Source organism: Serratia sp. CoH_122_TC_1 (assembly GCF_058191755.1).
On the sequence record NZ_JBXWLA010000001.1, the window covers coordinates 461,372 to 516,303 of the forward strand.

Genomic DNA, 54,932 nt, shown 5'->3' on the forward strand with positions numbered 1-54,932 from the left:
CACCCGCAGGCAAGGGCTGACCGAGGCCGGCCGGGTGTTCTATGAACGCTGCCGTCGCCTGCTGGCCGATGCCGACGCCGCCGAAGCAAGTGCACGAGCCCTGTTGAGTTCCCCGAGTGGCCTGCTGCGCATCAGTGCCCCCGTCACCTTTGGCAACCGCGTTTTAACGCCAATCCTGACCGAATTCCTCCAACAGCACCCGGAAGTAGAAGCCGAAGTGGTGCTATCAGATCGCAAAGTGGACTTGATTGAGGAAGGTTACGAAGCCGCGTTTCGCATTGGGCCAGTAGCGGATGACGGCCTGGTCGCACGAGCCTTGCCCGATTACCGCATGACATTGGCAGCTTCGCCAGACTATTTGGCACAGCACGGCGTACCAACGCGGCCTGAACAGCTCAGTACGCACAGCTGTTTCGGTTTCAGCCAGTGGGAGGGCAACCACGTTTGGCGATTGCAGGGGCCACACGGGGAAGTCAGCGTGCCGGTCAGGCCACGTCTGCGGATGGACTCTGGCGAAGGGGTGCGCCGCGCTGCGTTAGCCGGTTTTGGCGTCGTGTTACATGCCAACATGTTGCTGGATGACGATATCGCCGCCGGCCGATTAATACAGGTGTTACCCGACTATTGGCCACACCCGCGATCGATGCATTTGGTCTATCTGCCGGAACGGCGGCAGTCAGCCAAACTGGAAGCTTTTATCGCCCTGACCGTCGCCAAACTGTGGGGGCGCGTTTAAAATAAGTGGGTTCAATCATGGGGATTTCTATGATCACTATCAGAGCACGCGCAGCGGAAGATAATGCGCAACTGGCGGAGATTTGGCAGCGGTCGGTGCGCGCCACTCACCATTTTCTCACTGAAGAAAACATCGCTCAACTTTACCCGTTGGTACTCAACGACTATCTGCCCTCGGTCAACGTTTGGGTGGCGGAAGATAGGCCAGGCCATCCTTGCGGCTTTATTGGGCTTGATGGCAACAAGGTAGAGATGCTGTTTATCGATGCCGAGCAGCGTGGCAAAGGCGTTGGTAAAGCGCTGCTGACACACGCGGAATCGTTGCATAACGAATTGCAGTTGGACGTCAATGAGCAAAACCCGCAGGCCAGCGGATTTTACCGCCACTACGGTTTTGAAATTACCGGTCGCTCTGCGCTCGACGGTCAGGGTAATCCTTTCCCGTTACTGCACATGAAACTGACCAAACGTTAAATAACTCCAAGCGGTCAGCGTGCGTTCTGGCCGCCATTTTCCCATCACTTCTGCTCATCATTTTATATATCAAATCAGAATAACTAATAGAATTTACATTCTTCCTGTCACTATCAACCCCCGGTAGGATTGCCCTGTATTCACCAGCAACAGACGTCCCGCCTGCCCTTATCCCCAGAAACCGAACCCTGTCCGGTGTTACGCGTTCCAGGCGGAATGCTGTGATGTATTAATAAGGATTCGCTTCTCTATGATCGTTCTTTCGAACGTTTGCAAAACTTTTGATAGCACACAGGGCCGCGTTGTCGCGGTGGATGATGTGAGCCTTGCGGTAGAAGCCGGGCAAATCTACGGCATTATTGGCTATAGCGGTGCAGGTAAAAGCACCCTCATCCGTTTGCTTAACGGGTTGGAATCCCCCACCAGTGGCAGTATTCAGGTCGACGGTTTCGATATCGCCGGTGCCAGAGGCAACGCGTTACGCGAGGCGCGGCTGAAAATCAGTATGGTGTTTCAGCACTTCAATCTGTTGTGGTCGCGCACCGTTAGCCAGAACATCGCGTTCTCAATGCAAATTGCCGGCGTGCCCAAGGCACAGATTAAGCCGCGCGTGGCAGAACTGATTGCGCTGGTGGGTCTGCAAGGCCGTGAAGATGCCTACCCGTCACAGCTGAGCGGCGGACAAAAACAGCGGGTCGGCATTGCCCGCGCATTGGCCAATAACCCAGGGGTCTTATTGTGCGATGAGGCCACCTCGGCGCTCGATCCCCAGACTACCGATGCGATTCTTGAGTTGCTGTTGGACATCAACCGCAAACTCAACCTGACTATTGTGCTGATCACCCATGAAATGCACGTGGTACGAAAAATCTGCCACCGCGTAGCCGTCATGGAAAATGGCCGCATCGTCGAAGAAGGCCCAGTGATCGATGTTTTCACCCGTCCACAGCAGTTGATTACCCAACAGTTCGTCAGGCAGGTTTCGCAGTATCAGGAGACCGAGGAAAGCTTCAATCCCCTGCTCGCTAAACATCTGCCAGGCGCAATCTTCAAATTGACGTTTGTCGGCGTACAAACCCATCAGGCCGTGATTTCAGAGGTGATCCTGCGCTACAGGGTGAGCATTAACATCCTGCACGGCAAAATTAGCCAAACCCTGAATGGGTCCTTTGGCGAGCTGTATATCCACGCCGAAGGCAACTGTCTGCAAATCGACAGCATGTTGAACTTACTGAAGACACAAGAAATCGCCGTTGAGGTCATTAAACATGATTGAATCACTGTTCCCTCACCTGCGTATTGACCAACTGCTGAGCGCCACCTGGGAAACGCTGTACATGACGGGCATTGCCGGGTTGGCAACGCTGGTGCTTGGCATTGTATTGGGCGTGCTTTTGTTCCTGACCTCTCGTGGGCAACTGCTGCAAAACCGCGTCGTCTACTCGCTAATCTCAGTACTGGTCAACGTGTTCCGCTCTATCCCATTCATCATTTTAATCGTGTTGCTGATCCCATTTACCAAGACGCTGATCGGCACCATTTTGGGGGCCGATGCTGCGCTGCCGGCGCTGATTGTTGGCGCAGCGCCATTCTACGCGCGGCTGGTTGAGATTGGCCTGCGCGAAGTGGATAAAGGGGTCGTCGAAGCGGCCCGCTCCATGGGCGCTAAAACCAGCACCATTATCTTCCGCGTGCTGCTGCCGGAATCCTCTCCGGCATTGGTTTCCGGCATTACCGTCACACTGATAGCGCTGGTGAGCTATACCGCGATGGCAGGGGTGATTGGTGCAGGCGGTCTGGGTAATTTGGCCTATCTGGAAGGTTTTCAACGCAATCACGGTGACGTAACGCTGGTGGCAACGCTGACGATCCTGCTGATCGTTTTCGTTATCCAATTCATCGGCGACACCATTACAACAACGCTCGATAAACGATAAATAACCAGGGAATAATGATGATGAAAAAGCAAATGATGATGCTGGCTTTCGCCTCTCTGACCGCACTGGCGTCTTTTGGTGCAGCGGCGGAAACCAAGCTGGTGGTCGGCGCATCCAATGTGCCCCACGCGGAAATCCTCGAGCAAGCGAAGCCGATTTTGGCGAAGGAAGGCATTGATCTGGTGATCAAACCTTTCCAGGATTACATCCTGCCAAACACCGCGCTGGCCAGCCACGACATTGACGCCAACTATTTCCAGCATGTGCCTTATCTGAATTCGGTGCTGAAGGACCATGCCGGTGATAAAAGCTACGACTTTGTCAGCGCCGGTGCCATCCATATCGAACCTATCGGCATCTACTCCAAGAAGTATAAAAGCCTGAAGGATCTGCCAGACAACGGCAAAATCATCATGCGTGACGCCGTGGCAGAAGAGGGGCGAATTCTGTCAATCTTTGAGAAGGAAGGCGTGATTAAGCTGAAGCCGGGCGTGAGCAAGGTGGATGCGCGTATCTCCGACGTGGTGGAAAACCCAAAACATCTGAAGTTCCTGGCAAACGTGGAAGGGGCGTTACTGCCGCAGATGTACAACAACGATGAAGGGGATGCGGTAGTGATTAACGCCAACTACGCCATCGATGCCGGGCTGAATCCGACCAAAGATCCAATCGCGGTCGAAAGCGGTGAAAACAATCCTTATGCCAACATCATCACCGTACATAAAGCCGACGTTAACAAACCAGAGATTGTGGCACTGGTAAACGTGTTGCATTCCAAAGCGATTCAGGACTTCATCCGCCAAAAATACCAAGGCGCCGTGATCCCCGTTAACCAGTAATACACACAAAGGCCGCAGTAATGCGGCCTTTCGCCTTGTTGAATGGCACCCGCCCTGCCCTAGACTTTATTGCCCACCTGACTCAGGCGCGGCCACACCAGCATCAATGCATCCAGCAAACGGAATAAATCCTCACGGCTTGCCCCTTCACGCGCCTGAACGGACATCCCTTCGACAGTACAAACGATATATTTGGCCAACAACGCGGTATCGGTTTTCGCCAACAACTCCCCCTGCTGCACCTTGCGGTCAAAGCACGCGCGCAGGCTGGCTTCATTCGAATGATGTTTTTTACGCAGCATCTCGGCGACGTCATCAGACGACGACGACAGTGCCGCAGACGCACACACCATAAAGCAGCCGGAAGGCGTATCCGGGTCGGTAAATACTTCAGCCGAAGAACGCACATAGGCTTCAACGATTTCAGCGACCGGCAGATCCCGCTCCAACAGCTGATTGGTGCAAGTGGTGTATTTTTGCAGATAACGTTCCACTGCCGCGCGGAACAGCCCTTCTTTGTTGCCGAACTCCGCATAGAGCGTCGGCGCTTTGGCCCCGGTCACCTCAACCAGATCGGACAGCGACGTCGATTCATAACCATGCCGCCAGAACAGATCGAGTGCGCTATCGAGCGCACGGTCACGATCAAACTGTTTCGGTCTGCCACGCGTTTTTTTGGCACAGACGTCTTCATTGATACTCATAGACCCTCTCTTATCCTGCCCCGCAGCAGGGCTCACGAATTAAATTAACGATCATTATAAAAAAATATTGCGCTCCCGTCGAGAAGCGATTAACATTTAATTATCGATCGTTAAGTAATCATAACGACACAGAGTAATCAACCCAGTTTACGCACCTAGAATAGGAAATAACATCATGAAAAACTTAAAAATGACTCTTGCAGCTCTTGCTCTGGCCTCGGTTTCTTTCGGTAGCTTTGCCGCTGACCTGGTCCATAACCAGCCGGCAGATCAGCAAGAATCCGGTGTGATTACCGTCAGCGGCGCTTCCGATCTCAGCTCACTGGAAGCCAGTTTGGCGGCCAAAGCGGATGCAGCTGGCGCAAAATCATTCCGCATCATTGGTGCCGGGGGTAATAACCAACTTCACGGAACCGCAGTAATCTATCAATAACAGTAGGTTATACGTAATCCACTGCCAAGACGATCGTAACCGACCTCTTGGCGGAAGAAGCCTAAAAACAAATTAATTAACGAACATTAAAAAAATAGTTGCAAATCGCCGAACAGGCGTCTAACATTAAATTATCGATCGTTAATTAATTTAACGACCCAACGAAAAAACATCGTACAGAATATTGAGATAGGAAATAAGACCATGAAAAACCTGAAAATCACCATCGCTGCTATCGCACTTGCTTCTGCCTCTTTCGGCAGCTTCGCCGCCGACCTGGTTAACGCTCAACCGACAGATCTGCAAAAAGTCGGGGTGGTTACCGTCAGTGGTGCTTCCGACCTGACCAGCCTGGAAAACAAGCTGGCAGCCAAAGCAGATGAAGCCGGCGCTAAATCATTCCAGATCATCTCAACAACCGGCGACAACAAACTGCACGGTACTGCGATCATCTACAATTAATTGCTGATTCGGCAATTGTGCAAAGAGGCGGCCTTGGCCGCCTTTTGTTTTTTCCTCCCTGCTTTCAAGATCTGTTGTAGTCTGTAAACACGCCCCCATAACAACCTCCCAACAACGTCCATGACACCATTGCTATTCCACAAATATCAGGGCCTGGGTAATGACTATTTGGTATGTCATCATTCAGTTGCCGCACGGCTGACTGACCAACAAATACGTATACTGTGCCATCGCCATTACGGTATAGGCTCGGACGGTTTGCTCATAGACAGCGGAGACCGCATAAATCCTACGCTGCGCATTATTAATCCGGACGGTTCCGAAGCGGAAAAAAGTGGCAATGGCCTGCGTATTTACGCCCGTTATCTTTTCGATATTGGTCGCGTTAGCCACCTGCCGTTTTTGGTACACACTGCAGGCGGCGACGTACGCTGTCAGGTCAGTGAGGATAAACACCAGGTTCGAGTGGAAATGGGCCGAGCCAATTTTGCACCGGCAGCCTTGCCGGCACTGATCGACTTGCCTGAAGTTCTCAACTACCCGCTGCAATTAGCTGACGAAAGCGTCAAGGTTTCTTTGGTGTCGATGGGCAACCCGCACTGCGTGGTTCCCGTCGCCCGGCTTGATCTGGCTCAGGTTCACCGACTGGGGCCACAGATCGAACATCATCCGCTGTTTCCCAAGCGAACCAACGTGCAATTGGTGGAAGTGATAGATCGCAATACGCTGCGCATTGGCATTTGGGAACGTGGCGCCGGGTTTACCATGGCCTCTGGCAGCAGCAGTTGTGCCGCCGCCAGCGTGATGCGCAAACTGAATCAGGTTGGCGATAAAGTTAGCGTACATATGCCCGGCGGCCAGCTACAGATTGGGATCAGCGACGACTTTGACGTCACCATGCTCGGGCCGGTGCATAAAATCGCCAGCGTGACGCTGGACGAAGACTGCTTTGTCGGCGGCGAAAATGCACTGCGCTGAAACACGTTGCGGATAATGCGAACATCAGTCGCTTCGCAGGTTCTTGAGCATATAGATATTGCAGCCGTGATGGCCCGTGTTACCGCGTTTCTCCGTCAACAAGGTGAAACCCAGCGCATGATATAGTCCCAGTGCTTCCTTCAGTTGTTCCGTGGTTTCCAGATAGCAATAACGGAACCCTGCTGCTCGCGCGGCTTTCAGCGCCTGTACCACCATATAGCGCGCCATACCCAGCCCACGCACGCTGGGTTTGAAAAACAGCTTTTGCAACTCACAGTAACCCGCATCTCCCCCCACCAAAGGTGCGATACCAACCCCACCAACCACTTTCCCCTCTTGTTCCAGCACCCAATACTTGCCACCGTTATCCCGGTAAACGCCCGTCAAACGATCCAGATCGGGATCGTGCAGGCTTACACCGTCCATTTTGTCCATGCCGTATTCACGGAATACAGCGCAAATAATACCCGCCATCGCTGCGTCATCTGCCTCGGTTATCGGGCGAACCCGTAAAGCGGCATCACGCTGTTTGCGAGCACTGCGTAATGCCGCAGCCATCTTTTTCATCGTCGCGGTCGTGTCTGCCAGCTCATCGTCGTCCAGCTGTGCCAAGGCGTCCTGCATAAAACCGTCGGCATTGGCATCAATCGACGCCAGCGTTTTGCGCCCCAGTTTGGTGAGTTGGTTCAGGTTATGCCGTTTATCATGGGGATAATCCACAGCCTCAATCATGCCGGCGGCAACCAGACTGCGCACTGCACGGCTGGCACTGGCCTTATCAATACACAGCCGGGTTGCCAGGCAGGTAACGCCCAGCGGCAACGTGCTGATCTCAATCAGAATGTGGATCTGCAACGGCGAAAAACGCGTCCCATTACTTTGTTTATTCAACATGCCCAGCTCTCTGACCAGACTGCGTGACAATGCCCTGAAATCTCTGATGTCCATAGTCAATCTTCCTGTCTCGGCGGGCAGTGAAACCCACCGCTTAGTTGATAGTGTTATCTAATTTTCACTACCATAACGGATATTTGTTCGGGGATAAATATCGATCAGGCACGACGGCAAGGGCCAGAGGATAGCGTCAGCAGAATTACCTTCTTCATTTAGCTAAATTGAAAAAATAAAAAGCCAATTAATTTAGGTTAAATAAAGAATTAATCAGTTAAAAAACAGCCAATAAAGTAAAACGGATAAGATAAGAATAATGACCTTACTCAATTCATTGTATTTAAATGAGTTATTAAAATTACGATGACAACCAATATGTCGATATTAAGTTGTATTTTGTTACACATCCATGGCAGGATCACGGCGTTTAAATAGTCGCAGTGATTCCCCCGCCTGTTTAAACCCTGGGCGTAAGGCGGTTTGTCTTGCGCTGTTTTATCATCATGGAGAGATTGCACCTCAATGAATAAATCACTCGTTATCTGTTCAGTCGCCCTTTCTGTCAGCCTGCTGACCGGGTGTGCCACAGAATCCTCGCGTTCTCTGGACGTCCCTAAAGTGGCGTCTTACAACACCAGCTACCAAGGCCAACGCAGCCCTATCTCCGTCGGCAAATTCGATAACCGTTCCAGCTATATGAACGGCATTTTCTCTGATGGCGTCGATCGTTTAGGTAACCAGTCCAAAACTATCCTGATCACTCATCTGCAGCAGACCGGTCGTTTCAACGTCCTGGATCGCGCCAATATGGATGAACTGAAAACCGAAGCGGGCATTCAGGGCAAAACCCAGATGCTGAAAGGCGCCAATTATGTGATCACCGGTGATGTTACCGAGTTCGGCCGCAAAGAAGTGGGCGATCACCAGCTGTGGGGCATTCTGGGACGCGGTAAAACACAGGTGGCCTATGCCAAGGTCAACCTGAACGTGGTCAACGTACAGACCTCAGAAGTGGTTTACTCCACTCAGGGTGCCGGTGAGTACCAGCTCTCCAACCGTGAAATCATCGGCTTCGGTGGCACCGCAAGCTACGATTCCACCCTCAACGGCAAAGTTCTGGATCTGGCAGTCCGTGAAGCGGTCAATAACCTGGTTGCCGGTATCGAAAGTGGCGCATGGCGCCCTGCTAACTAACGGAATAGAAGCAGAAAGATGATAACTAAAAAAATGGGTGGGGTGCTGGTTGCAGCAACCCTGCTGGCCGGCTGTGCCGCGCCAAAAACGCTCTATAACTGGGATGGCTACCAAACCTCGATTTATCAATATTACCAGCAGGATGGCCTCAGCCCTGAGCAACAGATTTTGACACTAAAGGAAATCGTGGAAAAATCCCGCGCCAAGGATAAAGCCGTGCCGCCAGGCCTGCATGCGCAACTGGGCCTGCTGTACAGCAAAACCGGTAATACCGGGCAAGCCATGACCGAATTCAATACGGAAAAAACGCTGTTCCCGGAATCGGCGCCGTTTATGAATTTCCTGATGGCCAAGGATAAGGGGAGCTTTAAATGAACCGTGCATTAGGTTTCTTCAGCATCGCTGTCACTTTGCTGCTGAGCGGTTGCGCCAAACAGGCTCCATATGATTATGCGGCGTTCCACGAGAGTAAGCCAAAATCAATCCTGGTACTGCCGCCGGTCAATCAGTCGCCGGATGTCAAAGCCAGCCACAGCGTGCTTGCCAGTACTACGCTGCCGCTTGCAGAAGCAGGTTACTATGTCTTACCCGTCGCCGTGGTCGAGGAGACGTTCCAGCAAAATGGCCTGACTAACGCCAACGATATACGCGCCGTTAGCATTCAAAAGTTGCATAAGATCTTCGGTGCCGACGCGGTGCTGTATCTGGACGTCGTTCAATATGGCACCAGCTATATCGTGATTAACAGTGAAACGCGCGTTACCGTAAACGCCAGGTTGGTCGATCTGCGTAACGGCAAACAGCTCTGGGCTGGCAGCGCAACTGCTTCCAGCAGCGAAAATAACAACAATGCTAGCGGCGGTCTGCTGGGTATGGTGATCAGCGCGGCCATCGCGCAAATCGCCGACACCATCAGCGACAAAGGCTTCGATATTGGCGCCATTGCCAATACGCGCCTACTGTCGGCAAATGGTAACAATGGTGCCATTTTGTATGGCCCGCGCTCACCGCATTACGCCAGTCAGCGTTAACCCTCAGGGCGGCGCATCCAGCCGCCCGAATCGAGTTTCCCTTTTGCCAAAAGTAGCCCATGCTGTAACAGGATAGGATGGGTTGCGGCTCATCTTGCACCTCCTTTTGGCCAATTAGGGCGGCTTGCTCATGACGAAAAAAACCACGTTGCTGCAGTTTTTCCATTGGTATTATCCCGACGGCGGAACGTTATGGCAGGAAGCCGCCGAACGCGCCGCACATATTGCCGAATTGGGCATTACCGATCTGTGGCTCCCTCCCGCGTACAAGGGCGCATCCGGCGGCTATTCGGTCGGTTACGACAGCTACGATCTGTTCGATCTAGGCGAGTTCGATCAAAAAGGCAGCCGCGCGACCAAATACGGTGACAAAGAGGCGCTGGCCCAAGCCGCCACGACGTTACGCGACAACGGCGTGCGGGTAATTTATGACGTGGTATTCAACCATAAACTCGGCGCCGACGAGAAAGAACAGGTGCACGTGTATAAGGCGGACGCCAATAACCGCAATGATATTAACGATCAGGGCTTCGATGCACTGGCCTACACCTGTTTCACCTTCCCCGGCCGACAAGGCACCTACTCTCAGTTCATTTGGAATTACACCTGCTTTGGTGGCGTTGATTACGTCGAACAGCCTGATGAGAAAGGCGTATTTAAAATTGCCAATGACTACGGCGACGACGGCTGGAACGATCAGGTCGGCGACGAGAAAGGCAATTACGATTATCTGATGGGCGCCGACGTTGAATTCCGCAATCCGGCTGTGGTGGAAGAACTGAAATACTGGGCACGCTGGCTGATGGAAACCTTGCCGTGCGATGGCTTCCGTCTGGATGCCGCCAAACACATTCCGGCCTGGTTCTTTAAAGAGTGGGCTGACCACATACGTGACAGCGCACAACGTGATCTGTTTATCGTTGCCGAATACTGGTCGCACGATTTGAGCGCCCTTCAGCAGTATATTGACCTGGTCGATGGCAAAGTGATGTTGTTCGACGTAGCCTTGCACCTAAAGTTTCACCAGGCATCGAAACAGGGGGACGGGTTCGACATGGCACACATTTTCACCGATACCCTGACTGCCGCCGATCCCGCACATTCGGTCACGCTGGTCGCCAACCACGACACTCAACCGCTACAGTCGCTGGAAGCGCCAGTCGAACCCTGGTTCAAGCCACTGGCTTACGCCTTGATCCTGTTGCGCGAACAGGGCGTGCCTTGCGTGTTCTATCCCGACCTGTACGGTGCCAGCTATAAAGACAAAGGCAGCGACGGCCAGGAATACCAAATTGATATGCCGATCATCCCTGAACTCGAAAAGTTGATTCAGGCGCGACAACGCTTTGCCAACGGCGTGCAAACCGATTATTTTGATGATAAAAACTGCGTGGCTTTCAGCCGAAGCGGTACCGCCGACGCTCCTGGTTGCGTCGTGGTGCTGACCAATGGGGCTGAAAGCGGCAAAGCGGTTTCGCTGGGTGCTGAACTGGCACATAAAAACTGGCGCGATCTGCTTGATAATCGGCAGGATGAGGTCACCACCGATGAAAACGGGAAGGCGACTTTTCCGGTTAACGGCGGCAGCGTCAGCGTTTGGGTTTTGGCAGAAACCCTGTAGAGAATGCGCCGTTGCGGCAATGTGTCGCAGCGGCGACAAACTAAATTTTGCCTTTCGGGTCTAAATGAGGGTAACACCTTAGCAAACCATTCACACCGGAGCCTAAATAGGGTACAAGGCTGCATGAAAATTCCAAAACGACTCCAGCCATTGGTAGATGATGGTTTAATCGACGACGTCATCCGCCGTTTGAAAAGTGGCAAAGAAGCCGACGTGTTTATCGTGCGCTGCGGCGAAGAGATCCGCTGCGCCAAAGTTTACAAAGAAGCAGACAAGCGTAACTTCAAGCAGGCCGTGAACTACCAGGAAGGCCGTAAAGTACGTAACAGCCGCGATGCACGCGCCATGAGCAAAGGCTCTAAGTTCGGTCGCCAGCAGCAAGAAGAAGCCTGGCAGAATACGGAGGTCGATGCGCTGTATTTGCTCGCCAAAGCGGGCGTGCGCGTGCCGCAACCAGACATCTGTCTGGATGGCGTGTTGTTGATGGAACTCATTACCGATGAAGAAGGCCTGGTGGCCCCGCGTTTAAGCGATGTGACCCTGACGCCGGAACAGGCAAGGGCCGATCACGCACTGATGATGAACTACGCCGTGCGCATGCTGTGCGCCGGGCTGGTACATGGCGACCTGTCGGAATTCAACGTGCTGATGGACAAAAACGGGCCAGTGATTATCGATCTGCCGCAGGTCGTGGACGCCGCCGCCAATAACCACGCCAAAAGTATGTTCGAACGCGATATCAATAACATGTCGCATTATTACGGCCAGTACGCGCCTGAACTGCTTGGCAGCAAGTACGCTAAAGAGATTTGGGCGTTGTATCAAGAAGGCAATCTAACGCCGGCGAGCGTGCTGACTGGCAAGTTTATCGAAAGCAATAAACGCGCGGATGTCGGCTCAGTTCTGGAAGAAATCCAGGCGGCAAGCGAAGAACACCAGCGCCAGCTGATGGCCCGCAACGAAGAAGATTAAACGCTGCCCCGGTCATGTCCCCGTGACCGAGGGCTATTCAATTCTGAAGACGTCAGGATGGCGCTCCGTCGCTGCCTCATGGTAAATGTCCCCCAGATAACCGGCAATGTCATCCTCGGCCAATTCATCTGGCAACACGATGTCGTGGCTACGCGCATATTTTCGCTCCGGCAAGGTCACGCGAAAGAGCTGCCATTCTGCTCCCACCCGTTTGACGCCCAGCAGGCGACCGAACACGTTAAAAATCATCATCGCACTCCCTCCAGCGCATATTTTACGCTATAACAAGCTAGCCCCTCACGCCAGAAAGGAAAGCCAATGACCGAAAATGTACCGCAGTTCTGGCGTGACCCGCTGCTCCCGTTCGTGGAAGCCCGTGCCATTGAAGATGGCCGCAAGGTCTGCTACGCCTTACACAGCCATGAGATCTTTTCCATCGGTGCCATCACCGATGGCACCAGCATTTATATTAACGGTAGCCAACAGTTGCAGGTCAGTACCGGGGATGTGGTGATAATTAACCCGCAGCAAGCCCATGCCTGCAATCCAATCGGTGACCAGCGATGGTCGTACATCATGTTTTATATCGACGCCGTTTGGCTGGGTAAATTGCAGCAGGAAATCAGCGGGGGCGAAGGGGGGTTTATCCCGTTCAACCCGATGCTCAGCCGTGATCCTGCCCTGTTCAATGGCCTGAATCGGCTTTATGCGCTCTTGATTGACCCACAGCGCGGCCATCTGGAAAAACACATTGCCCTGATAGAGTATTTCTCTGAACTGCAAATCCATCAGGGCAACGCTCGCACGCCAACAACCGAGCACCCCAGGCTGGAAACCGCGGCGGCGTTTATCAGCACGCATTGCACTCAGCCGCTGACGTTAGAAGCCATTTGTCAGGCCGCCTCACTGTCACCGTCTTACCTGATTCGCGCTTTTAAACAGCGTTACGGTATGACACCACACGCCTATCTGGTTAATCGACGTATTCAATTCGGCCACCGGCTACTCAAACGTGGATACCCCATTGCCGCAGCCGCCAGCGAAAGCGGCTTCGCCGATCAGGCGCACTTTCAGCGCACCTTCAAACTGCTGTTGGCCGCAACCCCCGGCCAGTATCAAAACCCACGCTAAACACCGTCGGCCAACAGATAGCAGGCGCTGGCCGCCAACAACAACGCCATCAATCGATTAAAACGCCGCACATTACGGGCCTGTTGCAGCAGGCCCGTGAGCATGGCACCCACATAGGCCCAGCAAGCCACCGACGCATAACAAATCACAAAGTAAATCACCGCGAACTGCCACAACAGCAACCGATCGCCGTCGGCGACAAAGGCCCCCAAGCTTGCCACCGAAGCCAGCCAAGCCTTGGGATTTAGCCACTGCAACAGTGCGCCATACCAAAAAGACGGCGCTTGCGCCTGGCTGCCGTTACCCAGCCGCCCGTCATCAAACGCCAATTGATAGGCCATAAACAGCAAAAATGCGATGCCAGCCCACTGGAGCACCTGCGTCAGCACCGGCCACAACAGCAACAACTTGTGCAGCCCGAGCCCTATCAGGATTAACAACAGAGTAAACCCCAGTGTGGCGCCAGAGACATGGCGCAGGGTGGCGCGAAAACCGAAGTGTGCCCCGGCGCTCAGCGCAACAATATTGACCGGACCGGGGGTAATCGAGGCGGCCAGCGCAAAAGCGGCCATCGAAAGATAGATATTCATTACGGGCACCTGAGAAAGAGTTCACAGATGCCAGCCTGACGATTCGGGCGCGCGCTGTATTGAACAAAATTACCCTAGCGTTACGCCCTAACCCGGCATTAAGCCGATGAAAGTCGTTTTCTTACGCGGGCCTGTCATCAGCGCTTCAAGCTTTTCCACGCATTGCAGATAGTGTGGCGTTTTTTTGTGCGCGGCGACGGCCTGCTCGTCTCGGTAAGCCTCATAGATATAAAAACGCGTTGGGATAGTTTCATCCTGCAGCACGTCAAAACGCAGATTACCCGGCTCCTCGATCGCCCCCAAGTGATTGGCGCGAAAGACCTCAATAAACTCGTCGATTTTGTCCTGTTTAACGTTAATTTCTACCAGAGTGACGTGCATGACTGCTCCTTGATTCACTTTGAAGGTCAATGTGCTTTCCAACCATAGATTTATTCCCGCCGATTTACCCCCCGCAGCGGCAATTTTGCTGCGCAGTTCACAAATCCCGCGCCCCCCCTCACTTCCCCCACAAGCGTGAGGGAAGCGACATCTATAGTTAAGATTCAAACCCCAGAGAGTGTGAGCTATGGATAACTATTTGATGGCGCTGGACGCCGGCACCGGTAGCATTCGCGCGGTAATTTTTGACTTGGCAGGCAACCAGATAGCCCAGGGCCAGGCCGAGTGGCGGCATTTGGCGGTACCTGACGTACCCGGCTCAATGGAGTTTGATCTCACCCACAACTGGCAATTAACCTGTCAGTGCATCCGCCAGGCGCTGCAAAACGCCGGCCTGACTGGCCAGGCGATCCGTTCCGTAGCCTGCTGTTCCATGCGCGAAGGCATTGTGCTCTACGATCGTAACGGCGCACCTATCTGGGCCTGCGCCAACGTTGATGCACGTGCCAGCCAGGAAGTCAGCGAACTGAAAGAACTGCACAACCATAATTTTGAACGTGAGGTTTACCAGTATTCAGGTCAAACGCTGGCGTTGAGCGCCATACCACGCCTGCTGTGGCTGGCGCATCACCGGCCGGATATTTACCGACAAGCGGCGACGCTGACCATGATCAGCGACTGGCTGGCGAATATGCTAAGCGGCGAACTGGCGGTGGATCCCTCTAATGCCGGTACCACCGGCATGCTGGATTTAGTCAGCCGCGACTGGCGTCCTGCATTGCTCGACATGGCAGGGCTGCGTGCCGACATGCTTTCCCCGGTGAAAGAGACGGGCAGCGTGCTGGGGTATATCACTGAACTGGCGGCAGAACAAAGCGGGTTGCTGCGCGGTACCCCGGTCGTGATGGGCGGTGGGGATGTGCAACTGGGTAGCCTGGGGCTGGGGATCGTGCACGCCGGGCAGACCGCGGTGCTGGGCGGTACCTTCTGGCAACAGATCGTCAATCTGCCGGAACCGGCAACCGATCCAGAGATGAACATCCGCATCAATCCACACGTGATCCCCGGTATGGCACAGGCAGAATCGATCAGCTTCTTCACCGGGTTGACCATGCGCTGGTTCCGCGACGCCTTTTGTGCCGAAGAAAAGCTGATGGCGGAAAGGCTCGGCGTAGACGCCTACAGCTTATTGGAAGAGATGGCGGCGCGAGTACCACCCGGAGCCTACGGCGTGATGCCGATATTTTCCGATGCCATGCATTTTAAAACCTGGTACCACGCCGCACCGTCGTTTATCAACCTGTCGCTCGACCCCGAGCGTTGTAATAAGCAGACGCTGTTCCGGGCGCTGGAAGAAAACGCCGCCATTGTGTCGGCGTGTAATCTGGAGCAGATCGCCCGTTTCTCCGGCGTGCAGGCGGGCTCACTGGTATTCGCCGGCGGTGGTTCAAAGGGCAAATTATGGAGCCAGATCCTCAGCGACGTCACTGGCCTGACGGTACGCGTCCCCGTGGTGAAAGAAGCGACGGCGCTAGGCTGCGCAATTGCTGCCGGCGTGGGCGCCGGGCTGTATGAATCACTGGCACAAACCGGCGAAAAACTGGTGCGCTGGGAGCGCGAATATCAGCCGAATATGGCCAATCATGCGCTGTATCAGCGGCAAAAAGAGACCTGGCAACAGGTCTACGCCGATCAGCTCACTCTGGTTGATCACGGGCTGACCACCTCGATGTGGAAAGCGCCGGGGTTATAATCTTCACTCGGGCGCTGCCAGCTGCGCCCTTTGCATAATCTTATGCCGATTACATCGTTGGCCTGACGCCCCAGCGCCAGCCGCCGCCCCGCTCGCTTCCCGTGATTATTCCCCCACAGAAACAGTGTAACCACCGAAAACGGATTTATCCGCCGCAGATGCCTGCGTAAATTGTGATCTCTGTCACTCCGCGCTGGCCGCGCGGTTTACACTTACACTTGGGACGAACGGTACTATGCTGAATAATAATGATAAACCTGCACCATCACCCTGGCTGGCGATTTTTTCGCTCACCGTCGCCTGTTTCGTGATGGTCACCACCGAATTTCTGCCGATCGGCCTGCTGACCAACATCGCCCCCTCCCTGGATGTCAGCACCGGCAAGGCCGGACTCATGGTGACCGTACCCGGTATCGTCGCGGCCATCGCTGCGCCCGCATTGAGCCTGGCGGCCGGTCGACTTGATCGTCGCCTGCTGATGTTGGCGCTGAGCGTGCTGCTCACGGTCTCCAATCTGGTCTCTGCCCTGGCGGTTAACTTCCCGATGATGCTGCTGGGCCGTGTGCTGCTGGGCATTTGCGTCGGTGGCTTCTGGGCTTTCGCCGCCAACTACGGCCGCCATCTGGTCCCTGAAGCCAGCCAGGGCCGCGCCACTGCCCTGATCCTGAGCGGCATTTCAGTGGGCGCCGTGTGCGGTGTTCCCGCCGGCGCATTGATCGGTGACCTGTTCGGCTGGCGTGCAGCCTTCTTTGGCAGTGCCGTACTGGCGGTCGGGGTATTGTTGGCGCAACTACGCCTGTTGACGTCGGTCCCCCCTACCCGCCCTGTGACCCCACGCGATCTGCTGCTCCCGCTGCGTCTGCCGATGGCACGTACCGGGCTTATCGCCATCGTTCTGTTGTTTATCGGCCACTTTGCCGCCTATACCTACCTGAAACCGCTGCTGCAGCAGGTGTTTGTTCTCAGCCCATCGGCGATTTCACTGCAGCTGCTGGCCTACGGTGCCATTGGTTTGCTCGGTACTTTCCTTGGCGAGCGGCTGGCTGAACGCAGCCTACGAGCCACCTTTATCCTGATTGCCGCGATGCTGGCCGCGATCCTGATCGTCTCACCGTTCCTCAGCGGTATCGCGGGTGCCACATTGATGGTGATGGTATGGGGGCTGGCGTTTGGCGCGGTGCCGGTCTGCGCAACCAACTGGATGTTCGCCGCCGTACCCCAAGCCCCGGAGGCGGGCCAGGCATTATTGGTCTGCGTGATTCAGATTGCTTTAGCCTCTGGCGCACTGCTGGGTGGAGAAGTGGTCGACTGGCAAGGCGTCAGTAGCGCGATGCTGTTCGGTGGCGCGCTCACCCTGTCCGCCGCGCTGGTTTTCGGTCTGACCTTGCGCTCCGGCATGATTGGCGCTAAACAGTCATAATCATTGTTCATCCGCAGAAATACCCCCCCGGCATTGGCCGGGGTTTTGCACTGAGAGCGTTATGGACCATCATTTACTCGCTATCCGGGTATTTAACCGCGTAGTCGAAACCGGCGGTTTCACTCGCGCCGCGGATTCGCTGCGGATGCCCAAGGCCACCGTCACCAAGCTGGTTCAAAACCTGGAAGATCATCTGCAAACCAAGCTGTTCCAACGCACCACCCGCAGCGTGTCGGTGACGCCCGAAGGCGAATGCTATTACCAACGCACGGTTAAGTGGTTGGCTGAACTGGAACAAATGGAAGGCAGCATGACCGAGTCGCAAAGCGCGCCGCAGGGGGTGCTGCGCATTGACGCCGGTGGCTCGACCGCACGCCAACTGCTGCTGCCCGCGCTGCCGGACTTTATCGCACGTTACCCGGAAATCCAGATCGATCTGGGCGTAGGCGACCGGCTCATCGATCTGATTAACGACAGCGCCGACTGCGTGATCCGCAGCGGTCCGCTGGCAGATTCCAGCCTGATTGCCCGCCGGTTGTTCGCGCTTGAATGGGTGACCTGCGCAACCCCGGCCTACCTGGCACGCTACGGTACGCCACAGCACCCTTGCGACCTGGAGCAGGGCTATCCGCTGGCACACTACCGCCATGCGCTGAACGATCGCATCCAGCCGCTGCACTTTGTCGATCGGGGCAAGGAGATTGATATTCAACATCGCTATCACGTCAGCGTTAACGAGGGCAATGCCCTGCTGGCGGCGTCGCTGGCCGGCCTGGGTATCATCCAGACCTTCCGCTTTATGGCGCAGCAGCATCTGGACAGCGGCGAGCTGGTCAGCCTGCTGCAGGATTGGCAGCCACCAAACGAACAGATGTATGTGGTCTATCCCTCCAACCGCCATCTCAGCGCCAAGATGCGCGTGTTTATCGATTGGGCGATAGAGACCTTCAAATAAGCGGAAACTGCCACCATAGTTGGCTATCACTGGGTAAAACAAACTGAATCATGCATATTGAACAACTTTCTGCGTATCGCCAGCGCATTGATGAACTGGCCGCATTGCTGCATCAAGAATGGCGGGATTTCTCCCCGTGGAGCTGCCGCGAAAAAATCAGCCGGCGCCTTGAACAACGTTGCGAACCGCAGCACCCCGGCATGGCGCTGTTGGCTCTGTCGCCGCAACAAGAGATCCTCGGTACTGCCAGCCTGATCGTTTACGAACTGGCGGACAAGCCGGAGCGAAAATTCTGGCTGGGTGAAGTCTTTACTCACCCCCAGCACCGCGGACAAGGGGTGGCTCGCCACTTGATCGATCACTGCGTCGCCCACTGCCGCCAGCAACAAATTGCTCAATTGTATCTCTACACTCCCGATCAACAGCTGCTGTATCAAAAACTGGGCTGGCAACCGATTGAGTTGCGAGAGGTTTGCGGCGAAGAAGTGACGGTGATGTGTCGCACGCTGTAACCCGGCGCTTTGTGATATTATTAGACGCATTATTGTTATCACCCGACAGGCACCGACCATGGCATATATCCCAAAAAACTACGCGAGGCTGGAGACCGGCTACCGCGAAAAAGCGTTGAAAATCTTCCCTTGGGTTTGCGGGCGTTGCTCGCGCGAGTTTGTTTACTCAAATCTGCGCGAACTGACGGTCCACCATATCGATCACGACCACAGCAATAACCCTGAAGATGGCAGCAACTGGGAAATGCTGTGCCTGTACTGCCACGATCATGAACATTCAAAATATACCGAAGCCGACCAATATGGCTCAACGGTGATCGCCGGTGAAGACGCGCAAAAAGACATCGGCCTCGCGACCCACAACCCGTTTGCCAATCTGAAGTCGATGCTGAAAAAGTAGCGCCCAAGGCTCTTCATTACTGGTAGCTTAATAACTTATTAAGCTACCAAATTAAAATAATCCCCCTACCTCCCACATCTTCCCAGAACATTCCTACTTACCCACTGACTCAATTACCAGCAAAATAGGCTGTAAAGTTAACCGCATACGGCTTGGCAAGCCGCCGCAGTTGGTGCATATTGTTCAGGCGTTATTGTTGTTAACCTGTTTAATTATCAACCTAACAAGCATATTAACTTAATAAGTTATCAGCTTAATAAATTAAGAGATGGCAGCATGATTGTTTTGATTGGCTCGCAAAAAGGTGGCGTAGGAAAATCAACCAAGGCGGTCAATATCGCCGGGTATCTGATTCTTAAACAGGGGAAAACGGCCATCATCGTTGATGCTGACGATCAGAAATCAATCATGACCTGGTATAACGACCGCCAGAATGTTGAAGGCCTGCCGCATATCCCTGTGGTCGCCGCCTCAGGCAAAATCAAAGAAACGCTGCTGGAGCTGGATCGTCATTACGACTATGTGATTGTCGATACCGCGGGCCGCGATAGCGCCGAACTGCGTTCGGGCTTGCTGGCTGCCGATCTGTTCCTCTCCCCGTTGCGCCCATCGCAGATGGATCTCGACACCGTCGGCTATCTGTCGGAAATGTTTGCCACCGCGCAGGAGTATAACGAGAAGGTGAAAGGCTACATTGTGCTGAACATGTGCCCAACCAACATCTTTATTAATGAAGCCAACGAAGCGGCGCAGGTGTTGAGTGAATACCCAGAATTGACGTTAGTGAGCAACCGTCTGTGTGATCGCAAGATCTACCGTGATGCCTGGGGTGAAGCGATTACCGTGCACGAGGCACATAACGCAAAAGCGCAGGCAGAAATCGAAAGCCTGGTAAAAGAGGTGATTCTGTGAAAAAGCGCACCCCAACCCACCGCATGTCAGAAGACGAATTTATCAACAGCGCCACCTCGCACACCTTGTTGGTGCCCGCAGCCGAAGCCAAACCACAGGGCCGCAAACGCACTTATAAAGCCATTTCAGTCAGCCTGACCGATAACCATATCGATGCTATCGATGAAATTATTATGCAGGCCGCACGTAATGGCGTGGTGCGCATTACCCGTTCAGACATTATCAAGCTGGCGATTGACAGGCTGGCGGAAAAAAGCGAAGAACACCTTATGCAACTGCTGAAAAAGCTGTAGTTAACTTCACAACCTGCCAGCTTAATAAGCTATTAGCTCACCACGTTGGCAGGTAAAAACCCCTGTTCCTGCAATATCGCCTGCCCCTGCGCCCCCAGAATAAACGCGGCTAAACGCTGCGCTCGTTCATCCAACAGGCACAGGCCGTAGTCAGCCCTAATCGCCAGCGACGGCGGGAAATACCTTACCGCCAGTTCGGGAAATTCAGCTAACACGCTGCCATAGCTGGCATAACCGAGAAAAATGTCTGCCTGGCCGCTGTTAAGCAGATACTCCGCCGCTAGCCGGCCCGGCGGCAGCGGTGCCGAGTCAGGCCCCCCCACCAATGCCAGCGCCCGTTGCCGCAGTGAATCCCCCGCTCCCGGTGTTATCGTTTCAATGCGGTCAAACAACTGTTGTGCATAGTCACCGGAAGGGTCGGCGCCTGGCGTGGACGTCGCAATCCGCCAGCGTGAATCCAGTAACACCGACAACAATGGCGGTTTAGTTAACTCGGTAATATTGCGCACGGTGGCGCATAGCCGATTCTGTGCAAAACGTTGCACCCGCGGTGATAGCCGCAAATCAACCAAGCGCTGTGGGTGTGCCAGATTGGCCGACGCAAAAATATGCGGATGCTCTCCCGCTTCGATTCGCTGGCGCAACAGACCCGCCGGGCCAAACAGGGTGTCTACCTGTTCACCGGTTTGTGCCTGAAACGCCGCCAGCAAGGGACCCAACGCCCCACGCAGGCTACCGGCAGCAAACAGCAAAATATTACTCACGCTCCCGCTCCCGTTGGCTACGATACAATGGCACCAGCGTTTCAAACTGCCGACCGTCAATCTCTACAGCCACCCGCTCAATGGCCAAATTAAACAGCGGTGACAGGCTCTCGGCGGTGAGTACCCTGGCGCATGCCCCAATTTGATGTTGCCCCGAGGCCCCCAGCAGTAAAGCCCGATCGGCCACCGCATGCGCATGATTAGGTTGATGAGTAGAGAACATTACCGCCATCCGTCTTTCCCGTGCCAAATGCGAGATCAGGCTCAGCACCCTATCCTGATGGTGCAAGTCCAATGCCGAGGTCGGCTCATCGAGCATCAACACCTCACAGCTCATCGCCAGGGCGCGGGCTATCAACACCAGCTGCCGCTGTCCGCCGGACAAACTGCCGAACTCGCGATCGGCGAAGCTCAGCATATCCAGCGACTGCAGGGCTTCTTTAGCCAGCCGATGATCCTGCGCCGACGGCGAACGGAACACCCCCACGTAACGCGCACGCCCCATTAACACAATATCCAATACGCGATAGGCAAAGGGAGCCGCGAAATGCTGCGGCACAAAGCCAATACCGTTTCCCCGTTCAACAGCGCCCTTTTGCAACGGCAAAGTACCCAGCAGCAGCTGCATCAGGGTACTTTTACCACGCCCATTCGGGCCGAGCACCGCCAGTACCTCACCGCGACGCAGTTGCATATTCAGTTGGCTAAATAACGGTGCCTGACCCGGCCAGCCAAAACTCAAATCGTTGACGGCCAATAACGTATCACCCATGCCAACCTCTCAGCTGCGCGCGGCGCAACAGCAACGCAAATAGCGGCGCACCGATCAATGCCGTTAAGATGCCTAACGGAATTTCACTGCTGCTCAACGTACGCGCCAGATCGTCGATCAAAACCATATACAGCGCCCCCAGGCACATAGAGGCCGGCAACAGACGCCGATGATCGGGGCCGACCAACAGCCGCGCAATGTGTGGGATCACTAACCCTACCCAACCGATACTGCCGCTGACCGCCACCTGCGCAGCAACGATCGCTGCGCACAGCGTCAAAATGAGCCAGCGAGTGCGTTCGACGTTAACCCCCAGCGCAGCAGCATCTTCGTCCCCCATCGACAACACATTAATGCGCCAGCGCAATGCCAGCAGCATCCCGCCAGCCAAGAGCAGCGGCAGGAATAACATCAGCAGTTTGCTATCATTCGCGGTGGCAAAACTGCCCAACAGCCAAAATACGATGCTCGGCAGTTTCTCTTCGGTATCGGCGAGATATTGCAGCAGGCTGACGCAGGCAGAGAAAAATCCACTGAGGATCACCCCGGCCAATACCAGAGACAAGATATTGCGCCTGGCAATGACACTGGTCATCGCGAAAATGAACAGTAACGCCGCCATGCCGAACACGAATGCAGACAGCAGCAGCATCACCATCGGCAAACTGAGCAAAATCGCCAATGTGCCGCCAAATGCGGCACCGGAAGAGACACCAATAATATGAGGGTCCACCAGCGGGTTACGAAACACCCCTTGCAGCGCAGCGCCGCATAAGGCCAATGCGGCACCTGCGCCCATCGCCAGCAGCACCCGGGGCACGCGTACCCCGAGGATCACCTGGCGCTGGACCGCATCAATCCCTCCCTGTGGCCCGGTAAGCGGCTCCAGCAGAATCATCAAACTGTGCGTCGCCGATACCGGATAGCGGCCAATGCCCAAGGACACTAACGCACACAGCACTGTCAGTAGTATCAGCCAGCCAAGCTTCATTGCTCGCTCTGGCAGCAACTGCTGCGATAATACTGTCGATAATAGGCGTCCACCCGCTGCTGCAAATTAACGTCGCTGAAGCGCTGTGGGTAAAGCTTTTTCGCCATCCACAGTTCGCCCAACGCCAGCGCTTCCGGCATGGGGTAGCCCCAGGCCTTGGCGTATTCAGGCATCAGGTAGACACGTTTATTTTTCACCGCATCAATACCCTGCCACTGCGGGGAGCTGAGGATTTGTTTCACCACCTCAGGATAGCGTTCTTGCACAAAAATCACCGCCGGGTTCCATTTCAACACGTCCTCAATCGACACCTGCTTAAATCCCTGAATATCTTTTGCCGCCACGTTCAGCGCACCCGCATGCTGCATCATCAGCCCTGTGTATTTGCCTGAGCCATAGGTGGTTAAATCCGGGTTAGCCATATAGACCCGTACGCGTTGATCTTCCGGCACGTCCCGCAGCCGATCGGCCACCAGCGTCCGCTGTTGGAACACGTCCCGAATCAGCGCTTCAGCCTGCGGTTGATGGCCCATTACCGTACCAATAAGACGAATGCCGTCTTGCAGGCCAAGATTGTAAGCCTGGTCTTCATCGTTCAGCACCGGGTTCATTTTCCCGGCCTGATCCGCCGCTTCACGGCGCAGCGAAACCGCAACCACAGGGATACCTGCACCTGCTATCTGAGCAATCATTTCCGGCGGCGCGTAGTTGGCAACAAACACCACCTGCGGATGCAATTTGAGCAGGCTTTCAATGTTCACCGACGTGAGATCGCCCGGCATCGGCATGTTCGCCAGTGCCGGTGCCAGCCGCAGATAGTTTGGCCCAAGTTGCTTTTTCCAACTGCTAAGCACACCCACGACCTGCGGCATAGCATCAAGTTGCACCAACAGATTCAGCGTCTGGTGTTGCAGCACTACAGCGCGGGTGATGGTATCGGGCAACGTGACCTGCCTGTTGAGTTGATCGGTAACCTGGCGATCTGCCTGCGCGGCGGAAGAAAACAGGATGATAAATAGCAGCATCCGAGGGAAGCGTTTGAACATGGGAAATTCCGGTGAGTTATCGTTATATACAAAATCATATAGCGATAACCCTGGCGAAACAATCAGCGGGATCAAAAAACAGTCTAAAGGCACCGGATTGCCCAAAAAAACCAATAACCGATTAATGTAATTACGTATTATATTTTCACATTAATTTATTCCACCATTTGAGGTGGCCAAGATAATATAGTTTGCTAATTTATTTAAAAACAACGTTTAATAAAAAGGGTGTAAAAACATCAAATTAATAAAAACGCGCAAATTGACTTTGCCAAAATATAATTAATGACTTAGCATTTATTAATTACACCCGGTGACTCATCAGGACACTGCAATGGATAAAATGCTTAGAAACCCCAATTACTGTGACAAGAGCATTTTCGATATCACGATGAATTTATATGCTTACCCGGCAATTATTATAGCCCATAGATTGGGAATATTTGAATTTATTCATAACCAACAAAGCACCATCAAAGAAATCTGTTCAGCGGCCCATATTGAACAACGCCCTGCTGAAGCCATTATGGCTACATTACGGGCGTTGAATTTGGTACGAATGGAAGAAGGAATATTTCACCTCGCCCCGGAAGTGGAAGAGTACCTGTTAAAAGACAGGCCTAACTACTTCGGTTATTTCTGGGATCTGATGTATGAAAACAGTGAGAATTTTTCTCTGAAACAGTTAGAGAAAGCCATTAGAAAAAACACGGCGCAGGCCTACGGCGAGCAGGATCTTTTCGATACGCACACCCTTGATACAGATAAGGCACGGAAATTTACTCACGCCATGCACAGCCTGAGTATTGGCTCGGCAAGCATCTGGCCGACCAGACTGTCATTGGCGCAATACCGTACGGCGCTTGATATTGGTGGGGCATCAGGTGCCCATGCGATCAGCATGGTTTCGTATTGGCCTAATCTGACTTGCACTATTTTTGATCTGCCGGAAGTCTGCCCAGTTTCAGATGACTATGCCCGTCAATATGGGTTAAGCGATCGCATTAATACCCATAGCGGCAACATGTGGCAGGATCCTTATCCCAACGCAGATTTACATTTATATTCAAATATCTTTCACGACTGGCCACTGGATAAAAACAGATTTCTGGCTAAAAAAAGCTATACGGCACTCCCCGTAGGAGGAAGGATTATTATCCATGAAGTTCTGTATAACAGTCATCAACCCGGGCCACTGGCCGCAGCAGCCTATAGTCTTATGATGTTAGGTTGGACACACGGCAGACAATACTCGGGTGAAGAAATTGGTGAGCTATTACTGCAGGCTGGATTCAAACAAATAGAAATCATTCCTTCTCTCGGCTATTGTAGTATTGTGACTGCACAAAAAATGTAATTAGCACCTCAGCAAAAATAATGCGGCGTAAACGACGACAACCGCTTTTCGCCAGATTATCACGCTCAAAAATGTGACCGCCCCTGCAATCCGGGGCGGTCGCAGGTGATTACTTCAGCGTAAAACTTTGCGCCTGTACGTTGTCGGAATCCAGCCCCACCATCACGTTGAACTTGCCCGGTTCTGCGCCCCATTTCAGGCTGGCGTTATAGAACTTGAGATCGTCTTCAGTGATTGGCAGCTCAACGGTCTGCGCCTGGCCCGCTTTCAGCGTGACTTTTTTAAAGTTGCGCAGCTCTTTCACCGGGCGGCTAACCGACGCGGTCACGTCCTGCAGATACAACTGCACCACGGTCGCACCGTCATATTTACCGGTGTTCTTGAGCGTAACGCTGGCGGTGATCTTGCCGTTGCGCGCCATTGTCGGGCTGGAGAGTTTCAGGTCCGACAGGCTAAAGCTGGTATAACTCAGGCCGTAACCAAACGGATACAACGGGCCATTGGGTGAATCAAAGTAACGGGAGGTGTACTTGCCCGGATTTTCCTTGCCAAATGGACGGCCAGTATTCAGATGGTTGTAGTACATCGGGATCTGCCCGACCGAACGCGGGAAGGTCATCGGCAGTTTGCCTGACGGGTTGTAGTCGCCAAACAGCACGTCGGCCACCGCATTGCCGCCTTCGGTGCCGCTGTACCAGGTTTCCAGCATCGCATCGGCCTGTTGGCTTTCCCAGCTCAGCGCCAGTGGGCGACCATTCATCAACACCAACACCAGCGGCTTACCCGTGGCTTTCAGCGCGGCGATCAGGTCACGCTGACTTTGTGGAATGGTAATATCGGCGCGGCTGGAGGCCTCGTGCGCCATACCCTGCGACTCACCGACGACGGCCACCACCACATCGGCTTTCTTCGCGGCCTGCACCGCCTCGTCAATCATCTGCTGTGGCGGGCGAGTATCAAACACCACAGCCGGTTCATACTCGTTCAGGTAGTCGATAATGCTCTTGTCCTGAGTGACGTTGGCACCCTTGGCGTAGAGAATCTTCGCCTTGTCACCCACCGCACGCTCCAGCCCTTCGCGAAGGGTCACCGACTGTTTGACCACCCCAGCGGCTGACCAACTGCCCATCACGTCACGTTGACTGTCGGCCATCGGGCCGACCAGCGCAATGGTGCTCTGCTTGCTCAACGGCAGCGTCTGCTTGTCATTCTTCAGCAGTACCATGGTTTTACGTGCAACCACGCGCGCTTCGGCACGGTGCAAGCGGCTTTCGGCATTAGTGTCTTGTGGATCAGACCCCACCGGGCCAAGGTGGGTATACGGGTCTTTGAACAAACCCATGTCATATTTGGTATTCAACACGTCCCGACAAGCGCGATCGATGTCGCTTTCCGACACCAGCCCGTCCTTCACCAATCCCGGCAGGTATTGGTCGTAATATTCGTCGCTCATGCTCATGTCGACACCAGAGGTGATCGCCAGCCGCACGGCGTCGCGCGGATCTTCAGCCACACCGTGTTTGATCAGTTCTTTAATCGCGCCGTGATCACTGATGGTGATGCCCTTAAAGCCCCACTGGTCGCGCAGCAGATCTTTCAGCAGCCACGGGTTAGCGGTCGCCGGAATGCCGTTCACCGAATTGAGCGACACCATAACGCCACCGCTGCCTGCATCCACCGCTGCCTTATACGGCGGCAGGTAGTCCTGGTACATTCTCAACGGGCTCATATCGACCGTGTTATAGTCGCGGCCTCCTTCGGTGGCACCGTACAGTGCAAAGTGTTTCACGCTGGCCATGATTGCACCGGGCTTGGAAGGATCGCCGTTTTGATACGCATCCACCATCACTTTGGCTATTGTAGACACCAACCAGGTATCTTCACCGAAACCTTCCGATACCCGGCCCCAGCGCGGATCGCGGGTGATATCCACCATAGGGGAGAACGTCATGTTCAGGCCGTCGTCGCTGGCTTCCTGGGCCGATACGCGGCCACTGAGCGCAATGGCTTCGAGATCAAAACTGGCGGCCAATCCGAGGCTGATCGGGAATACGGTACGCTGGCCGTGCACCACATCATAGGCGAAGAACAACGGGATTTTCAGGCGGCTGAGCTGCATGGCCTGGTCCTGCATCGCGCGGATATCCGGTCGGGTAACCGTATTGAAGATGGCACCAATTTGGCCCTTACTGATACCGTCGCGGATCGCCTCTTTCGGGTTATCCGGCCCCACGCTGATTAATCGCAACTGCCCGATTTTTTCTTCCAGCGTCATCTGTTTCATCAGGTTGGAGACAAAGGCGTCGCGCTGCTGCGCATTGACACCTTGCATGACGGTGCTTTCCTGCGCAAAAACCGGGCTGATGGCCAGACCGGACAACATACTCACCACACAAAGCCATTTCATATTTTTTATCTCAGGCATGTTCCCATCGCAGGCCGCGGCGGGGATGATCAATCAATGTGAAAAGCAGTGTGCCATACTCCTTTTCACCGCAGAAATAATTTGTAATGTTAAAGGTTACAAGCTGTTAGCGGAGGCTGGGCGATAGTTTTGCAGCCGGGCACGGCTTTGCGCAGCCTCGTCGCCGAGGAAATCGACCAGCGTGGCTAATGCAAGTGGTTGCACAGCCCGTTCAGGATAGACCAAATAGTATGCCGCGCCGCTGACAACGCTGAGTGCGAAAGGTGTGACGATGCGCTGCGCCTGAATATCCTCTTCCAACAAGCACAAATCGCCGATGGCGATCCCAAAACCCTGTAGCGCGGCGCTCATCGCCAGATCGAGCGTATCGAAATGCTGCGCCTTGCGCGAAGGCAGTGCCTCTTTTCCTGCCGCTTTCAACCACAACAGCCAATCGCGACGATCGCGCGTCGGGTGCAGCAGGGTTTTCTCTGACAGATCGGCCAGGGTTGGTGGCTGGGGTAATTCGGGCAGATAAGACGGCGTGCAGACCGGCGTGAGGATTTCATCGAACAGATGATGCACCGTCAACTTTTTGCCCTGAGGCCGCCCGAACACCACGGCGGCATCGAAATGTTCCGCGCCGAAATCCAGCCCGTGCGATACCGAAGCGGTCAGCTCAATGTGCATTTCCGGTCGTTCATTTTGCAGCCGAATGATGCGCGGTAACACCCAGCGCATTGCACAAGTCGGGCACTTTATACGCAGGGTTCCTGACTGCGCCCCAACCCGCGATAACGCCTCATCCAACTGCCCCAGAGCCTGCTGCACCGGAACCACTAGCATTGCGCCCTGTGGGGTCAGTGCCAGGCCACGTGCTTGACGGCTAAATAATGGGTAGCCTAGATGCTGCTCCAGCCCGAGGATCTGCCTGCTCACGGCCCCCTGCGTCAGGTGCAAACTCTGAGCGGCATGGGTGAAATTCAGCCGTTGAGCCACCACCACAAAGGTTTTTAACACATCGAGCGACGGTAATGGTGTCTGCATAGCGAGCTCCTCTGGATACTTAAAATTACAAAGATTCCCCCAAATAATTGGAACGACATCCAGGCGGCCAATGAACGCAGCCCGATAAGCTGACATGAGCCAGTAATTCGGCTAAGCGGCAAATCTGCCGGGAGCAGATTTGAACGTTGCTTGCAGCCGCCCCCTTAGGGGTGAGGCCCAAGAATGGGCCAAATCACGTAGCCAACGCCGTGATCGTTTCAAGAATGAAGGGGAATTAGGCATGATCTGCATGCATGGCAAGTATGACAAACTTTCCCTTGTTGGCCTACCGTCATTGATGCTTAATCAAACGACACTTCCCCCTTCTTCCTGGAGCCACTCATGCAGAGCGCCTGCTCACACCGCTCGAAGTTGCCGGACGTCGGCACCACTATTTTTACCGTTATTGGCCAGCTCAGTGCTGAACATCAGGCGTTGAACCTGTCGCAGGGCGCACCCAACTTTGCCTGTGAACCGCAGTTGGTTGAGGCGGTAGCGCAAGCCATGCGTGCAGGTCATAACCAATACGCCCCGATGAGTGGCGTAGCGGCGTTACGATCGGCACTGGCAGATAAAGTCGAACAATTGTATGGCGCGCGCTACGACGCCAACGAAGAAATCACGGTCATTGCCAGCGCCAGTGAAGGATTGTACTCCGCCATCAGCGCGCTGGTGCACCCGGGCGATGAGGTTATTTATTTCGAACCGGCATTCGACAGCTATGCCCCTATTGTACGTCTGCAGGGTGCCACCCCGGTTGCCATCAAGCTTTCGTTACAGGATCTGCACATTGACTGGGATGAGGTCGCTGCCGCCATCAACAGCAAAACGCGGATGATCATCGTAAACAGCCCGCATAACCCAACGGGTAGCGTATTTGGCGAGCATGACATTGAGCGACTGACCGCCCTGACGCGTAACACCGACATCGTTATTCTGTCCGATGAAGTGTATGAGCACGTTGTTTTCGACGGTGACATTCATCACAGCATGGCACGCCACCCGCAGTTAGCCGAACGCAGTGTGATTGTCTCGTCATTTGGCAAGACCTATCACGTGACGGGCTGGCGCGTCGGTTACTGTATGGCACCCGCAGCCTTGATGGACGAGATCCGTAAAGTGCATCAGTTTATGGTGTTCTCTGCCGATACACCGATGCAATATGCCTTCGCTGACGCATTGAGCAACCCGCAGAGTTATATGGGACTGGCGGCCTTTTATCAGCAGAAACGTGATTTACTGGCCAGCGCGCTGCAAGATTCTCGCTTTGAATTGCTGCCCAGCCGTGGCAGTTTCTTTATGTTGGCCCGTTTTAGCGGCTTCAGTCAGGAAAGCGACAACGATTTTGCGGTACGCCTGATCCGCGAAGCCAAAGTGGCGACTATCCCGCTGTCGGCGTTTTACAGCGACGGAACCGACACCGGTATTATTCGACTGAGTTTTTCAAAAGATAACGAAACCCTGCTGGAAGGCGCACGCCGTCTGTGTCAGGTGTAATGTATTCATTTTTGCTTTGACCATGGGAAAAGGGCTCTGAATATGAAATCACTGAAAACGTTGATCGCCGCAGGCTGCCTGCTGGCCGCCGGTTCCACGCTGGCGGCGGAAAATACGCTGCGCTTCGGCCTGGAAGCACTGTATCCTCCATTCGAATCCAAATCTGCCAGCGGTCAGCTTGAAGGTTTTGATATCGATCTGGGTAAGGCCGTATGCGCCACTGCACAGTTGAAATGCACTTGGGTCGAAACCTCATTCGATAGCCTGATCCCGGCGTTAAAAGCACGCAAATTTGACGCCATTAACTCGGCAATGAACGTCACTGACCAACGTCGTCAGGCCATAGATTTCACCGACGCAATCTATCAGGTGCCGAACCGGCTGATCGCCAAGGCGGACAGCGGCCTGCTGCCAAATGCCGCCTCATTGGCTGGCAAGCATGTCGGCGTGTTGCAAGGCTCAATTCAGGAAACCTACGCCAAGGTACATTGGGCACCGCAAGGCGTGGACGTCGTGTCTTATCAGGATCAGAACCAGGCTTACCTTGATCTGACCGCCGGACGCCTCGACGCCACGCTGGTGATGGCTCCTTCAGGGCAAAGCGGTTTTCTGTCCCACCCTGACGGCAAAGGCTTCGCCTTTGTTGGCGATGCGGTCAGTGACGACAAGATCCTGGGTGAGGGCATTGCCTTCGGCCTGCGTAAAGGGGATGACGCACTGAAGAAAAAGCTGAATGACGCCATCGTCAAAGTGAAACAGCAAGGCACTGTGAGCCAGTTGGCAAAGAAATACTTTGGCGATATTGATGTGACAGTGAAGTAAAAAAACCAGGGGCGGAAATCACTTCGCCCCTGTTTGCTTTAGCGATCGAACACCGAACTGTTCAACGCGCGATCTTGCTGATGGCGCTCCAGCGCCAGTTCAATCAGGCGAGTAATCAGTTGGCTGTAACTGACGCCACTGGCGGCCCATAATTTGGGGTACATACTGATGTTGGTGAAGCCCGGCAGCGTGTTGATCTCGTTGATCACCACGTTGTTGTCCGGCGTCAGGAACACGTCCACACGCGCCAGACCGAAGCATTCCAGCGCACGAAACGCTTTCAGCGCTACGTCACGTATTTTGTCGCTCACCTCCGGCGTAATCGCCGCCGGCACGATCACCTGAGCACCCTGCTCATTGATGTACTTGGTATCGTAGGAGTAGAAGGCATCGCTCAACACAATTTCACCACACAGGCTGGCCTGCGGTTCATCGTTGCCCAATACGGCGCACTCAATCTCACGGCCAACAATCGCCGACTCCACCAACACTTTATGATCGAAGCTGAACGCCAGCGTCACGGCAGCCTCAAAGCCGGCGCGATCCTGGACCTTGCTGACTCCCACCGAAGACCCCTGGTTAGCGGGCTTAACAAACAAGGGCAATCCCAGGCGTTCGCTGAGCTGTTCAAAGCTGAATTTCGCGCGATTAACGCGTGTCAGTGTCACAAACGGCGCGACTGCCAGCCCGGCATCACGCAATAAACGTTTAGTGACATCTTTGTCCATGCTGACCGCCGACCCTAGCACACCGGCACCGACGAACGGCAGATTGGCCATCCGCAGCAACCCCTGCAGCGAGCCGTCTTCCCCGAGCGTGCCATGAACGATGGGGAAAATAACGTCGAGCTGGCCCAGCGTGCTGGCGCTGCCAGATTCGATCAGCTGTTGTTTTTCCTGGCCGGGGATCAGAGCCACATTTTTATTTGAGCGGTTCAGTGCTATCAGCGCCGGGTTTTCCGCATTCAGCAGATAATTGGACGCATCGTTAATGTGCCATTGCCCCTGCTTGTCGATCCCCAATAGCGTGACGTCAAACTTCTCTTTGTCGATTGCATCCACGATGTTCTTTGCCGATTGTAGCGAAACCTCATGCTCCGCCGATTTACCGCCAAAGATCACCCCAACACGTAATTTAGCCACGCCTTAAATCCTTCTGAAAAATCAGTGCAAAAAAAGTCGTTTATCACAATAAACGCATTGCCCGACGGCGGCAATCATTGTGACCCGGAATCTTCCTATGCCACGGATTGCACAATTCTCACCATCCCAAACGTATACACTTCGTATATAAATCGCTTATGGAGCTGATTATGGGCATTGTGAAAATTTCAGACGCACTGCATGACGATCTTCGCCTCGCAAGTCTCTCGATGACGCGTTCAATCAACGCGCAGGCGGAATACTGGATCAAGATCGGGATGTTGGCGGAATTCCATCCGGAACTGACCTACCCCCAACTGGTAAAAAAAATGATGAAAGATAACGCGCTGACGTTGAAGGAGATTGTCGGGTGAAAGAGATTGTGATCAAAACGTCGGAAGAAATTGCCAAAATGCGTCACTCTGGCGCCCTGCTGGCGCAGGTGTTTGCTATGCTCGATGAGGTGATTGTCGAAGGCATCTCTACTATGGAGATCAACGACCGCGCCGAAGCCTTTATCGTCAATGAGTTGAAGTCGCGCCCGGCCAGCAAAGGCCAGTACGATTTCCCTTATGTGCTTAATACATCGATCGACGATGTGATCTGCCACGGTATTCCTTCTGCCAGTAAAATTTTGCGTTCCGGCATGATCGTTAACGTAGACATTACGCTGGAAAATGACGGCTACATCGCTGACTCCAGTAAAATGTACTGCATCGGGCAGACCACGCCCTTGGCCAAGCGGCTGGTAAACACGGTGTATGAGTCACTGTGGCAAGGCATCCGCGTAGTGAAACCCGGAGCCACATTGGGTGATATCGGCCATGCTATTCAGCAGCACGCCGAAAAAGCCGGCTACAGCATTGTGCGCGAATACTGCGGCCACGGCATTGGTCGCGACATGCATGAAGAACCCGCGGTGTTGCACTTTGGCATGCCGGGCACCGGCATGGTATTACAGGAAGGCATGGTGTTTACCATCGAGCCCATGATCAACCAAGGCGATCATCGGATTAAGCAGAAAAAAGACGGTTGGACGGTAGTGACCCGCGACAAGAAGCTCTCTGCCCAATGGGAGCATACCGTCGCAGTGACCGCCGACGGTGTGGAAATCCTGACGCTGCGAGACGAAGAGCGTCGGGCTGGCTACCTGGAACGTTATTAATTCACGCAAGCTATCAACTTAACAAGCTAATAGGCCATTACATTATTACCCTATGGCTCTCACTTTACCGCCGACGATACGGCGAGTGGGAAAGGCATGGGGTACGACAGGGAGATCGGCATGACGCAGTTTACCAGCGCGACTAACCAGGCGTTTCTCAATCAGCTCAAAAGCATCGTCGGTGGCCCACAGCTGCTGACAGGCGAACGCAGCACCGAACGTTATCGCAAAGGCTTCCGTTCTGGCGAAGGCAAAGCGTTGGCGGTGGTGTTCCCCACGCGTCTGCTGCAATTGTGGCAACTGCTGGAGGCCTGCGTCGCCGCCGATAAAATTGTCATTATGCAAGCGGCAAATACCGGCCTGACTGAAGGTTCGACGCCCAGCGGCAATGACTATGACCGCGATATTGTGATTGTCAGTACCCTGCGACTTAACCATGTGCAGGTACTGGATAACGGCAAGCAGGTGGTGGGTTTCCCGGGCAGTACACTGAATCAGCTGGAAAAATTACTCAAGCCGTATGGCCGCGAACCCCATTCGGTGATCGGTTCCTCGTGCATTGGTGCTTCGGTGATCGGCGGCGTGTGCAATAACTCTGGCGGTTCGCTGGTCAAACGCGGCCCAGCCTATACCGAGATGGCTTTGTACGCACAGTTGGGTGAAGACGGCCAACTGCGGCTGGTCAACCATTTGGGCATTAAACTCGGCAATACGCCGGAGGAAATCCTCACCCGCCTGGAAAAAGGCGATTACCGGCCAGAAGATGTTGAATATGGTGAACTGCGTGCGTCCGACAACGAATACGCCAGCCGGGTACGTGACGTCAATGCCGATACCCCTTCCCGATTTAACGCCGACAAACGCCGCCTGTACGAGGCCTCCGGCTGCGCCGGTAAGTTGGCCGTATTTGCAGTGCGCCTGGATACCTTCGAAAAAGAAAGCAAAGAGCAGGTGTTTTACATCGGCACCAACGACACTGCCGTATTGACCGAACTACGCCGCCACATGCTCAGCACCTTCGACAACCTGCCGGTCGCTGGCGAATACATGCACCGAGATATTTTTGATATCGCCGAAGTGTATGGCAAAGACACCTTTATGATGATCGACAAGCTCGGTACCGATCAGATGCCGAGCTTCTTCACCTTAAAAGGCCGCATGGACGCCAGCCTCAACAAACTGCCGTTGCTGCCGCATAACCTGACCGACAGGTTGATGCAGGGCCTGAGTCACCTTGCCCCCAGCCACCTGCCAAAACGGATGAAAACGTACCGCGAGCGTTTTGAACATCACCTGCTGCTGAAAATGGCCGGTCCAGGCGTTGAAGAAGCACAACAGTATCTGAGTCAGTATTTTGCCCATGCCAATGGAGAGTTCTTCGTCTGCACCCCAGATGAAGGCAAGAAAGCCTTCTTGCACCGTTTTGCCGCCGCCGGCGCTGCAGTGCGTTACCATGCGGTACATGCCGACAAGGTAGAGGACATTTTGGCATTGGATATTGCTCTGCGCCGCAACGACACCGACTGGTTTGAAACCCTGCCGCCGGAAATCGACAGCCAACTGGTACACAAACTGTATTACGGCCACTTTATGTGCCACGTGTTCCATCAGGATTATGTGGTGAAAAAAGGCGTCGACAGCCACGCGCTGAAAGAAAAAATGCTCGAAATCCTCGACCAGCGCGGTGCGGAATACCCTGCGGAACATAACGTCGGCCACCTCTATCCGGCCAAACCCGACCTGCAAGCGTTTTACCGATCTGCCGATCCCACCAACAGCTTTAACCCAGGCCTCGGCAAAACCAGCAAGCGGAAGCACTGGGCCGATAACAAGGCGTAATAAGCCATCTCTCAGATTGCGCCCCCGACATTCGGGGGCCACCTCGTCTGGCAAGACGCATGTTAATTTTATGTTGCGCAGTCAACCAAACTTCACTATCTTGGTTTGGTTAATCACGCCCTGCGTTCAGGAATGCCCATGATTCAGTTTGCGCACATGAAAGATTCTGCGAACACGACCCTTCCGGCCGTCGTTCTGCTGTGCGCATCCTCTGCCCCACCCGCCGTTTTCTCTGTCGTCTCTGCGGTTGCCGCTTACCCGCCACGCTCTGTGGTTGTGCGCTAAGCCAAACCGAATTCTCTTCTCCAGCATTGCTTGATGTGCGTCCCGGCATAGAACGCCGTGTCTGCTGGAGCTTATTATTTTCACGACAGGTGAAAACTCAATGCGATTTATGTCTCAATGGGCCAACGCGGGCCTCGCGACCTTATTCGTCCTGCTCTGGAGCAGCGGCGCAATTTTCTCACGCTGGGGGCTGGAACATGCATCCGCCTTTGCTTTTTTGTTCTTCCGCTGTGCTATCGCGCTGGCATTGCTGCTGGCGATAGGCCTGTGGCAACGGCAATACCTGCCCGCCCCTGGCACCCGCCGCCGTGTCGCACTGATCGGACTGTTAATGATTGGCAGTTATCAGATTTGCTATCTGCTGGCGCTGGAACAAGGTATTACCCCTGGTGTACTGGCAACCCTGCTTGGCGTGCAGCCGATACTCACTCAGTTCATTACCGAACGCCGGTGTTCGGGGCTGCGTGGGCTTGGCCTGTTGTTGGCCATGGGCGGGTTAACGCTGGTGGTGTATCAAAGTCTGATGATTGCGCATTTTTCGCTGGTTGGCATGCTGTGCGCTTTTATCGCTCTCGGCTGCATGACCGCCGGTACGCTGCTGCAAAAAGGTCTGGCACAGCCGCCTTTGGCGGTCTTGCCGTTACAGTACGCCGTCGGACTGTTGATGTGCACCTTGGTGCTGCCGTTTGAACCCCTCCGCGTCGACTGGAGCATGGCCTTTATTGTGCCTCTGCTATGGATGGCCGTGGTAATTTCGGTGTTGGCCACCTTTTTGCTGTATCAGCTGATTCAACGCGGCAACCTGGTGCAAGTCACTAGCCTGTTTTACCTGATCCCGGCTGTGACCGCGCTACTGGACTATCTGCTGCTCGGGCACGCGCTGGCAGCCATCAGTATGCTGGGCATGGCGGCGATTCTGGCCGGCGTCATGCTGGTATTTCGCCAGCCCTAAATAGCAAAAGCCCCTCACGCCAAACCGGCATGAGGGGCAATATTAAAATGACATCAGAATAACCAGGAACCATACCCCCACAGCAGTACCGTTACCCCAAGCAGCAGCTCAAGCAACAAGATGCCAATGGCAAAGGTCGAGCTGGAGAAGATAAACCCTTCTTTACTGTCGATATTCAGGAAGTGCGGTATGCCCAGATTCAGCAGATAGCCCGAATAACACAGGCCAATCACGCCGACAAACAGGCACAGCCACACAACGGGATACAACGCCACTATACCGCTGAGGAACATCGGCGTAGCAACATAACCGGCAAACACCATGCAGCGGTGCAAGCTCGGACGGACTTCATAACGCCGTGCCATCCAGTGGATGACTTTCCCCATGATTGCCACGCCCGCCAGCATCAGCAAATAAAAAGCGACAGCCGTATAAGATGCGGTGAACGTATTGAGCCGGATGGCATGTCCTTCGCCGGAGAGCCAGCCCAGCTGGGTGGTACCGATAAACGCGCAAACCACCGGGATCAGCGCCAATAACAGGACATGATGGGTGTAAAGGTGCGAGACGCTTTCGTTCTCGCTTTTAATGTGTTCGAACTCGGTGCTTGGATGCGCCAGAAGTCCCCAAACATGATTAACCATGAGACACCTCCTCATCGCCGTAGGTCGCGATCGGCGAACGAATTTACCCCTCTGACGGATGACTAACCGTACGAGGATTGCGGCCACGGGGCTCTCTCCCCTGTATTAATTATAGTCTTTCGCTGAAAAAACGTTCGGAAAGCACAGACGTAACCACAGTTTGTTTTATAATTCGCCCACTGCGCCACTGCCGTGAGAAACGCATGTCATCTGTCCTTACCGTTCACCATGTTGGCATTGTCGATGTCGACGCCGGACAAAATGTCACCGTCGTTCAGCCCTGCAATCTGTATGGCTGCCGGCTCGGCGAGGGCGTATTCGTCGGGCCCTTTGTCGAAATCCAAAAAAACGTCAGCATTGGTGCCCGCAGCAAAATCCAGTCACACAGCTTTATCTGTGAATATGTCACCATCGGCGACGATTGTTTCATCGGCCACAATGTCACCTTCGCGAACGATCTGTTTAAAGAAGGCGCCCCCAATGCCGATGCCGCAAGCTGGGGCCGCACACTGATTGGTGATCATGTTTCTATTGGCTCCGGTACCACGGTGCTGGCAGTGGAAATTTGCAGCGGCACCGTGATCGGTGCCGGGTCAGTCGTCACCAAAAACATCACCCGCAAAGGGATCTATGCCGGTAATCCGGCGCGTTTGTTGAGGGAGCTTGCCCCATGAGCCCAGCGATCCAAATTACTCCCGTCACCCGTTTACCCGACGGGTACCTGACAAGCTGCGACTTTGGCTTTCAGATTGCACGTTATGCCCAGCCGGCTTTCGACACGCCGATCGACAGTTGGCCGCTGCTGCCGGTCACGCCATTCCGCAAAGACTACCCGTTAGCCCCGTTCGTCAATGAGGAAAGCGAAACCTTTTTGGCCCGTCATCGTGGCGAAGCGGTGGGTCACATCACGCTCAGCAATAACTGGAATGGCTATGCGCTCATCGAAGAGATCGTCGTCAGTGCCCATGTGCGCCGCCTGGGGATTGCGACAGCCCTGCTTGAAACAGCGAAGCTCTGGGCACAACGCCACGAAACTTCCGGCCTGATGCTCGAAACGCAAAATACTAACCTGCCCGCCTGCCGCTGCTATCAACGTTTTGGTTTTATCCTCGGCGGTATCGACCATTTGCTGTATCGCGCTCATCCTGACCTCGCCGATCACGAGATCGCGCTATTCTGGTATTTGCCGTTTAACAGCGAAATGGGGTATTGAGTGATAGCCGACCGTTGAGGCTGTGTTTAAGCATTAAAACGCCGGACCAAGGTGAGAACTGTTAACATTTGTCTGTTAACATGCCAAAACCGTGGGGGGTACAATGTACAAGGTTGTTTCATTGATATTGGCTATTGCGCTTGCCGGTTGTGCAGATAAAATCCCCGTAAGGCAAACGCCTGAACCCATTTCCACCCCACCTGCAAATCTCAAGGCCAGCATGGATAATCACACGTTAAATGAACTCAACGCTCTTCTTTCCTTGCGCGCTGCCGCGCCGGCAGACGTGCAAAAAGATAACGGACGCATGATCGACCTGCTATCCCGGCCATTCCTTGGTACAGCCTACGTCGCGAATATGCTGGTGGGTTCGCAGGATACACCGGAAAAATTGGTGATCGACTTCCGCGGTTTGGATTGCTTTACTTATATCGATTATGTCGATGCCTTGAGTCAGGCAAACAACCAGGCAGACTTTGTCCAGCGGCTGATTCACATTCGCTACGCCAACGGCGACATTAACTTCCTGCAACGCAAACACTTCTTTACCGACTGGTCACACCAGGCTAAAACCAACGTGACGGATATTACCGCTACACTCAGCCCGCACAGTGTCACGCTGACGAAAAACCTGAACCAGAAGTCCGACGGCAGCAGCTATTTGCCGGGCCTGAAAAACGTACAGCGCAGTATCACGTACCTGCCCAGTGATTTTATTGATGACCACGTGTTGGCCCAGTTGCACACCGGTGATTATATCGGTATTTACACCAATCTGGCCGGCCTGGACGTTACCCATACCGGCATCTATATCATGACCCCAAACGGCCCCGTGCTGCGTAATGCCTCTTCACGCAAAGAGAATATGCAGGTGGTGGACTCGCCCTTTATGGATTACGTGCTGGCCACGCCAGGCATCGTGGTTTTACGCGCAAAATAAGGGTGCGCAATAAAACGTCCGGTTATTAGCTATACCTCTTTGTGCTGAGCAAGTGTTTGACTTCCCCGCAGGTTCAGGCTTAGCTAGCAGTACAAAACCAACTGATTTTATTGTTTTTTTCAGGGAAAACTTGATGACCAAAAACTGGCGTTATACCCCTCTGCTGGCAGCGTTCGCCGCCGTACTGGCGCTTCAAGGCTGCGAGAAAAAAACCGATCAGAATCATATCAAGGTCGGGGTAATCAACGGTGCAGAACAGGACGTGGCGGAGGTCGCCAAGCAGGTGGCTAAAGACAAATACGGCCTGGACGTCGAACTGGTCGGGTTCAGCGGTTCACTGCTGCCCAACGACGCTACCGATAAAGGTGAGTTGGATGCTAACGTCTTCCAGCACCGCCCGTTCCTCGAACAGCAGAATAAAGATCACGGATATAAACTGGTCGCGGTCGGCAATACCTTCGTGTTTCCTATGGCCGGTTATTCGAAAAAAATCAAATCACTGAAAGAATTGCAGGATGGCGCGGTCATTGCCATTCCCCTGGATCCCACCAACCTCGGCCGTGCGCTGCTCCTGCTGGAGAAAACCGGCTTGATTACGCTGAAACCGGGCAAAGGGCTGCTGCCAACCTCGCTGGATATCAGCGCCAACCCGCATAACTATAAGATTATGGAGTTGGAAGGGGCGCAATTGCCTCAGGTGCTGGACGATCCCAAAGTCACCGTGGCTGTCATCAGCACCACTTACATCAACCAAACAGGCCTGACACCCACCAAGGACGGCATCTTTATCGAAGACAAGAATTCACCGTACACCAACATCATAGTGACGCGTGAAGACAACAAAGATGCACCTAACGTACAAAACTTCATCAAAGCCTACGAGTCGGATGAAGTGGCCAAGGCCGCCGAGAAAATCTTTAACGGTGGTGCGGTAAAAGGCTGGTAATGTCAATTGCGGGTTCTCATCGCAGAACCCGCACCCCTCCCCCAAAATATCCCCATCCTCCCCCTTGACCCTAACGCGACGTCAGGCTTTAGTATTTCTGCACGCACAAGGGAGGAGCACACTTCATGTTACTGAAAGTTGGCGAACTGGCTCGCCGTTCCGGCATCACGGTCAGGACGTTACATTACTACGACAGCATAGGTTTGCTGGTTCCTTCTGCGCGTTCCGACGCCGGCTATCGCTTATATAACCGGGCCGACATCACTCGCCTGCACCATATTCAGGCATTGCGCCGAATGGGGGTGACGCTGGCGGAGGTCGGGGCAATTCTGGCGCGTTCAGGGATGGCACTCACTACCGTGATCGAACAGCAAATCACCATGCTGAATCGGCAACTGGTGCAGACCGCCACACTGCGCGACCGTTTACAGCAAATGCACGCACAGCTTTCCGTCGGTGACGAACCTGAGTTGAACGACTGGCTGGCTACGTTGGAGTTAATGACCATGTACGATAAATATTTTACCGCAGACGAACTGGCACAACTGCCTTTCTATCAGGCTAACCCAACGCGTAACCGGGAATGGGGCGAACTGGTCAGCGGTATTCACCAGCTGATCGAAAACGGCGTTGCGCCGCAAGCGCCACAGGCTCAGGATCTGGCCCGACGTTGGATGCTGATGCTGGAACGCGATACCGCAAACAACCCAGCATTTCTTACTCGGTTAAATGCCATGCATGCCGAAGAGCCTTCAATGCGCGAACAAACGGGCATCACCCCGGCAATGACTGATTACGTCACCCGCGCATTTGCTGAAACCAAGCTGTCTATTTACCAAAAATACCTGTCGGAAGAAGAGTACGCCTATGTCCGCCGGCACTATTTCACCCGGCTGCAGGAATGGCCGACATTGATAGCCCAGTTCCACCAAGCATTGAATGACGGTGTACCGCCAGAATCTGAACGGGCGACCCGCCTGGCAGCTCAATGGCTTAAGCTGTTCCAATCCTATGCGGGTACCGACCCCGCCACTCAAATGAAAATCCGCCAGGCAATGGAGCAGGAACCTACGTTGGTTGAGGGCACTTGGCTAACACCGCCGCTGTTGCGTTATTTGCAGCAGGCGGTGGCGCAGTTGATGCGTGGTTAGCCTCACTCAGCCGAGGGTGTCCACCAGCCGGGTAATACCGACAACGTCCGCATAGCAGTCCAATAAAAATGCCGTCACGGCGGCAATGCCCGGTGCATGACGGATGTCGTTATGCACCGTTAGCCAAATCTCGCGCTGGAGCGAACGCGTTCCAACAAGACGATCAAGCCCCAGTTCCTGGCCGATAAAATGAGGCAACAGCGCAATGCCCGTGCCGGCTTCCGCAGCTGCGGCCTGAATCATCAAGTCGTTGCTGCGCATGACCAGCGCTCGCTCGCCAGCCTGCTCCAACAGCCATTTCTGCTGGACCGATGCCGCCCGCGGATCGTGATAACCGATAAACCCCCATTCTGTCTCCGGCGTCGCCTGTAAATACCCCGCATTGGCATACAGACCAAATTCAACGGTGCCAATCTTTCGGGTGACCAGATCGCTCTCACTGGCGCGACTGAGGCGAATGGCAATATCCGCTTCCCCGCGCAGCAACGAGACGTTAGCCGTATCCGCCAGTAAGGTCAGCTGTAAGTCGGGATAACGCCGCTGTAACTGGACAATGCGCGGCGCGATCAGCTTCAGCCCCATCACGGGCGGTACGCTTAGCGTCACGACCCCTGCAATGCCCTGTCGGCCGCTGAGTGCGGCGCGGCCGACCGCAAAAGCGTTGAGGGTCATGCTGTCGCCCTCTGCGGCGATTCGTTGTCCGTCGGCAGTCAGCAAGTAGCTGCGCGGGCGACGATCCACCAACTTTAACTTGAGCGACGTTTCCAGACTGGCAATACGCCGAGCGACGGTGGCGTGATCGACCTTCAAACTGCGGGCGGCACCCGACAGCGATTTTTCCTGCGCGAACACCATGAAGTAGTGCAGATCTTCCCAATTAAACATGGGCGTTTTCTCACATCAAAAGTGAACATATGGGGAATATTAACGTAAAGAGTTAGAGCGCAAACTGTTTTCTGTTTATTTTGTCACCACAGGAAACCATGATGAAAACCTCGCTGCCACTGGCCTATCTGGGCGTCATTGTCGCCACCTTTTTCTGGGGCACCAACTTTAATGCCGGTGCCTACATCATCGCCCATCAGCCACCAATCAGCGCATCTATCGAACGTTTCAGTTTGGCAACGCTGGCGCTGTTGGTGTTTTTCGGCCTGCGCGGGCAGCTGCGCCTGAGTACGCTGAAAAGCAACTGGCTGGCTTATCTAGTGCTGGGTGTACTGGGGTTCACGATATTCAATCTGTGCACCTTTTTCGGTCTGCAGTCCACCACGCCGGTCAATGGCGCGCTGATCCTCGCCACGACACCGTTATGGACACTGGTCTTTGGCGTAATTTGGGAGAATGAAAAACTGAACGGATCACGCATCGCCGGTCTGCTGGCTGGTTTTATCGGCGTGGTGTTGGTGATCACCAAAGGCCATATTCAAACGCTGTTGCGTCTGGAGGTGAGCCCCGGTGATGGCATTATTTTACTCGGTAGCCTCGCCTGGGCACTGAATATGGTTGGCACCCGTCGTCTGGTCCGTCATGCCACTGCCATCGAAAACACCAGTTATTCAATGCTGTTCGGCACCCTGGCCCTGCTGCCCCTGGGATTTATCTTCGAGAACCCACTGCAAAACCTGGCCTCAGCCAGCCTTGGCGTACATGCCGCCGTGGCGTATCTGGCACTGTGTGGGTCACTGCTGGCCTACTTGCTGTGGTTCAACGGGCTGGAAAAAATCGGTTCGGTACGCACCGCAATTTTCTTTAATCTGGCGCCAGTTTTCACCATGTTGGTGGCAACAGTCACAGGTACCGCCCCCAATGCTTGGCAGTTGGCCGGGGCAGCCTGGGTGATCCTTGGCGTGCTTTTGGCTTCGGGCATATTCATGCGTTTTATGCCACGGCGCTCGGCCATAGGTTAACCATAGGTTTTTCTTATCTTCAGCATAAGAAAGCCCAATTTACCTTGTTGTAGAACAGGGTGCATAATGCGTTTATCTTCTTATTTTTCAAGGTAAACAGGTATCTCTATGCCTCCAGCAGCTCCGCTGATGCTTGTCGACGCTACGCCAGACGACATGGCCGCCGTACTACAGATTTACACCCATCATGTGTTGTACGGCGCAGCGTCATTTGAAGAAATGCCCCCGACGTTGGAAGAAATGCAACAGCGCCTCAGCAAAGTGCAGGAAGCGGGCTTACCCTGGTTGCTCGCCAAACAAGCACATCTCGTGGTGGGTTATTGCTATGCCACTCCTTATCGACCGCGCCCGGCCTACCGGTTCACCGTGGAAGACTCCGTCTATATCGCCGAGGGTCAGCAGGGGAAAGGTATCGGTAAAGCGTTGCTGTCAGAACTGATTGCCCGCTGCGAACGCGGCCCCTGGCGTCAAATGTTGGCGACCGTCGGCAATGCCAAGGATAATCATGGCTCGCTGGCCTTGCATCAGAAACTGGGGTTTACCAGCGTAGGCACATTAAAAGCGGTAGGCTTTAAGTTCGGTGAATGGCGTGACACCCATATCATGCAGCGCATGCTGGGAGAGGGTAATCATAGTTTGCCGCAGAATAATAAATAAACCGGGTGCAGAAGATGCACCCGGCGAAATGATCAGGCTTTTAAACGGCCGCGAATCGTACCCAGAGCCGACACCACCAGCAGCACTGCACCGCCGGCAACCAGGCCGAACGCCACATTGAGTAAGGCGGGAATAACGCCCTGCAGGATATGACCGAAGGTCGGCACCACGGTGGCGTAAGATGCCCAGTCTTCAAACAGATGATGCACAGGCGGTAGGCCGTGGGTCAAAATGCCGCCCCCGACCATAAACATGGCGAGGGTACCGACAACGGACAGGGTCTTCATGAGATAAGGCGCGGCACTGACAATCCCATTGCCGATCGAACGTACCAGCTCGCTGCTTTTTCGGCTCAGATACAGCCCCAAGTCATCGAGTTTAACGATGCCGGCCACAATGCCGTAAACCCCCACCGTCATGACAATCGCAATACCGCACAGTACGATCACCTGTTGGCTGAAGGTCGCGCCAGCCACGGTACCCAATGTAATGGCGATAATCTCGGCAGAAAGCACAAAGTCGGTGCGTATCGCGCCCTTTACCTTGCGTTTTTCGTAGGCCACCACGTCTTCCGTGGCGTCCAACGCGTCTTTTTTCTCTTCACCCGCTTGTGTGCTGTGGGTCAGGCTATGAAACACCTTCTCAAAACCTTCGTAACACAGGTAGGCACCGCCCACCATCAGCAGCGGTGTGATCGCCCAAGGCGCGAATGCACTGATCAATAATGCCAGCGGCACCAGAATCGCTTTATTAATAAACGACCCCTTGGCCACGCCCCACACCACCGGCAGCTCGCGGTCGGCCTTTACCCCAGACACCTGCTGCGCATTCAGCGCCAGATCGTCCCCCAAGACCCCGGCAGTTTTTTTCGCCGCCATTTTGGTCATCAACGAGACATCGTCCAACAGTGAGGCAATATCATCAATTAAAGTCAGTAAGCTACTTCCGGCCAAAGTGATCCATCCTTTTCAATGTCATTGGTCATTATCCGTTTAGCATAGTGTTAAACACCCCTGAATGGGTATGGGGCGATCGCTGAAAACACCAAGGTTATCGGCCTAAATCACCGGCCGGCACGTTCAACTGCCAGGACAAACCAAAGCGGTCATTCAGCCAGCCGAAACGGGCGCTGAAACCATAATCATCGATCGGCATCAAGACCTCACCGCCCGCAGCCAGACGGGTAAAAATCCGCTCCAGTTCCGCGTCGGTCGCGAGATTAACATGCAGTGACACCGCGGGGGTAAAGCTGAAATCGTGGCTGACTGGGCTGTCGGTAAAGACCAGGTTATGCCGTTCAAAATCGATAGCCGCGTACTTGATCCGCCGCGGCCCCGTATCCTGCTCATCATAATGCTGCACCTGCTGAACCCGGAAACCGGGGAACAGTTCGCTATAAAGATCAATCGCCTGTTGGGCATTGCCCTGAAACATGACAAAGGTTGAAACGTTACTCATTGGATGTTCCCTCTGCGTACGATAGGGTATTCATTGATGATAGCGGATGGATAAGCCGCCGCGACGGTTGAAAGGAGGAAAGATGACCATCACCCACCGTCTGGCCCAGTTGAGCGATCTTGCCAGCCTGCAGGCACTGTATCAGGAATTGCGCCCGCAAGATCAACCGATGCGCCCAGACACTGCGTTGCGTGCATTGCAACGCCTGCTGGACAATCCGGCAATTCGTCTGGTCGTTAGCACCCTGGACGAACGCCCCATAGCAACCTGTATGCTGGCCATGGTACCGGGGCTGGTCCATCAAGCGCAGCCGTTCGGCATTATTGAACACGTGATCACAGCCCCATCGCATCGCGGGCAAGGCATTGCATTAGCGATGCTCGAATACACGCTGCAATTGGCATGGCGAAAAGGGTGCTACAAAGTGATGCTGCTCTCCGGCCAGCAACGTACCGGCGCACATCAGCTGTATCTGCGCGCCGGGTTCGACGGCGATCGTGAGCGAGGCTTTGTGATCAGACGCCCTGAAGGGCGATAACGGCCTGCAGAAAGGCTCCGCAGGCCGCAGAACAGATTATTCGGTGTCGTTCTTCGCCAGACGGGCGTCTTTTTGGCGACGATAGTCACGAGCCGCCGCAGGGATCGGCGTGACCTTACCGGTTTCAATCCAACTGCGCAGGCGGTTGGCATCAGCAAAGTGGGTATATTTGCCGAAAGCGTCCAATACCACCAACGATACTGAACGGCTGCCGATCACAGTACGCATCGCCAGGCAATGCCCCGCTTCGTTAGTGAACCCAGTTTTGGTCAGTTGGATGTTCCATTTCGGGTTGTACACCAGATGGTTGGTGTTACGGAATGGCAGCGTATAGTTTGGATCCTTGAACGTCGCCATGCGTTCAGTGGTAGTACTGAGCTGGCCGATCAGAGGATATTGTTTGGTCGCGATCAACAGTTTGGTCAGGTCACGTGCAGTCGACACGTTATGAATCGACAACCCGGTTGGCTCCACATAGCGTGTATTGGTCATGCCCAGAGACTTCGCCTTGGCATTCATCGCTTTAATGAACGCGCCGTAACCGCCCGGATAATGGTGCGCCAGGCTGGCGGCCGCACGGTTCTCTGACGACATCAGCGCCAGCAACAGCATATCTTTACGGCTGATCTCGCTGTTCAGGCGGACGCGCGAATAGACCCCTTTCATCTCCGGTGTCTGGTGAATATCTACCGACAGCATTTCATCCATCGGCAAATGAGCATCCAGCGTCACCATTGCGGTCATCAGCTTCGTGATGGAGGCAATCGGCACCACTTCATCAGGATTGCGCGCATACATCACCTTGTGGGTCTGCATATCCACGACCATCGCACTGCCCGACGCCAATTCAGGCTCGGCGGCGCGGGTGACGGCATTATTTTCGCTGGCCAGCGCGCGCGGCGCGATGCCTGCTCCTGCCTGCAAAGCGAGCAGGGTTAGTACCAAAACACGTATTTTCACATGCATTACTCTGTCACTGAAGAAGATGAAGGTCTTATTTTGCCGAATTATATGTGAGGGATCTTAAGTTGGCACTGGGATTATGCGAGCCGATTTGTGACAAATTCTGTCGGACAGAAAATTGCGCAAACCGCGAGCGCTCTGGGGTGAGCGCCCGCGATAAAAAAGTTACAGTGCCGGTTGCCAGGCCGACTGCGGTAACAGATACAAACCGGGCGTTTGGCGAGCCCCCTCGCCAACGATATGACCAATGCCCGCAGCCATCACCGCCAGTGTTACGTCAAAGGCATTTAGGCTGTCACCGTAGCCCGCCGTCAGGTTAAACATCGACCCGTTAGCCAGTAAATAAACCGTTTTATCACCCAGTTGGTAGGCATTCACAAACGGCATAGGCTCGCTGTGCGGCAGGCTCTGCAAGAAGCCGACGTCAATTTCCGCCGTCACATGGCCGACGTTAAGAATGAATACGCCATCCTTCGCGTGCTGTAAGTGTTGTGCCGACAATACGTTTTTAGCCCCGCTGGCAGTGGCAATGACATCAGCTTGGCTGACTGCGCTCGCCAAATCGACCACGGCCCAGCCATCGTAACGTGCTTGCAGTGCGCGTGCCGGATCGATCTCTGCCACAATCACCTGCCCGCCATAGGCTTTTGCCGCCGCAGCGACGCCTTGCCCAACCAGGCCATAACCAATCACCACTACGCATTTTTCATGCAGCGTCAGATGGGTTGTCTGGAAGAACGTGTGCCACGCGGTCAGGCCGACCATATGGCGATTATGCAGCCCTTCTTTGACCGGCAAGTCATCCCAGTTGAAAATCGGATAACGCGGCGCCATACCGTTCAGCCGACTAATACCAGAACCGGTCGCCTCCAGCCCGGCGATAATCTGCGGCCCCTCGGTTGACTGGTGCAGGCGTGTGGTCAGGTCCGCGCCCATTTCACACAGGTGGGTCGGTTCCCAGGCCAAGGCGCGGTCAAACGATGCAGACCAGTCGGCGTCACTCATATCACGCCAGGCATACGCCTGCGCGCCGCGGCGCTCTAACCAGGCCACCACATCATCCTGCACCGTCGTCGGGTTACAGGTGGTTAAGTATATCGCTGCGCCCTTATCCAGTAAGCCTGCCACCAGCGGTGCCATTTTCAGATCCAAGTGCATATTGCAGGCCAACCGCACACCGCTTAAATCGGGCAACGCGGCAACGGCTGCACGGGTTCGTGGCATGTGACGCATGGCCCAATCCAGTTCACTTTCAAAATCTTGATACATCTGTCACTCCTCTACTGCGCCACGCCACCAGGGCGCGACGGGATAATTTAACCGGCGCGGCTCAGGCGCTTAATCGCCTGCGGCGACAGGCCAAAGACGCGAATAAATGCCCGCCGCATGCGCTCGGGATCGCTAAAACCCACGGCGCGAGCAATTGACTCCAGCGCTTCACTGCCCTCTTCAATCCGCACTCTGGCCGCCTCAACCCGCAGTTGCTCAATCACCTTGGCCGGCGTCTGGCCGGTTTCTGCGCGGAACAGCCGTCCAAATTGACGTTCGCTCAGACAGGCGGCATCAGCCAACCCCGACACCGTCAGGGGGTGATGCAGATGCTCGCGAACATAAGAAAGCGCGCTGCGAATGCGATCTGAGGACGGGTTCAATTCCAACAGCAGCGAATACTGCGACTGGCCTCCGGGGCGACGGTGGTACACCACCAGCTGCCGCGCCACGTTGGCAGCCAGTTCGCTGCCGAGATCTTCCTCAACCATCGCCAACGCCAAGTCGATACCGGCAGTGATCCCGGCGGAAGTCCAGACCGCGCCATCGCGGATATAAATACGATTACTGTCAACGCGGATGCGCGGATAACCCTGCTGCAAACGTGCAGCATGGTACCAGTGGGTGGTCGCTCGCTTACCGTCCAGCAAGCCTGCTTCGGCCAGAATAAATGCCCCAGTGCACACACTGGCCATACGCCGTACCTGATGGCTTTGCCGGTGCAAAAACGCCAGCAACGCCGCAGACTGCGCAGCGACGACATTACCGCTTCCCCCCGCAACCAACAAGGTGTCGAAGTGCCCCTCGTCGAACGGGTGCGTAAGCACTTCCACACCCGATGAACTCATCACGCGGCCCCCCAGTTCGGATAACGGCACACAGCGATAAACCGGGGTCGCCGTGAACTGATTGGCGTTATCGAACGCCGCCAATGGCCCAGCAAAGTCCAGCAGGTTAAAACCGGGGAAAACCACAAAGCCGATATTTTTCATCATGGCGCTTTTTGAGGGTTATATGTCATACAAGACAAAAACAGGGCGACTATTATGAGCCAAGTTAAATGATAAAACTGAGGCGAATATCATGTCTGAACCGTTAGTGATTGTTTTTCCGATCTATCAGGGCGTCACCCAGCTCGATTTTACCGGCCCACTGCAGTTTTTACGGCACATGCCAGGCGCAGAGATTGTCGTCGCCTCAGTCGGTGGCGCAGATATCAGCGCTGAAGGATTGCACTTTACCCAATTACAGAAGCTCGAAGAGGTGACTCGCTGCGACGTACTCTGCGTGCCCGGCGGTGCCGGTTGCACCCAGGCACTACAGAATGACGACTTTATGCGCCAGATCCGTCGCCTGGGGCCCGATGCCCGGTATCTGACCTCGGTCTGCACCGGCTCGTTGATCCTGGCCGCGGCGGGTCTGTTGAAGGGCAAACGCGCAGCCTGTCATTGGACCATGCGCGACAGCCTGTCGCTGTTTGGCGCCATCCCCAGCCACGCACGGGTAGAACGCGACGGCAACGTGATCAGTGGCGGCGGCGTAACCGCCGGTATCGACTTTGCCCTGGCGTTGATCGCCGAATTGCATGATGAGGAAACCGCACAGACGATTCAACTGTATCTGGAATACGCGCCGGCGCCGCCGTTCCTCGGGGGAACACCGGAGCTGGCACCTGCGCATATTCTGGCGCGCGTTCAGGCACAAATGGCTGACAGCCTGCGGCAACGTCAGGCACTGGTGGCGCAGATTGCCTCCCGCGGTTAGTCCACAGGGCGTATACTAAACCTTATGTGTTATAGACATAGGGAATCAGGATGGCGGATTTAGCCCATTATATTACGGACTACGGCTATTGGGCGTTGTTCATCGGCTGCCTGGCCGAAGGCGAGACCATCACGCTGCTCGGTGGCATTGCCGCGCATCAGGGACTGTTGCATTTACCTTGGGTGATTGCCGTCGTGGCCTTGGGTGGCACACTGGGGGATCAGGTGCTGTTTTTCCTCGGCCGCCACTTTGGTGGACGGGTGATTTCACGCATGAAAAGCCAGGAAAAACGTATCGAACGGGCCAGAAAATTGATAGCTCGTCACCCGATGCTGTTCGTGATTGGCGTTCGTTTTATGTATGGTTTCCGCATTATCGGGCCCGTGTTGATCGGAGCCAGCAAGTTGCCGCCGTCACGCTTTGTGCCGCTGAACATTCTCGGTGCCATCCTGTGGGCAACGATCTTTGTACTGCTGGGGTATTTCGGTGGTGAAGCGATTACCCGCTTTATTTCCGGCTTCGACAAACGACTCACCAGCGTGCTGTTTTGCGCACTGGTGATCGCCGCTATCTTGCTACTACGGTTTTGGTGGCGCCGCCGCCATGCCGATTAAGGCTATACCCAACATAATTGGCGTTGCATTGAGGCGGCGATGAACCGCCCCCGAGAGCGTACACAGAGTACGTGATCGGGGTAAGTGCAGGCAGCAAGCAAGCCAAGATGCCACTTCAAGCGGGCAAGGCACTATCGGTTTAGCATCAGCTTCAGGCCGAGCAGCGCCAGCACACCGCCACCGAGCCGATCGAACCCGGCTTTAAAACGTAGATAAGTGCGCCGCGGGCGCGGTGACGACAGGACAAATGCCACGAAGGCATACCACACGACATCGATCGTCAGTGCGATCACTGGCAGCACGACATACATCACCGGCGAAATTTTATGGCTGAGCAACGCGGCAAACACACTGCCAAATACAATGGCGGTGTTGGGGTTGCCCAGTTGCGTCAGCAAGCCGGTGGTAAATGCCTTGCGGAACCCCAGGTGTTGCTCACCAACCGCCTCTACGCTCAGCGGCTGGTTGGCGCCTCGCAGCATTTTACAGGCCAGATAGATAAGATAAGCACCCCCCAACACTTTAAGTGTGGTGTAGAGCCACGGCAGCGCCAGCAGCAGTGACTGCAACCCCAGCAGGGCGATGAGCGCAAAGATAAAACAGCCGACGCCCATGCCCAATGCAACCGCCATACCGTCGCGGCGCGAAGAGGCAACGGCGGTACGCGCGACAAGAACAAAGCTTTGCCCTGGGCTCATCGCCCCGAGCGTAATCGCCCCACTAATGCTTAATACCGATAATGCCGTTTCGCTCATCATATTTTCTGCGCCCCCTGACATCCCATTGCTCAAAGTAGCGCAGCGATGAAAATAAAAGCAATGAGATAGCGGGAATTATTCTGTTTGCGACATATCACGCATCAACGCCACCAGTTCACCGGCGGCCTTATCCAGCGGTCGGCTTTTTAACCAGATCAGATGCATCGGCAAGCGCAGTTCATTTTTGGTATTTTTGAACTTCAACCGGATGAGACGCCCCTGCGCCAACAAAGGTGCAGTCAGCGACAGTGGAAAATTCCCCCAACCCAAACCGGCCTCAACCATACTTAGCGCCATCGGCAGGCTGTCGGTACGCCAGTAAGACTCCGCCACGCGAGGCCGCAGATCGGCAATAGGCAGGTCGCGGCTGGCCACCATAATCTGCCGTACGTTGACCAAATCCTCGAGAAACAGCTCATCCGCCACACCGTTCAGCGATGAGTGCAGTGGCGAAAGTGTGGCTACCAACGATTCCGCACCCACGAAATGAAACTGTTCCTGGCTGTTAATATTCAGGCCACCAAACGCCAGGCAGACACCCACCCTGCCCTGGTGCAGCATATGAAGCACATCATCCTGCGGGGCCGTCAGCACTTCGATATTCAGCAGGGGGTAGCGTTCAGCCAGCGTTTTGATCGCCACCAGCAGACCGCTGCTATTGATGTCCGAGGCGACACCGACTGATAACGTGCTCTCTAACCCTTGCGACAGCTCGATAGCATGGTTCTGTAATTGCTTAAGCTGGTCGGCAATCAGCCGCGCGTGCGGTGCCAACGCCAATGCCAACGGCGTCGGTACGGGTTCACGGTGCGAACGGTCAAACAATGGAAACCCCAATTCTGCTTCCATGTTGGCGATGCCCATGCTGACCGCAGAAGGCACGCGGCGCAGTGAGCGAGCGGCAGCGGAAAACGAACCGCGATCCAATACCGCCAGAAACAGCTCAATATTATCGCTGGAAAAATTCATTGCATTACCTGTCAGTAAAACTGACAGCTCCTGACTTTTTCTATCAATATGATTGACGCTATCTTACTCGCCAGACGGCAAAAGGTCACCCGACCGCAAAGCCAAAAAATCAGTCAGGATCAGGAGATAAGTAATGCAGGGCGTTAAACGCAAACTGGTGTATGTCACCGCCTATGAAATTATCGGCATGACGATCTCCGCACTCGGATTAGCCTTGCTTTCCGGCAATGCGCCAAGCAGCACCGGGCCGTTGGCCGTGATCATCACGACGATCGCCGTAAGCTGGAACTTTATTTATAATTCGCTGTTTGAACTGTGGGAAAGCCGCCAGGCATCACGCGGCCGTACGCTTAAACGCCGTATTCTGCATGCCATCGGTTTTCAATTAACGCTGGTGGTGTATCTGATCCCGCTGATCGCCTGGTGGATGGGGATTACGCTTTGGCAGGCGCTACTGCTGGATATGGCACTGATCGTGATTATCCCTTGTTATACCTTTGTATTTAACTGGGCCTTCGACAAAATCTTCGGGCTGCCCACCTCGGCACTGCCAGCCGGCGAGTCAGCTTAAGAATTAGCCGTTAATCCCCCCCTTTGCTCCCTGCCTGCCCAGAATATCGCCGCAGGCAGGGAGACGCTTATTCCCCCCTTTTTTCTCATCGCGAATAAATAAGCCAAACACCCTGTAGTTTGCGCGGTAATTATTATTGTGTGATTTTAATCACTTTTTATTCCTCGTTATTTCCGTCTTGATAAAATCCACCATCTTATTGAATAATATATTCTTTTATATATAGCGCAAAAAACAAACACAATTGCTCACGATTTATACGCAGGAATTTTTGCCACCTTTACAGAGAAAAGGTAGCATGCTCCGCCGTTATTTAATGGCGACTTGTATACACAATAAACAACAGAATGATGCCATGACCTCATTCTTATAACGATTGGCAATAGCAATCGTTTGCTCTGTAACCAGAGCAGGGTAACTCTACAGACAGGTAAACAGGACGGATGATGCAATCAAATAAAAAGTCTGCGCATGACAAACACGCAGCCAGAAGACGATGGTTAGACTCCCATGAATCCGGTTATCACAAAAGCATGGGCAATCGGCAAATACAGATGATCGCCATCGGCGGTTCGATCGGTACCGGCTTGTTCCTCGGCACCGGCGGCCGCCTGGAATTGGCTGGCCCGGCGTTGGCGCTGGTGTATCTGGTTTGCGGTATTTTCTCTTTCTTCATTCTGCGCGCATTGGGCGAATTGGTTCTGCACCGCCCTTCCAGCGGCAGTTTTGTGTCTTACGCCCGTGAGTTTCTCGGCGAAAAAGCCTCTTATGTCGCTGGTTGGATGTACTTCCTCAACTGGGCGATGACCGGTATCGTCGATATCACCGCAGTGGCGCTGTATATGCACTACTGGGGCACCTTCGCCGACGTCCCGCAGTGGTTGTTCGCACTCTGCGCCCTGGGGGTGGTCGCTACCATGAACATGATCGGCGTGAAGTGGTTTGCCGAAATGGAGTTCTGGTTTGCGCTGATCAAAGTCGTCGCCATCGCGTTGTTCCTGGTGGTTGGCGTGGTATTTCTCGGTACAGGCACCCCGGTAGCGGGCAACACCACGGGCCTGCACCTGATTACCGAAAACGGCGGCATGTTCCCACATGGCTTGCTGCCTGCGCTGGTGTTAGTCCAAGGGGTTATCTTCGCCTTCGCCGGGATTGAGCTGATCGGTACCGCTGCCGGTGAGTGCAAGGATCCGGCCAAAATGATGCCAAAGGCTATCAACAGCGTTATCTGGCGCATTGGTCTATTCTATGTCGGCTCGGTCGTTCTGTTGGTGCTGCTGCTGCCATGGAACGCCTACCAGGCGGGACAAAGCCCGTTCGTGACCTTCTTCAGCAAGCTGGGCGTGCCTTATATCGGCACCATCATGAACATCGTGGTACTGACTGCCGCACTCTCCAGCCTCAACTCTGGCCTGTACTCCACTGGCCGCATCCTGCGTTCGCTGTCGATGGGCGGTTCAGCGCCGAAATTCATGGCCAGAATGAGCAGCCAGCAAGTGCCCTACGCCGGTATCCTGGTGACCTGCGGCATCTATGTGATTGGCGTTTTGCTGAACTATTTGGTGCCTTCGCGGGTATTTGAGATCGTACTGAACATCGCGTCACTGGGCATTATCGCCTCTTGGGCATTTATCATCGTATGCCAGATGCGCCTGCGTAAAGCCGTGCGTGAAGGCCGCGCCCAGCCGGTATCTTTCAGAATGCCTGGCGCGCCCGTCACCTCTTGGTTGACGCTGGCGTTCCTGTTGGCGGTCGTAATCATGATGGCGTTTGACTACCCGAACGGCACCTGGACTATTGCCACCATTCCGGTACTGGCGGTGTTACTGACGCTGGGCTGGTTCGGCCTGCGCAAACGCGCGCAGGAAG

61 protein-coding genes (2 of these 61 running past the window's edge) are annotated in these 54,932 nt (G+C 54.4%); 40 read left to right on the forward strand and 21 right to left on the reverse strand.

Annotated elements, in window-relative coordinates; all coding sequences use genetic code 11:
- The 5 genes from AC2FC2_RS02060 to AC2FC2_RS02080 all read left to right on the forward strand — a co-directional run.
- On the forward strand, positions 1 to 736 hold the 3' portion of the coding sequence (locus AC2FC2_RS02060; protein WP_209632270.1) for a LysR family transcriptional regulator. 155 nt of this gene lie to the left of the window's left edge; only the last 736 of its 891 coding nucleotides appear in the window; the start codon falls outside the window, past its left edge; it ends in the stop codon at positions 734 to 736.
- Positions 737 to 765: 29 nt separating this feature from the next.
- Entirely contained in the window at positions 766 to 1,209 is a 444-nt protein-coding gene (locus tag AC2FC2_RS02065; RefSeq protein WP_061806970.1) for an acetyltransferase, read from the forward strand.
- Between the two features lie 250 nt (positions 1,210 to 1,459).
- Positions 1,460 to 2,485, forward strand: coding sequence for a methionine ABC transporter ATP-binding protein (locus tag AC2FC2_RS02070; RefSeq protein WP_209632269.1), 1,026 nt, complete (start codon positions 1,460 to 1,462; stop codon positions 2,483 to 2,485).
- The gene (locus AC2FC2_RS02075; protein ID WP_209632268.1) at positions 2,478 to 3,146 is read left to right on the forward strand and encodes a methionine ABC transporter permease; all 669 of its coding nucleotides are present in this window, start codon (positions 2,478 to 2,480) and stop codon (positions 3,144 to 3,146) included. The genes AC2FC2_RS02070 and AC2FC2_RS02075 overlap by 8 nt, the downstream gene beginning before the upstream one ends.
- 17 nt (positions 3,147 to 3,163) lie before the next feature.
- Positions 3,164 to 3,985 (forward strand): MetQ/NlpA family ABC transporter substrate-binding protein, encoded by an 822-nt coding sequence (locus AC2FC2_RS02080; RefSeq protein ID WP_404760098.1) that lies wholly within the window; start codon positions 3,164 to 3,166, stop codon positions 3,983 to 3,985.
- Positions 3,986 to 4,044: 59 nt separating this feature from the next.
- Here the strand turns inward: AC2FC2_RS02080 and AC2FC2_RS02085 are convergent, their stop codons facing one another.
- Positions 4,045 to 4,689: a TetR/AcrR family transcriptional regulator gene (locus tag AC2FC2_RS02085; protein WP_209632267.1), complete on the reverse strand. Its 645-nt coding sequence runs from the start codon at positions 4,687 to 4,689 to the stop codon at positions 4,045 to 4,047.
- Positions 4,690 to 4,864: 175 nt separating this feature from the next.
- Here AC2FC2_RS02085 and bhsA (AC2FC2_RS02090) point away from each other — a divergent pair, with 175 nt between their 5' ends.
- From bhsA (AC2FC2_RS02090) to dapF, 3 genes are all read left to right on the forward strand, one after another.
- Positions 4,865 to 5,122: a multiple stress resistance protein BhsA gene (gene bhsA / locus AC2FC2_RS02090; RefSeq protein WP_209632266.1), complete on the forward strand. Its 258-nt coding sequence runs from the start codon at positions 4,865 to 4,867 to the stop codon at positions 5,120 to 5,122.
- A 204-nt stretch (positions 5,123 to 5,326) separates the two neighbouring features.
- Positions 5,327 to 5,584 carry a multiple stress resistance protein BhsA gene (gene bhsA / locus AC2FC2_RS02095; RefSeq protein WP_037425152.1) on the forward strand — a complete coding sequence of 86 codons (258 nt, stop codon included), beginning with the start codon at positions 5,327 to 5,329 and terminating at the stop codon, positions 5,582 to 5,584.
- 120 nt (positions 5,585 to 5,704) lie between these two features.
- Positions 5,705 to 6,562 (forward strand): diaminopimelate epimerase, encoded by an 858-nt coding sequence (dapF, locus tag AC2FC2_RS02100; protein WP_265556282.1) that lies wholly within the window; start codon positions 5,705 to 5,707, stop codon positions 6,560 to 6,562.
- A gap of 24 nt (positions 6,563 to 6,586) precedes the next feature.
- Here dapF and AC2FC2_RS02105 read toward each other — a convergent pair whose 3' ends face one another.
- Positions 6,587 to 7,510 (reverse strand): bifunctional helix-turn-helix transcriptional regulator/GNAT family N-acetyltransferase, encoded by a 924-nt coding sequence (locus tag AC2FC2_RS02105; protein WP_490658636.1) that lies wholly within the window; start codon positions 7,508 to 7,510, stop codon positions 6,587 to 6,589.
- 465 nt (positions 7,511 to 7,975) lie between these two features.
- Here AC2FC2_RS02105 and AC2FC2_RS02110 point away from each other — a divergent pair, with 465 nt between their 5' ends.
- The 5 genes from AC2FC2_RS02110 (at position 7,976) to AC2FC2_RS02130 (ending at position 12,271) form a co-directional block, all read left to right on the forward strand.
- Positions 7,976 to 8,647: a CsgG/HfaB family protein gene (locus AC2FC2_RS02110; RefSeq protein WP_490658637.1), complete on the forward strand. Its 672-nt coding sequence runs from the start codon at positions 7,976 to 7,978 to the stop codon at positions 8,645 to 8,647.
- An 18-nt stretch (positions 8,648 to 8,665) separates the two neighbouring features.
- Positions 8,666 to 9,022 carry a DUF4810 domain-containing protein gene (locus AC2FC2_RS02115; protein ID WP_209632262.1) on the forward strand — a complete coding sequence of 119 codons (357 nt, stop codon included), beginning with the start codon at positions 8,666 to 8,668 and terminating at the stop codon, positions 9,020 to 9,022.
- A complete protein-coding gene (locus AC2FC2_RS02120; protein ID WP_209632261.1) occupies positions 9,019 to 9,678 on the forward strand; it encodes a DUF799 domain-containing protein in 660 nt (219 codons plus the stop codon). Before AC2FC2_RS02115 ends, AC2FC2_RS02120 begins: the two co-directional genes overlap by 4 nt.
- 130 nt (positions 9,679 to 9,808) lie before the next feature.
- Positions 9,809 to 11,299 (forward strand): alpha-amylase, encoded by a 1,491-nt coding sequence (gene amyA / locus AC2FC2_RS02125; protein ID WP_490658638.1) that lies wholly within the window; start codon positions 9,809 to 9,811, stop codon positions 11,297 to 11,299.
- Between the two features lie 123 nt (positions 11,300 to 11,422).
- Positions 11,423 to 12,271 carry a PA4780 family RIO1-like protein kinase gene (locus tag AC2FC2_RS02130; RefSeq protein WP_037425137.1) on the forward strand — a complete coding sequence of 283 codons (849 nt, stop codon included), beginning with the start codon at positions 11,423 to 11,425 and terminating at the stop codon, positions 12,269 to 12,271.
- A gap of 33 nt (positions 12,272 to 12,304) precedes the next feature.
- Here AC2FC2_RS02130 and AC2FC2_RS02135 read toward each other — a convergent pair whose 3' ends face one another.
- Positions 12,305 to 12,523, reverse strand: coding sequence for a DUF7661 family protein (locus tag AC2FC2_RS02135; protein WP_265556279.1), 219 nt, complete (start codon positions 12,521 to 12,523; stop codon positions 12,305 to 12,307).
- A gap of 66 nt (positions 12,524 to 12,589) precedes the next feature.
- Between AC2FC2_RS02135 and AC2FC2_RS02140 the strand changes: the two genes are divergently transcribed.
- The gene (locus AC2FC2_RS02140; protein WP_490658639.1) at positions 12,590 to 13,402 is read left to right on the forward strand and encodes an AraC family transcriptional regulator; all 813 of its coding nucleotides are present in this window, start codon (positions 12,590 to 12,592) and stop codon (positions 13,400 to 13,402) included.
- Here AC2FC2_RS02140 and AC2FC2_RS02145 read toward each other — a convergent pair.
- Both AC2FC2_RS02145 and lsrG read right to left on the reverse strand, forming a co-directional pair.
- Complete coding sequence (locus AC2FC2_RS02145; protein ID WP_209632257.1) at positions 13,399 to 13,992, reverse strand: LysE family translocator; 594 nt, start codon at positions 13,990 to 13,992, stop codon at positions 13,399 to 13,401. The two genes, AC2FC2_RS02140 and AC2FC2_RS02145, sit on opposite strands and share 4 nt — an antisense overlap.
- An 87-nt stretch (positions 13,993 to 14,079) precedes the next feature.
- Entirely contained in the window at positions 14,080 to 14,373 is a 294-nt protein-coding gene (gene lsrG / locus AC2FC2_RS02150; protein ID WP_209632256.1) for a (4S)-4-hydroxy-5-phosphonooxypentane-2,3-dione isomerase, read from the reverse strand.
- A 187-nt stretch (positions 14,374 to 14,560) separates the two neighbouring features.
- Between lsrG and lsrK the strand changes: the two genes are divergently transcribed.
- The 7 genes from lsrK (at position 14,561) to AC2FC2_RS02185 (ending at position 20,618) form a co-directional block, all read left to right on the forward strand.
- The gene (lsrK, locus tag AC2FC2_RS02155) at positions 14,561 to 16,126 is read left to right on the forward strand and encodes an autoinducer-2 kinase (RefSeq protein WP_209632255.1); all 1,566 of its coding nucleotides are present in this window, start codon (positions 14,561 to 14,563) and stop codon (positions 16,124 to 16,126) included.
- A gap of 235 nt (positions 16,127 to 16,361) precedes the next feature.
- The gene (locus AC2FC2_RS02160) at positions 16,362 to 17,546 is read left to right on the forward strand and encodes an MFS transporter (protein WP_209632254.1); all 1,185 of its coding nucleotides are present in this window, start codon (positions 16,362 to 16,364) and stop codon (positions 17,544 to 17,546) included.
- A gap of 61 nt (positions 17,547 to 17,607) precedes the next feature.
- Positions 17,608 to 18,501, forward strand: coding sequence for a LysR family transcriptional regulator (locus AC2FC2_RS02165; RefSeq protein ID WP_490658640.1), 894 nt, complete (start codon positions 17,608 to 17,610; stop codon positions 18,499 to 18,501).
- 50 nt (positions 18,502 to 18,551) lie between these two features.
- Positions 18,552 to 19,013, forward strand: coding sequence for a GNAT family N-acetyltransferase (locus AC2FC2_RS02170; protein WP_265556275.1), 462 nt, complete (start codon positions 18,552 to 18,554; stop codon positions 19,011 to 19,013).
- Between the two features lie 58 nt (positions 19,014 to 19,071).
- Positions 19,072 to 19,413: an HNH nuclease YajD gene (yajD, locus tag AC2FC2_RS02175; RefSeq protein ID WP_037425115.1), complete on the forward strand. Its 342-nt coding sequence runs from the start codon at positions 19,072 to 19,074 to the stop codon at positions 19,411 to 19,413.
- A 276-nt stretch (positions 19,414 to 19,689) separates the two neighbouring features.
- Positions 19,690 to 20,325 (forward strand): division plane positioning ATPase MipZ, encoded by a 636-nt coding sequence (locus AC2FC2_RS02180; RefSeq protein ID WP_037425112.1) that lies wholly within the window; start codon positions 19,690 to 19,692, stop codon positions 20,323 to 20,325.
- Positions 20,322 to 20,618 carry a hypothetical protein gene (locus tag AC2FC2_RS02185; RefSeq protein WP_209632252.1) on the forward strand — a complete coding sequence of 99 codons (297 nt, stop codon included), beginning with the start codon at positions 20,322 to 20,324 and terminating at the stop codon, positions 20,616 to 20,618. Before AC2FC2_RS02180 ends, AC2FC2_RS02185 begins: the two co-directional genes overlap by 4 nt.
- 32 nt (positions 20,619 to 20,650) lie before the next feature.
- Here AC2FC2_RS02185 and AC2FC2_RS02190 read toward each other — a convergent pair whose 3' ends face one another.
- From AC2FC2_RS02190 to AC2FC2_RS02205, 4 genes are read right to left on the reverse strand one after another with little or no spacing between them, the layout of a single operon-like run.
- On the reverse strand, positions 20,651 to 21,382 hold the full coding sequence (locus AC2FC2_RS02190; RefSeq protein ID WP_265556274.1) for a substrate-binding domain-containing protein: 732 nt from the start codon (positions 21,380 to 21,382) through the stop codon (positions 20,651 to 20,653).
- Positions 21,375 to 22,154, reverse strand: coding sequence for an ABC transporter ATP-binding protein (locus AC2FC2_RS02195; protein WP_209632250.1), 780 nt, complete (start codon positions 22,152 to 22,154; stop codon positions 21,375 to 21,377). Before AC2FC2_RS02195 ends, AC2FC2_RS02190 begins: the two co-directional genes overlap by 8 nt.
- Positions 22,147 to 23,145 (reverse strand): FecCD family ABC transporter permease, encoded by a 999-nt coding sequence (locus AC2FC2_RS02200; protein WP_404760107.1) that lies wholly within the window; start codon positions 23,143 to 23,145, stop codon positions 22,147 to 22,149. The genes AC2FC2_RS02195 and AC2FC2_RS02200 overlap by 8 nt, the downstream gene beginning before the upstream one ends.
- A complete protein-coding gene (locus AC2FC2_RS02205) occupies positions 23,142 to 24,191 on the reverse strand; it encodes an ABC transporter substrate-binding protein (protein WP_490658641.1) in 1,050 nt (349 codons plus the stop codon). The genes AC2FC2_RS02200 and AC2FC2_RS02205 overlap by 4 nt, the downstream gene beginning before the upstream one ends.
- A 334-nt stretch (positions 24,192 to 24,525) precedes the next feature.
- Between AC2FC2_RS02205 and AC2FC2_RS02210 the strand changes: the two genes are divergently transcribed.
- Positions 24,526 to 25,548, forward strand: a complete 1,023-nt coding sequence (locus tag AC2FC2_RS02210) for a methyltransferase (protein WP_490658642.1) — start codon at positions 24,526 to 24,528, stop codon at positions 25,546 to 25,548.
- 109 nt (positions 25,549 to 25,657) lie between these two features.
- Here the strand turns inward: AC2FC2_RS02210 and bglX are convergent, their stop codons facing one another.
- Positions 25,658 to 27,955, reverse strand: a complete 2,298-nt coding sequence (gene bglX / locus AC2FC2_RS02215) for a beta-glucosidase BglX (protein WP_209632247.1) — start codon at positions 27,953 to 27,955, stop codon at positions 25,658 to 25,660.
- A gap of 114 nt (positions 27,956 to 28,069) precedes the next feature.
- Entirely contained in the window at positions 28,070 to 28,999 is a 930-nt protein-coding gene (locus tag AC2FC2_RS02220; protein WP_265556271.1) for a LysR substrate-binding domain-containing protein, read from the reverse strand.
- Positions 29,000 to 29,341: 342 nt separating this feature from the next.
- Here AC2FC2_RS02220 and AC2FC2_RS02225 point away from each other — a divergent pair, with 342 nt between their 5' ends.
- On the forward strand, positions 29,342 to 30,496 hold the full coding sequence (locus AC2FC2_RS02225; protein WP_490658643.1) for a pyridoxal phosphate-dependent aminotransferase: 1,155 nt from the start codon (positions 29,342 to 29,344) through the stop codon (positions 30,494 to 30,496).
- A 42-nt stretch (positions 30,497 to 30,538) separates the two neighbouring features.
- Complete coding sequence (locus tag AC2FC2_RS02230) at positions 30,539 to 31,318, forward strand: ABC transporter substrate-binding protein (protein WP_265556269.1); 780 nt, start codon at positions 30,539 to 30,541, stop codon at positions 31,316 to 31,318.
- A gap of 38 nt (positions 31,319 to 31,356) precedes the next feature.
- Here the strand turns inward: AC2FC2_RS02230 and ddlA are convergent, their stop codons facing one another.
- A complete protein-coding gene (gene ddlA / locus AC2FC2_RS02235) occupies positions 31,357 to 32,460 on the reverse strand; it encodes a D-alanine--D-alanine ligase (RefSeq protein ID WP_209632243.1) in 1,104 nt (367 codons plus the stop codon).
- A gap of 170 nt (positions 32,461 to 32,630) precedes the next feature.
- Between ddlA and AC2FC2_RS02240 the strand changes: the two genes are divergently transcribed.
- The 4 genes from AC2FC2_RS02240 to AC2FC2_RS02255 all read left to right on the forward strand — a co-directional run bounded on the left by AC2FC2_RS02240 (position 32,631) and on the right by AC2FC2_RS02255 (position 36,701).
- The gene (locus AC2FC2_RS02240) at positions 32,631 to 32,834 is read left to right on the forward strand and encodes a ParD-like family protein (RefSeq protein ID WP_208060662.1); all 204 of its coding nucleotides are present in this window, start codon (positions 32,631 to 32,633) and stop codon (positions 32,832 to 32,834) included.
- On the forward strand, positions 32,831 to 33,625 hold the full coding sequence (map, locus tag AC2FC2_RS02245; RefSeq protein ID WP_209632242.1) for a type I methionyl aminopeptidase: 795 nt from the start codon (positions 32,831 to 32,833) through the stop codon (positions 33,623 to 33,625). The genes AC2FC2_RS02240 and map overlap by 4 nt, the downstream gene beginning before the upstream one ends.
- Positions 33,626 to 33,745: 120 nt before the next feature.
- Positions 33,746 to 35,464 carry a D-lactate dehydrogenase gene (gene dld / locus AC2FC2_RS02250; RefSeq protein ID WP_404760113.1) on the forward strand — a complete coding sequence of 573 codons (1,719 nt, stop codon included), beginning with the start codon at positions 33,746 to 33,748 and terminating at the stop codon, positions 35,462 to 35,464.
- Positions 35,465 to 35,849: 385 nt separating this feature from the next.
- Positions 35,850 to 36,701: a DMT family transporter gene (locus AC2FC2_RS02255; protein ID WP_209632240.1), complete on the forward strand. Its 852-nt coding sequence runs from the start codon at positions 35,850 to 35,852 to the stop codon at positions 36,699 to 36,701.
- Positions 36,702 to 36,754: 53 nt separating this feature from the next.
- Here AC2FC2_RS02255 and AC2FC2_RS02260 read toward each other — a convergent pair whose 3' ends face one another.
- Positions 36,755 to 37,345, reverse strand: a complete 591-nt coding sequence (locus tag AC2FC2_RS02260; RefSeq protein WP_209632239.1) for a Yip1 family protein — start codon at positions 37,343 to 37,345, stop codon at positions 36,755 to 36,757.
- A gap of 203 nt (positions 37,346 to 37,548) precedes the next feature.
- On the opposite strand from AC2FC2_RS02260, the gene AC2FC2_RS02265 reads away from it, so the two are divergent.
- From AC2FC2_RS02265 to AC2FC2_RS02285, 5 genes are all read left to right on the forward strand, one after another.
- Positions 37,549 to 38,019, forward strand: a complete 471-nt coding sequence (locus AC2FC2_RS02265; protein ID WP_490658644.1) for an acyltransferase — start codon at positions 37,549 to 37,551, stop codon at positions 38,017 to 38,019.
- A complete protein-coding gene (locus tag AC2FC2_RS02270; protein ID WP_209632237.1) occupies positions 38,016 to 38,558 on the forward strand; it encodes a GNAT family N-acetyltransferase in 543 nt (180 codons plus the stop codon). Before AC2FC2_RS02265 ends, AC2FC2_RS02270 begins: the two co-directional genes overlap by 4 nt.
- 103 nt (positions 38,559 to 38,661) lie before the next feature.
- Positions 38,662 to 39,498 (forward strand): DUF1460 domain-containing protein, encoded by an 837-nt coding sequence (locus tag AC2FC2_RS02275; protein WP_209632236.1) that lies wholly within the window; start codon positions 38,662 to 38,664, stop codon positions 39,496 to 39,498.
- 133 nt (positions 39,499 to 39,631) lie between these two features.
- Positions 39,632 to 40,444, forward strand: a complete 813-nt coding sequence (locus tag AC2FC2_RS02280) for a MetQ/NlpA family lipoprotein (RefSeq protein WP_209632235.1) — start codon at positions 39,632 to 39,634, stop codon at positions 40,442 to 40,444.
- A 125-nt stretch (positions 40,445 to 40,569) separates the two neighbouring features.
- Positions 40,570 to 41,595, forward strand: coding sequence for a MerR family transcriptional regulator (locus AC2FC2_RS02285; protein ID WP_490658645.1), 1,026 nt, complete (start codon positions 40,570 to 40,572; stop codon positions 41,593 to 41,595).
- Positions 41,596 to 41,601: 6 nt separating this feature from the next.
- Here the strand turns inward: AC2FC2_RS02285 and AC2FC2_RS02290 are convergent, their stop codons facing one another.
- Positions 41,602 to 42,480 carry a LysR family transcriptional regulator gene (locus AC2FC2_RS02290; protein WP_490658646.1) on the reverse strand — a complete coding sequence of 293 codons (879 nt, stop codon included), beginning with the start codon at positions 42,478 to 42,480 and terminating at the stop codon, positions 41,602 to 41,604.
- A 98-nt stretch (positions 42,481 to 42,578) separates the two neighbouring features.
- On the opposite strand from AC2FC2_RS02290, the gene AC2FC2_RS02295 reads away from it, so the two are divergent.
- Positions 42,579 to 43,502, forward strand: a complete 924-nt coding sequence (locus AC2FC2_RS02295) for an EamA family transporter (RefSeq protein WP_314586522.1) — start codon at positions 42,579 to 42,581, stop codon at positions 43,500 to 43,502.
- Between the two features lie 108 nt (positions 43,503 to 43,610).
- Complete coding sequence (locus AC2FC2_RS02300) at positions 43,611 to 44,159, forward strand: GNAT family N-acetyltransferase (protein ID WP_209632231.1); 549 nt, start codon at positions 43,611 to 43,613, stop codon at positions 44,157 to 44,159.
- Positions 44,160 to 44,191: 32 nt separating this feature from the next.
- Here AC2FC2_RS02300 and AC2FC2_RS02305 read toward each other — a convergent pair whose 3' ends face one another.
- Both AC2FC2_RS02305 and AC2FC2_RS02310 read right to left on the reverse strand, forming a co-directional pair.
- Positions 44,192 to 45,112, reverse strand: coding sequence for a DUF808 domain-containing protein (locus AC2FC2_RS02305; RefSeq protein WP_490658647.1), 921 nt, complete (start codon positions 45,110 to 45,112; stop codon positions 44,192 to 44,194).
- 97 nt (positions 45,113 to 45,209) lie between these two features.
- On the reverse strand, positions 45,210 to 45,617 hold the full coding sequence (locus AC2FC2_RS02310; protein WP_404760119.1) for a VOC family protein: 408 nt from the start codon (positions 45,615 to 45,617) through the stop codon (positions 45,210 to 45,212).
- Between the two features lie 82 nt (positions 45,618 to 45,699).
- Here AC2FC2_RS02310 and AC2FC2_RS02315 point away from each other — a divergent pair, with 82 nt between their 5' ends.
- Positions 45,700 to 46,155 (forward strand): GNAT family N-acetyltransferase, encoded by a 456-nt coding sequence (locus AC2FC2_RS02315; RefSeq protein ID WP_490658648.1) that lies wholly within the window; start codon positions 45,700 to 45,702, stop codon positions 46,153 to 46,155.
- Between the two features lie 36 nt (positions 46,156 to 46,191).
- Here the strand turns inward: AC2FC2_RS02315 and pbpG are convergent, their stop codons facing one another.
- The 3 genes from pbpG to AC2FC2_RS02330 form a co-directional block, all read right to left on the reverse strand.
- Positions 46,192 to 47,121, reverse strand: coding sequence for a D-alanyl-D-alanine endopeptidase (pbpG, locus tag AC2FC2_RS02320; RefSeq protein ID WP_209632227.1), 930 nt, complete (start codon positions 47,119 to 47,121; stop codon positions 46,192 to 46,194).
- A 162-nt stretch (positions 47,122 to 47,283) separates the two neighbouring features.
- Positions 47,284 to 48,387, reverse strand: coding sequence for an adenosylhomocysteinase (locus AC2FC2_RS02325; RefSeq protein WP_490658649.1), 1,104 nt, complete (start codon positions 48,385 to 48,387; stop codon positions 47,284 to 47,286).
- 47 nt (positions 48,388 to 48,434) lie between these two features.
- Positions 48,435 to 49,379, reverse strand: a complete 945-nt coding sequence (locus tag AC2FC2_RS02330; RefSeq protein ID WP_490658670.1) for a GlxA family transcriptional regulator — start codon at positions 49,377 to 49,379, stop codon at positions 48,435 to 48,437.
- Between the two features lie 91 nt (positions 49,380 to 49,470).
- Here AC2FC2_RS02330 and AC2FC2_RS02335 point away from each other — a divergent pair, with 91 nt between their 5' ends.
- Together AC2FC2_RS02335 and AC2FC2_RS02340 are read left to right on the forward strand one after the other, a co-directional pair.
- The gene (locus tag AC2FC2_RS02335; RefSeq protein WP_265554218.1) at positions 49,471 to 50,151 is read left to right on the forward strand and encodes a DJ-1/PfpI family protein; all 681 of its coding nucleotides are present in this window, start codon (positions 49,471 to 49,473) and stop codon (positions 50,149 to 50,151) included.
- Positions 50,152 to 50,201: 50 nt separating this feature from the next.
- Positions 50,202 to 50,765: a DedA family protein gene (locus AC2FC2_RS02340; protein ID WP_209632224.1), complete on the forward strand. Its 564-nt coding sequence runs from the start codon at positions 50,202 to 50,204 to the stop codon at positions 50,763 to 50,765.
- A gap of 131 nt (positions 50,766 to 50,896) precedes the next feature.
- Here AC2FC2_RS02340 and AC2FC2_RS02345 read toward each other — a convergent pair whose 3' ends face one another.
- Entirely contained in the window at positions 50,897 to 51,520 is a 624-nt protein-coding gene (locus tag AC2FC2_RS02345; protein ID WP_209634116.1) for a LysE family translocator, read from the reverse strand.
- Between the two features lie 78 nt (positions 51,521 to 51,598).
- A complete protein-coding gene (locus tag AC2FC2_RS02350; RefSeq protein ID WP_209632223.1) occupies positions 51,599 to 52,492 on the reverse strand; it encodes a LysR family transcriptional regulator in 894 nt (297 codons plus the stop codon).
- 133 nt (positions 52,493 to 52,625) lie between these two features.
- Between AC2FC2_RS02350 and AC2FC2_RS02355 the strand changes: the two genes are divergently transcribed.
- Both AC2FC2_RS02355 and ansP read left to right on the forward strand, forming a co-directional pair.
- Positions 52,626 to 53,063, forward strand: a complete 438-nt coding sequence (locus AC2FC2_RS02355; RefSeq protein WP_130379645.1) for a PACE efflux transporter — start codon at positions 52,626 to 52,628, stop codon at positions 53,061 to 53,063.
- A gap of 446 nt (positions 53,064 to 53,509) precedes the next feature.
- Positions 53,510 to 54,932 carry the 5' portion of an L-asparagine permease gene (gene ansP, locus AC2FC2_RS02360; protein WP_265554224.1) on the forward strand. It continues 41 nt past the right edge of the window, so the window shows 1,423 of its 1,464 coding nt (coding positions 1-1,423); the start codon lies at positions 53,510 to 53,512; the stop codon falls past the right edge of the window.

Coding starts and splice junctions, on each gene's coding strand:
- AC2FC2_RS02140 (WP_490658639.1), top strand. CDS start 12,590: ATGACCGAAAATGTACCGCAGTTCTGGCGTGACCCGCTGCTCCCGTTC.
- AC2FC2_RS02300 (WP_209632231.1), top strand. CDS start 43,611: ATGCCTCCAGCAGCTCCGCTGATGCTTGTCGACGCTACGCCAGACGAC.
- AC2FC2_RS02065 (WP_061806970.1), top strand. CDS start 766: ATGATCACTATCAGAGCACGCGCAGCGGAAGATAATGCGCAACTGGCG.
- AC2FC2_RS02285 (WP_490658645.1), top strand. CDS start 40,570: ATGTTACTGAAAGTTGGCGAACTGGCTCGCCGTTCCGGCATCACGGTC.
- AC2FC2_RS02205 (WP_490658641.1), bottom strand. CDS start 24,191: ATGTTCAAACGCTTCCCTCGGATGCTGCTATTTATCATCCTGTTTTCT.
- AC2FC2_RS02195 (WP_209632250.1), bottom strand. CDS start 22,154: ATGGGTGATACGTTATTGGCCGTCAACGATTTGAGTTTTGGCTGGCCG.
- AC2FC2_RS02290 (WP_490658646.1), bottom strand. CDS start 42,480: ATGTTTAATTGGGAAGATCTGCACTACTTCATGGTGTTCGCGCAGGAA.
- dld (WP_404760113.1), top strand. CDS start 33,746: ATGACGCAGTTTACCAGCGCGACTAACCAGGCGTTTCTCAATCAGCTC.
- AC2FC2_RS02120 (WP_209632261.1), top strand. CDS start 9,019: ATGAACCGTGCATTAGGTTTCTTCAGCATCGCTGTCACTTTGCTGCTG.
- AC2FC2_RS02270 (WP_209632237.1), top strand. CDS start 38,016: ATGAGCCCAGCGATCCAAATTACTCCCGTCACCCGTTTACCCGACGGG.
- dapF (WP_265556282.1), top strand. CDS start 5,705: ATGACACCATTGCTATTCCACAAATATCAGGGCCTGGGTAATGACTAT.
- AC2FC2_RS02295 (WP_314586522.1), top strand. CDS start 42,579: ATGATGAAAACCTCGCTGCCACTGGCCTATCTGGGCGTCATTGTCGCC.
- AC2FC2_RS02105 (WP_490658636.1), bottom strand. CDS start 7,510: ATGGACATCAGAGATTTCAGGGCATTGTCACGCAGTCTGGTCAGAGAG.
- AC2FC2_RS02310 (WP_404760119.1), bottom strand. CDS start 45,617: ATGAGTAACGTTTCAACCTTTGTCATGTTTCAGGGCAATGCCCAACAG.
- lsrK (WP_209632255.1), top strand. CDS start 14,561: ATGGATAACTATTTGATGGCGCTGGACGCCGGCACCGGTAGCATTCGC.
- AC2FC2_RS02080 (WP_404760098.1), top strand. CDS start 3,164: ATGATGAAAAAGCAAATGATGATGCTGGCTTTCGCCTCTCTGACCGCA.
- AC2FC2_RS02340 (WP_209632224.1), top strand. CDS start 50,202: ATGGCGGATTTAGCCCATTATATTACGGACTACGGCTATTGGGCGTTG.
- AC2FC2_RS02210 (WP_490658642.1), top strand. CDS start 24,526: ATGGATAAAATGCTTAGAAACCCCAATTACTGTGACAAGAGCATTTTC.
- AC2FC2_RS02160 (WP_209632254.1), top strand. CDS start 16,362: ATGCTGAATAATAATGATAAACCTGCACCATCACCCTGGCTGGCGATT.
- AC2FC2_RS02070 (WP_209632269.1), top strand. CDS start 1,460: ATGATCGTTCTTTCGAACGTTTGCAAAACTTTTGATAGCACACAGGGC.
- AC2FC2_RS02265 (WP_490658644.1), top strand. CDS start 37,549: ATGTCATCTGTCCTTACCGTTCACCATGTTGGCATTGTCGATGTCGAC.
- bhsA (WP_209632266.1), top strand. CDS start 4,865: ATGAAAAACTTAAAAATGACTCTTGCAGCTCTTGCTCTGGCCTCGGTT.
- AC2FC2_RS02350 (WP_209632223.1), bottom strand. CDS start 52,492: ATGAATTTTTCCAGCGATAATATTGAGCTGTTTCTGGCGGTATTGGAT.
- AC2FC2_RS02130 (WP_037425137.1), top strand. CDS start 11,423: ATGAAAATTCCAAAACGACTCCAGCCATTGGTAGATGATGGTTTAATC.
- AC2FC2_RS02260 (WP_209632239.1), bottom strand. CDS start 37,345: ATGGTTAATCATGTTTGGGGACTTCTGGCGCATCCAAGCACCGAGTTC.
- AC2FC2_RS02255 (WP_209632240.1), top strand. CDS start 35,850: ATGCGATTTATGTCTCAATGGGCCAACGCGGGCCTCGCGACCTTATTC.
- amyA (WP_490658638.1), top strand. CDS start 9,809: ATGACGAAAAAAACCACGTTGCTGCAGTTTTTCCATTGGTATTATCCC.
- AC2FC2_RS02145 (WP_209632257.1), bottom strand. CDS start 13,992: ATGAATATCTATCTTTCGATGGCCGCTTTTGCGCTGGCCGCCTCGATT.
- AC2FC2_RS02280 (WP_209632235.1), top strand. CDS start 39,632: ATGACCAAAAACTGGCGTTATACCCCTCTGCTGGCAGCGTTCGCCGCC.
- AC2FC2_RS02225 (WP_490658643.1), top strand. CDS start 29,342: ATGCAGAGCGCCTGCTCACACCGCTCGAAGTTGCCGGACGTCGGCACC.
- AC2FC2_RS02220 (WP_265556271.1), bottom strand. CDS start 28,999: ATGCAGACACCATTACCGTCGCTCGATGTGTTAAAAACCTTTGTGGTG.
- AC2FC2_RS02230 (WP_265556269.1), top strand. CDS start 30,539: ATGAAATCACTGAAAACGTTGATCGCCGCAGGCTGCCTGCTGGCCGCC.
- AC2FC2_RS02200 (WP_404760107.1), bottom strand. CDS start 23,145: ATGAAGCTTGGCTGGCTGATACTACTGACAGTGCTGTGTGCGTTAGTG.
- AC2FC2_RS02345 (WP_209634116.1), bottom strand. CDS start 51,520: ATGAGCGAAACGGCATTATCGGTATTAAGCATTAGTGGGGCGATTACG.
- AC2FC2_RS02325 (WP_490658649.1), bottom strand. CDS start 48,387: ATGTATCAAGATTTTGAAAGTGAACTGGATTGGGCCATGCGTCACATG.
- AC2FC2_RS02170 (WP_265556275.1), top strand. CDS start 18,552: ATGCATATTGAACAACTTTCTGCGTATCGCCAGCGCATTGATGAACTG.
- AC2FC2_RS02335 (WP_265554218.1), top strand. CDS start 49,471: ATGTCTGAACCGTTAGTGATTGTTTTTCCGATCTATCAGGGCGTCACC.
- lsrG (WP_209632256.1), bottom strand. CDS start 14,373: ATGCACGTCACTCTGGTAGAAATTAACGTTAAACAGGACAAAATCGAC.
- AC2FC2_RS02240 (WP_208060662.1), top strand. CDS start 32,631: ATGGGCATTGTGAAAATTTCAGACGCACTGCATGACGATCTTCGCCTC.
- AC2FC2_RS02330 (WP_490658670.1), bottom strand. CDS start 49,379: ATGAAAAATATCGGCTTTGTGGTTTTCCCCGGTTTTAACCTGCTGGAC.
- AC2FC2_RS02075 (WP_209632268.1), top strand. CDS start 2,478: ATGATTGAATCACTGTTCCCTCACCTGCGTATTGACCAACTGCTGAGC.
- AC2FC2_RS02315 (WP_490658648.1), top strand. CDS start 45,700: ATGACCATCACCCACCGTCTGGCCCAGTTGAGCGATCTTGCCAGCCTG.
- bglX (WP_209632247.1), bottom strand. CDS start 27,955: ATGAAATGGCTTTGTGTGGTGAGTATGTTGTCCGGTCTGGCCATCAGC.
- AC2FC2_RS02115 (WP_209632262.1), top strand. CDS start 8,666: ATGATAACTAAAAAAATGGGTGGGGTGCTGGTTGCAGCAACCCTGCTG.
- AC2FC2_RS02355 (WP_130379645.1), top strand. CDS start 52,626: ATGCAGGGCGTTAAACGCAAACTGGTGTATGTCACCGCCTATGAAATT.
- pbpG (WP_209632227.1), bottom strand. CDS start 47,121: ATGCATGTGAAAATACGTGTTTTGGTACTAACCCTGCTCGCTTTGCAG.
- yajD (WP_037425115.1), top strand. CDS start 19,072: ATGGCATATATCCCAAAAAACTACGCGAGGCTGGAGACCGGCTACCGC.
- AC2FC2_RS02275 (WP_209632236.1), top strand. CDS start 38,662: ATGTACAAGGTTGTTTCATTGATATTGGCTATTGCGCTTGCCGGTTGT.
- AC2FC2_RS02135 (WP_265556279.1), bottom strand. CDS start 12,523: ATGATGATTTTTAACGTGTTCGGTCGCCTGCTGGGCGTCAAACGGGTG.
- AC2FC2_RS02180 (WP_037425112.1), top strand. CDS start 19,690: ATGATTGTTTTGATTGGCTCGCAAAAAGGTGGCGTAGGAAAATCAACC.
- bhsA (WP_037425152.1), top strand. CDS start 5,327: ATGAAAAACCTGAAAATCACCATCGCTGCTATCGCACTTGCTTCTGCC.
- AC2FC2_RS02085 (WP_209632267.1), bottom strand. CDS start 4,689: ATGAGTATCAATGAAGACGTCTGTGCCAAAAAAACGCGTGGCAGACCG.
- AC2FC2_RS02110 (WP_490658637.1), top strand. CDS start 7,976: ATGAATAAATCACTCGTTATCTGTTCAGTCGCCCTTTCTGTCAGCCTG.
- AC2FC2_RS02165 (WP_490658640.1), top strand. CDS start 17,608: ATGGACCATCATTTACTCGCTATCCGGGTATTTAACCGCGTAGTCGAA.